The following is a 54,717-nucleotide window of genomic DNA, read 5'->3' on the forward strand; positions in this document are numbered from 1 at the left end:
TCCACTCACTCTGCCCCCACGCGGGCACTTTGAGATGAGTCAACGAAGCACTCCACGCGGGCATCTTCGATGAGTCAACGCGCTGGTTTGGTGGCAAGTCGGCTCTCGGATAGAGTTGGTCCTCGGTCATGACTCCCGTCATGCCGTCGTGCGTTGGAGGGATCCGTGATGAACCAGCATCACCGCCTCGATGCCCGCTCGCCTCTCGTCCTCGAGATCCACGAGTTGGCACGTCGGGCCGGGACGATGAAGGAGATTCACCGGGTCGCCGAGGCGCCGGCGGATCTTGGCATCGACATGATCGCAGTACCCCAGGGCTCAGACATCGTCCTCGACCTCCGGTTGGAGAGCGTGGTCGAAGGTGTCCTGGTCACCGGTACCGCGGAGGTGACCCTGGAGGGGGAGTGCGCCCGCTGCCTGACGAAGTTCTCCGACGAGGAGACCTACGACCTGCAGGAGCTCTACTTCTACCCCGAACGGGAGGCCGACGAGGACGCCAGCCGGATCGAGGACGAGTTGATCGACCTGGATCCTGCGCTGCGTGACGCCGTGGTGCTGGAACTGCCTTTCACGCCCCTGTGTCGGGATGACTGCTTGGGACTGTGCATCGAATGTGGTGCCCTCCTGAACGATGATCCGGACCACAGCCATGGCGAGGCGATCGACTCCCGCTGGGAGAAGCTCGTCGCGCTGGACGTGCGCGGCACCGAAGAGAAGGACAACTGATCCGGCCACTGGCTGGTTCCCGACAGAATGACCGCATCCCCGCCCGGATGCGGATAGCCCTAGGAGAAGATCGTGGCAGTCCCGAAGCGGAAGATGTCCCGCAGCAACACGCGCAGCCGTCGCAGCCAGTGGAAGGCCACTGCCGTCAACCTGGTGACCTGCGTGAACCCGGCGTGCCGTGAGGCCCACCTGCAGCACACCGCGTGCCCCGCGTGCGGCCAGTACGGCCCCCGCGCCTCGCGTCGCCAGGTCCTCGACGCCTGACATGGCGGCTCACGCGAGCCGTTTCCAGAAGCTTCTCGACGAGCTGGGTGTCCCATTGGACGCCCAGCTCTTCGAGCTTGCCCTGACCCACCGCTCCTTTGCCTACGAGAACGGAGGCATCCCCACCAACGAGCGGTTGGAATTCCTCGGTGACTCGGTGCTGGGCGTCGTGGTCACCGAACACCTCTACGCCACCTTCCCGGACTATCCGGAGGGCCGACTGGCCAAGCTGCGTGCCGCCGTGGTCAATGCCGTCACGCTGGCCGAGGTGGCCCGTGGTCTCGAGATCGGCCCGATGGTCAAGCTGGGGCGTGGCGAGACCACCACCGGTGGACACGACAAGACCTCGATCCTGGCCGACACCACCGAGGCCCTGATCGGTGCCGTCTTCCTCACCGGGGGCATGCCCAAGGCCGAGACCTTCGTGCACCACATCTTCGACCCGCTGGTGACCCAGGCCGACCAGATGGGTGCCGGGCTGGACTGGAAGACCTCCCTGCAGGAGGTCTGTGCCAATGCGGGCATCCCGATGCCCACCTACCGCATCGAGGAGTCGGGCCCCGACCACGACAAGCGCTTCGTCGCGCGCGCGGTCGTCGACGGCGTCGAGTACGGTGCCGGCGAGGGACGCAACAAGAAGCAGGCGGAGCAGGAGGCGGCAGGCCTCGCCTTCGCCGCGATCCAGGCCGCCCGGGCCGAGCAGGAGCGGGCCGAGCAGGAATTGTCGGCAGCGCCCGCCACGCCCACCGAACCGGTGATCGGCTCGGCCTTCCTGCGCGACGCGGACACCACCTCCAAGGCCTGAGCGTGCCGGAGCTTCCCGAGGTCGAGACGGTTCGCGCCGGTCTCGAGCCGCTGCTCACCGGACGCCGCACCAGCGGCGTCCGGGTACTGCACCCCCGCCCCGTGCGCAAGCACGACGCCGGCCCGCACGACTTCGAGCTCACCCTGACCGGACGCACCTTCGCTGCTCCGCGCCGTCGCGGCAAGTACCTTTGGTTCCCCCTGACCGACGGGGACGCGGTCCTGGCCCACCTGGGCATGAGCGGCCAGTTCCGTGTCGACCGGCCCGACGCGCCGTTGTTGCGCAATACCCGCGTCCTGTTCGACCTGGACGGCGGCCAGGACCAGCTGCGCTTCGTGGACCAGCGGATGTTCGGCGGGCTCCAGCTCAGCCCCGGCGGTGCGGAACTGCCCGCCGAGATCGCCCACATCGCACTGGACCCCTTCGACGAGCACTTCGACCTCGACGAGGTCGCGCAGCGCCTGCGACGCAAGCGCACCACCATCAAGCGGGCCCTGCTCGACCAGGGCCTGGTCAGCGGCATCGGCAACATCTACGCCGACGAGGCGCTCTGGCTGGCCCAGATCCATCCCGAGCGCCCCACCGAGAAGCTCAGCCGCGCCCAGGCCTTCGCCGTGCTGGAGGCGGCCCGCACCGTCATGGCCGAGGCGCTCGGGCAGGGCGGCACCAGCTTCGACGCGCTGTATGTCAAGGTCAACGGCGAGTCGGGCTATTTCGACCGTTCGCTGAATGTCTACGGACAGACCGATCGCCCTTGCCCCCGCTGTGGCACCGGCGTCATGCGCGAGCAGTTCATGAACCGCTCCAGCCACTACTGCCCCCACTGCCAGCGGCGCCCGCTCGCCTCGACCTCCCGAGCTGCCGCCTCCCGCGCCTCCACTCCCGACACCACTAGGATCGGGTGATTGTGAGCCACATCCCTGAGAGCACGCCCGGCGACGAGACGCGCCTGCAGCGCAGTCGTCGCCACGTCCGCCAGTTCGTGAAGTTCGGGATGGTCGGCGGCTCCGGCGTGGTGGTCAACATGGTCGTGGCTGTGATCATGACCAAGCTGCACGGCGGAACCGCCCACGACAACGACCCCCTGTTCTTCATCACCGGACGCCACGCCCTGCGCTACACGCACGTCGTGTGGATCGGGGCCTTCGTCGTGGCCAACTTCTGGAACTTCCAGTTGAACCGCTCGTGGACCTTCAAGCGGGAGCAGCGTCGCAGCTACTGGCGCGAGTTCTGGCCCTTCTTCGCGGTCGGCTCGGTTGCCGCCGCGGTCGGCCTGTTGATCAAGACTGCGCTGACAAACCCGACCAGCATGTTCTACCTGCCCTCGTCGATCTTCGACGGCAGCCAGGGGCTGCGCGACCGCGCCTACTGGGCGCAGCTGATCACCATCGTGCTCACGCTGCCGATCAACTTCGTGGTCAACAAGCTGTGGACCTTCCGAGCGGTGCAGACCGGCCACCTGGACGAGGTCCCGATGACCGCGCCGGTCGTTGCCCCCGAGGCACTGGACCAGCTCGGCCAGTCGCGGCCGGCCCGCTAGTCACGTGTACCTCAAGAGCCTGACCCTGCGAGGCTTCAAGTCCTTCGCCTCGGCCACCACACTGAACTTCGAGCCGGGCATCACCTGCGTCGTCGGCCCGAACGGTTCCGGCAAGTCCAATGTGGTCGACGCCCTGAGCTGGGTGATGGGCGAGCAGGGCGCCAAGAGCCTGCGCGGCGGCAAGATGGAGGATGTCATCTTCGCCGGCACCTCCGGGCGTGCCCCGCTGGGACGCGCCGAGGTGAGCCTGACCATCGACAACACCGACGGTGCGTTGCCGATCGACTACACCGAGGTGACGATCACCCGCACCATGTTCCGCAATGGCGGCTCGGACTACTCCATCAACGGCTCATCGGTGCGGCTGCTCGACGTGCAGGAGCTGCTCAGCGACTCCGGCATCGGGCGCGAGATGCACGTCATCGTCGGCCAGGGCCAGCTCGACACCATCCTGCAGGCCACCCCCGAGATCCGCCGCGGCTTCATCGAGGAGGCCGCCGGCGTCCTCAAGCACCGCAAGCGCAAGGAGAAGGCGCTGCGCAAGCTGGAGGCCACCCAGGCCAACCTGGACCGTCTCCAGGACCTCGTCGCGGAGATTCGTCGCCAGCTCAAGCCGCTTGGGCGCCAGGCCGAGGTGGCGCGCAAGGCCGCCGTCATCCAGGCCGAGCTGCGCGACGCAAAGGCCCGCCTGCTTGCCGACGACCTCACCCAGGCCACGATCGTGCTGGAGACCGACCTGGCTGACGAGGCCGCGCTCAAGCAGGCCCGGCGCCAGGCGGAGGCAACACTGCACGCCGCCCAGCAGGCCGAGGCGGAGGCGGAACAGGCCTTGTCACAGGCTCAACCGCGGCTGTCGCGGGCGCAGGAGACCTGGTATGCACTGGCGGCCCTGCGGGAACGCACCAGCACCACCCAGCAGATCGCGGCGGAGCGGGTGCGCAATGCCGAGGCCCAGCCCGAGGTGGGACGCCAGGGCCGTGACCCGGACCAGCTGGAGGCCGAGGCCGAGCAGGTGCGCCAGCAGGAGGAGGAGCTGCGTGCCGAGGTCGCCGGGCTGACCACGGTCCTGGCCACGGCGCATGAGCGCCGCAACCAGGCCGAGGCCGCCCAGGCCGAGGCGGACCGGGCCCATGCGGCCCGGCTGCGGGTCGTCGCCGACCGTCGGGAAGGTCTGGCCAGGCTCACCGGGCAGGTCAACGCGCTGCGCTCGCGCATCGACGCCGCCGGCGAGGAAGCCGCCCGCCTGCGGCAGCGCCGCGACGAGGCCGCCGAACGCGTCGAGGAGTCTGCTGCGCAGGTGCTGGCCGCCACCCATGCCGCCCAGGACCACACGGGAGCCGACGAGGACCTTGCCGCCGCCGTGGAACAGGCCACGGCCCGCGTGGACGCGGTGCGCACCGAGTCGAACCAGGTGCAGGCCCTCATCCAGGAGCTCACCCCGCGCCGTGCCGCCCTGCAGGCACGCATCGAGGCGCTGGAGCTGGGCCTGGACCGGGGCGACGCCACCGCCGCACTGCTCGACCAGAAACTGGCCGAGGGTGTCATCGGGCCGGTCTCGTCGATGATGCGCGTCGAGGCGGGCTTCGAGGCGGCCGTGGCTGCGGCACTGACGACCGCCGTCGACGGCGTCCTGGTCGAGGACCTCTGCCGGGCAGTTGCCGCCGTCGAGCAACTGAGGGAGCAGGAACTGGGACGCGGCACCCTGGTGCTCCGTGAGGTGCCCGGCGGCCCCACGCCGTCGGCGAGTCGCCTGCCCGCAGGGGCCAGGGCGGTGGTCGACCTGGTGGAGGCCGAGGCGCCGCTGCGTGCGGCACTGGACCGTGCCCTGGCGGGCATGGTGGTGGTGGACGACCTGGCCGCGGCCCAGCAGGTGGTTGCCAGCGACGCGGAGCTGGTCGTCGTGACCAAGGATGGCGATGTGCTGTCCTCCTGGCAGGTGACCGGCGGTTCACGGGCACGACAGTCGCCCATCGAGGTGCAGGCGACCATTGACCTGGCCCGCGCCGAGCTCGCCGAGGTGGAGCAGCAACTCGACGCACGCCGCGATGAGGGGCAGCGCCTGCACGAGTCCTTCCAGGAGGCACGCCAGACCCAGCAGGATGCCCGACAGGCCTACAAGACCTCGCAGCAGGAGCAGGGCCGCCATGCCCAGCGAGTGCTCGTCACCCAGCAGGCGGAGCGTTCTGCGCGTGGCGAGGTGGAACGCCTGGAACAGGCCGTGCAGGCCGGCCAGGCCAGCCGAGAGAAGGACCGCGCGGGGCTCGTGGAACTCGAGGCACGGCTGGCCAATGCCTCTGCCCAGCAGGACGTCGCCGAGCCCGACCCCGCCGAGCGCGACCGGCTCACCGAGCTGGCCCGCCTGGCCCGCACGGCCGAGATGGACGCCCGGCTGGCGTTGAGGACGGGCGAGGAGCGGGTCCGCGCAGTCGCAGGCCGGGCCGACTCACTGCGCCGCGCCGCCGCCTCGGAACGCCAGGCCCGCGAGGAGGCGCAGGCACGCGCCACCCAGCTGCGGCGCGAGGCAGCGGCCGCCACAGCGGTCCACAGCGGGGCCGGCTGGCTGCTGGGCCGCGTCGAGGCGAGCCAGGCGCTGGCCGCGCAGGAGCGGGACCGTGCTGAGCAGGACCGGCTGGCGGCCGAGGCGGAGCTGGCCACGGCCCGTCGTGCCAGCCGCGAGGCCCAGCGTTCGCTCGACCAGCTGGTGGAGGGTGCCCATCGCGACGAGATGGCCCGCATCGAGGTGCGGATGCGCATCGAGCAGCTCGGCGAGAAGGCGATGGAGGAGTTGGGTCTCGAGCCGGGTGTGCTGATGGCCGAGTACGGGCCGGAGCACTTCGTGCCGGTGCTGACCCGCCCCGACGGCACCGCGCTCGGTCCTGACGACGAGGTGCCCGAGCCGGTGGCCTTCGTCCGCGAGCAGCAGGCCAAGCGACTGCGGAGCGCCGAACGCAACCTGCAGGTACTGGGCCGGGTGAACCCACTGGCCTTGGAGGAGTTCGACGCGATGCAGGAACGCCACGCCTTCCTGGCCGAGCAGCTGGAGGACCTGCGCCGCACCCGCAAGGACCTTCTGGGCATCGTGGAGCAGGTGGACCGTCGCGTCGAGGAGGTCTTCGCCGCCGCCTATGCCGATGTGGAAAAGACCTTCAATGACGTCTTCCCCCGGCTCTTCCCCGGCGGTGAGGGTCGGCTGGTGCTCACCGAGCCGGGGCAGTGGCTCACCACCGGCGTCGACGTCGAGGCGCGCCCGGCCGGCAAGAAGGTCAAGCGGCTGTCCTTGCTGTCGGGCGGCGAGCGTTCCCTGGTGGCGGTCGCCTTCCTGGTGAGCCTGTTCATCGCCCGGCCGAGCCCCTTCTACATCCTCGACGAGGTGGAAGCGGCGCTGGACGACGCGAACCTGGGGCGGCTGCTGGGGATCTACGAGCAGTTGCGGGAGAGTTCGCAGCTGCTGGTGATCACCCACCAGAAGCGCACGATGGAGATCGCCGATGCCCTCTACGGCGTCACCATGAGGGGTGACGGGGTCTCGGCCGTGATCAGCCAGAAGCTCCAGCGCGAGTCCTGATCCGGTCTGGGAGCCGGTCTCCTGAGTCTTTGCTGTGCTTTGCCCAGACTGGGTGCGGCGATGGTCCGTGACAGCCGGACCATTTGACACAATCTCCTTGCCCCCACCCAGGTCCAGCAGGAGAACCACGTGCTCGTCTTCGCCCTCGCCATCGGCATCATCGCCGCCATCGGAGTCGCCGTCATCGCAGTCGTCCTGGTCGGGATGAAGGGAGCCTTCCGCGAGAGCAATCCGCAGTGGGCCGCGCGGCTGGCCGTCGCCGCCCAGCACATGAATGGCGATGCCGAACCGCCCCAGGTCCTGGTGGACTTCGTCACCGAGCAGCGGGGGGCCGCCCGCGGCGGCCGTTCCGTGGGCGAGCGGATCGGTGGAGCGAGGACATCCATCAGTGCTCCTCGCGCCGCCGTGCACAGTCGGGCGCAGGGCCCTGACGAGCAGGTCGAGGAGCTCCCGCTGGCTGCGCGCACCCCCGACCTGGCCCCCGCGCAGGCCTGACGCCGCTGCGGGGCAGCAGGGCCCGGATGGGTCTTCCCGATAGGATGCGGGCGTGGAACACATCTTCGAGCTGATCATCGGTGGAGTCCTGCTCTGCCTGCTCATCGCCTCCATCGTCATCTGGACGGGCAACCGTCGCGGACTGCGCGAGGCCGAACGCCCGGACGAGGTGCTGCCCGAGAAGGGCACCGAGGTTGGGGTCGTCCAGCCCGAACAGGGCGTGGAGGTCCCCGAGGCCGCCGGCTCGCGCCTGGTGCGCCTGCGCCGGCGCCTGTCGGGCAGCAACAATGCCCTGGCCCGTGGCCTGGCCGACCTGATCTCGCGCGACCGCCTCGACGAGGACACCTGGGACGACTTCGAGGCGACCCTGATCTCCTCCGACCTGGGCGTGGGGCCCACCACCGAGCTGGTCGACACGCTGCGTCGTGAACTCGCCATCGACGGTGTCAATGACCCGGCTCGTGCCGCCACCGTGCTGCGCCGCGAACTGGTCTCGCTCGTCGATCCGCACATGGACCGCTCTCTGGGCCTGCAGGGCTCGGACGGCAAGCCGGCCGTCGTCATGGTTGTCGGTGTGAACGGCACCGGCAAGACCACGACCGTCGGCAAGCTGGCCCGCGTGCTGGTGGCCGAGAACAAGACCGTGCTGCTGGGCGCGGCCGACACCTTCCGCGCCGCCGCAGCCGAGCAGCTGGCCACCTGGGGCGAGCGGGTCGGCGTCGAGACGGTCCGTGGCGTCGAGGGTGCCGATCCCGCCTCGGTGGCCTACAAGGCCGTCGAGCAGGGCATCGCCCAGGGTGTCGACGTGGTGCTCGTCGACACCGCCGGCCGCCTGCACACCAAGACCGGCCTGATGGACGAGTTGGGCAAGGTCAAGCGGGTCATCGAGAAGATCGCGCCGGTCACCGAGGTCCTGCTGGTCCTTGATGCCACCACCGGACAGAACGGCCTGGTGCAGGCCCGCATCTTCCGCGATGTGGTGGACTGCACCGGTCTGGTGCTCACCAAGCTCGACGGCTCGGCCAAGGGCGGCATCGTCGTGCAGGTGCAGCGCGAGCTGGGCGTCCCGGTCAAGCTGATCGGCCTGGGCGAGGGCGTCGACGACCTGGCACCCTTCGAGGCCGGGGGCTTCGTCGACGGGCTGCTCGGCCAGTGACGCCGCCGGTTCGACGAGGGACGCACTATTCTTGCCTGACGCACCCAACCGGCCCGTGAACCCTCCGCATGCCACCGCGGCATGCCACTCCGACCGAAGGACCACCAGTGTTCGACACTCTCTCCGACAGGCTTGCCTCCACCTTCAAGGGGCTGCGTGGCAAGGGCCGCCTCACCGAGGCGGACATCGACCAGACAGCCCGCGAGATCCGCATCGCGCTGCTGGAGGCCGATGTCAACCTGTCGGTGGTCAAGGAATTCGTCGCGAACCTCAAGCAGCGCTGCCGCACCGAGGAGGTTTCGGCGGCGCTCAACCCGACGCAGCAGATCATCAAGATCGTCAACGAGGAGCTGGTCAGCATCCTCGGTGGCGAGGACCGCACGATCCGCTTCGCCAAGAACCCGCCGACGGTCATCATGCTGGCCGGCCTGCAGGGTGCTGGCAAGACCACCCTGGCCGGCAAGCTCGCCACCTGGCTCAAGGGCGAGGGTCACTCGCCGCTGCTGGTCGCGGCCGACCTGCAGCGCCCCAATGCCGTCAACCAGCTGCAGATCGTCGGCCAGCGTGCCGGTGTGCACGTCTTCGCGCCCGAGCCGGGCAATGGCGTCGGTGACCCGATCGCGGTGGCGCGCGCCTCCATCCTCGAGGCCCAGCGCAAGCTCTACGACGTGGTCATCGTCGACACCGCCGGCCGACTGGGCGTGGATACGGAACTGATGCAGCAGGCCGCCGACATCAAGGCCGCGGTCAATCCCGACGAGACCCTCTTCGTCGTGGACGCCATGATCGGCCAGGATGCCGTGAACACGGCGCTGGCCTTCTCCGACGGGGTCGGTTTCGACGGTGTGGTGCTGACCAAGCTCGACGGTGACGCCCGTGGTGGTGCCGCCCTGTCGATCGCCCGGGTGATCGGCAAGCCGATCATGTTCGCCTCCAATGGCGAGGGGCTGAAGGACTTCGACGTCTTCCATCCTGACCGGATGGCCAGCCGCATCCTCGACATGGGCGACATGCTCACGCTGATCGAACAGGCCGAGAAGCACTTCGACCAGGAGCAGAGCCGCAAGGCTGCCGAGAAGCTCATGTCCGGCAAGGGCAATGAGTTCGGCCTGGGCGACTTCCTGGCCCAGATGCAGCAGCTGCGCCGGATGGGCCCGATGAGCAAGATCTTCGGGATGCTGCCGGGCATGGGCCAGATGAAGGACCAGATCGCCAACATCGACGAGCGCGAGATCGACCGGATCGAGGCCATCATCTACTCGATGACCCCGGCCGAGCGCGACGACGTGGGCATCCTGAACGGGTCCCGCCGCGCCCGCATCGCGAAGGGTGCCGGCGTCGAGGTCAGCGATGTCAACAACTTGGTCAACCGCTTCGTCGAGGCCCGCAAGATGATGCAGTCGATGGCCGGGATGATGGGCAATGGCGGCGGCATGCCGGGCATGCCGGGCATGGGCGGGCGCGGAGCTGCCCGCAAGCAGACCAAGGCCCAGGCCAAGAAGAAGGGCAAGGGCAACAAGAAGGGTTCGGGCAATCCCGCCAAGCGCGCGGCCGAGGCCAACAAGCCCACCGCCGGGCAGATCGTCGACGCCGGGGCTGCCTTCGGGGTCGGCGCCGGCGCCCAGCCCTCCGAGGCGGACCTGGCCGCAGCGATGGAGAACTTCCAGCTGCCGCCCGAAATGCAGAAGATGTTCAACCAGCCGAACCAGGGCCCGCGCTGACCCCAGCTGGACCCTGCACCGGCGGCCCGTCGTCCCTCCCAAGGGGGTGACGGGCCGTCTGCATCCCTTCCCCGCGGACGAATGCCACGGCAGGATGGGCCCATGAGCGCACACCACGAGCACGCGTCGATGCCGAGCCCGGTGCACACGCACACCCACGGCGGCCACACCCACACCCACATCGCCGAACAGGTGGTTCCCGATGGGCCCGCCTCGCGGCTGCACCTGAGCGGCTGGCTCTTGCCCTCGGGAGAGCGGACCGAGCTGTGGGTCCACGACGGTGTGGTCACCTTCGAGCGCATCGCCGATGCGGTGACCGTGGCCACCGACTGCTGGATCATGCCCGGCCTGGTGGATGCGCACTGCCACATCGGCCTGGACGCCCACGGTGCCGTGGACCGTGAGACCACCGAGCAGCAGGCCGTCGACGACCGCGACGCGGGGGTCCTGCTGGTGCGTGATGCCGGGAGTCCCGCCGACACCCGCTGGATCGACGAGCGAGAGGACCTGCCCGAGGTGGTCCGGGCCGGTCGCCACATCGCGCGTCCCAAGCGCTACATCCGCAACTTCGCCGCCGAGGTGGAGCCCGAGGAGCTGGTGGCCACCGTCGAGGAGCAGGCGCGTGCCGGTGACGGCTGGGTGAAGCTGGTGGGCGACTGGATCGATCGTGACAAGGGTGACCTGGCGCCGCTGTGGCCGGTGGAGGTGGCGCGTGAGGCCATCGAGAAGGCCCACCAGGCCGGTGCCCGGGTGACCGCCCACTGCTTCGGCGAGGAGTCGGTGGCCGAACTGGTCGAGGCGGGGATCGACGGGATCGAGCACGGAACAGGCATCGGCGACGAGGTGATCGAGCAGATGGCCGAGCGCCAGGTCTCGCTGGTGCCGACTCTGGTGAACCTCGAGAACTTCCCCGACATTGCCGCGAGTGGCGAGGCCAAGTTCCCCACCTATGCCGCCCACATGCGCGAGCTGTACTCGACCAGGATGGAGCGATTCCGTCGCGCCCACGAGGCTGGGGTTCCGATCTATGCCGGCACCGATGCCGGGGGAGTGATGCCGCATGGCATCCTCGGGCAGGAGGTCGAGCTGCTCGCCGAGATCGGTGGGGCCGAGTTTGCCCTGGGGGCGGGGTCCTGGCGGGCCCGCGACTGGCTCGGACGTCCCTGTCTGGAGGAGGGCGCCAGCGCCGACCTGGTGGTCTTCGACGAGGACCCGCGCCAGCACCTGGGCATCGTGCGACATCCTCGGCTGGTGGTGCTGCGGGGGCGCGTCGTGCGCCAGTGACCGGGCCTTCGCGCGGGGGTCTCGGCTCGCCCTTGCGAGGGCCTGGGGCATCCGGGACGGAGCAAGGCGGCTGTGATGGTCTTGCAGCGATCTTTCTGGCAGAATGGGGGGAGCATCTGTGTCGTCGGCGCCCTCTAACTCCTTCGCCACGGATTCATCCGGCCCCCGGACCTGTGCCCCACACGGGATCCGACGGGTCACCCGTCATTGGCCGGGTATGTTCCCGGACCATTTTCCAACAGGAGAACCACACTCGTGGCAACCAAGATTCGTCTGAAGCGTCTCGGCAAGATCCGTCAGCCGCACTACCGCATCGTCGTCATGGACTCGCGCGCCAAGCGCAATGGCCGTGCGATCGAGGAGGTCGGCCTGTACCACCCGAAGAACGATCCTTCGGTGATCCAGGTCAACTCGGAGCGCATCCAGTACTGGCTGTCCGTGGGCGCCCAGCCCACCGAGGCCGTCGTCGCGATCCTGAAGCGCAGCGGTGACTGGCAGCAGTTCAGCGGTGACACCAGCCCCTCGGGCGTGGACCCGCAGCCGGAGAAGGCCGACAAGCTGGCCCGTTTCAATGCCGCCCTCGCCGAGGCGGACGACGCCCCGAAGGCCGACGCGATCAGCAAGAAGAAGGCCAAGTCCGACGAGGCCCCCGAGGCTGCCGCCGACGACCAGGCCGACAAGCCCGTCGAGGAGCCGGCCGAGGCGCCTGCCGAGGGCGCCGCTGACGAGTCGACCGAGGCCTGATCATGCTCGCCGACGCCCTGGAGCACCTGGTGCGTGGCATCGTCACCAGCCCTGACGACGTCGTCGTCAAGGACAAGGAACTGCGGCGCGGCCGGATGCTCGAGGTCAGGGTCAACCCCAGCGACATCGGCAAGGTCATCGGCCGGCAGGGACGCACCGCCTCGGCGCTGCGGACCGTCATTGCCGCACTGGCAGGCCGTGAGCAGGTCCGGGTCGACTTCGTCGACGTGGACCGTCGCGGCGGGCGTGGCGCTCGCCGCTGAAAGCCGTCCCAGGTCATCCGTGACGCCCCGCGCCCCCTCGGCGCGGGGCGTCACGCGTCTGCCGGGCCTGGCCCGGCCCCCGCACCCTTCCCCTTCTTTCGCAACCAAGGAGCAGTTGATGAGCCAGCAGGTCGAGGTGGTGGTCGGCAGTATCGGCCGCGCCCACGGGATCAAGGGAGACGTGGCCATCGAGCTGCGCACCGACGAGCCGGAGCGGCGTTTCGAGCCCGGCAGCCGCCTGCGCATCGAGGGCACCCGACGAGAGGTCACGGTTGTCGAGGCCCGCTGGCACTCCGGTCGGCTGCTGGTGCACTTCGCAGAGCTGGCGGACCGCACCGCGGTCGAGAAGGCGCGCGGCAGCGTCCTGGTGGTCGACGTCGACCCCGACGAACTGCCCGAGGAGGAGGACGAGTACTACGACCGCCAGCTGGTGGGACTGATGGCGCTGCGGGCCGACGGTTCGGAACTCGGGCGCGTCACCCAGGTGGTGCACCTGCCCGCCCAGGACCTGCTGGCGATCGCCACCCGCAGCGGGGAGCGGCTGGTGCCCTTCGTGAGCGAACTGGTTCCGTCGGTCGACCTGGCGACCGGCACCGTGCAGCTGGCCGAGGTGCCGGGTCTGCTGGACGACGAGGAGGCCGAGGTCGTCGAGCCCAGTGCCGCCACTGATGGCGCGGGAGCCGACCAATGAGGCTCGACATCGTCTCGATCTTCCCGGACTACTTCGCACCCCTCCAGCTGTCGCTGGTGGGCAAGGCGATCGCCAAGGGACTGGTGGAGGTCGGTGTGCACGACCTGCGGCAGTGGACCCATGACCGGCACAACACCGTCGACGACACCCCCTATGGCGGGGGAGCGGGCATGGTGATGAAGCCCGAGCCGTGGGGGGAGTGCCTGGACGAGCTGCTGGACGGGTTGGGCGATCCTCCCGTGCTCGTGGTGCCGACGCCTTCGGGGGAGCCCTTCAGCCAGCCCATCGCCTATGAGCTCAGCGAGGCGCCGCATCTGCTGTTCGCCTGCGGGCGCTATGAGGGGATCGACCGCCGCGTGATGGACCATGCCGCCAGCCGGATGCCGGTGCGCGAGCTGAGCCTGGGCGACTACGTCCTCAATGGCGGGGAGGTCGCCACCCTGGCCATGGTGGAGGCGATTGTCCGGCTGGTGCCTGGCGTGATCGGCAATCCGGCCTCCTTGGAGGAGGAGTCGCACTCCTCGGGGCAGGACAACCTGCTGGAATACCCCGTCTACACCAAGCCCCCCAGTTGGCGGGGGCTGGACGTGCCCCCGGTGCTCTTCAGCGGTCACCACGCCCAGATCGCACAGTGGCGGCGCGAGCAGTCCGTGGAGCTGACGAGGCGTCGCCGACCCGACCTCTTGGCCTGAATTACGCATCGAATTCATGCCCTAATTGGCTCGAAAAGGGCGGTGTCACCCCTTGTGACCGGGCAGAACGTCACAATTCGCGTTTTTTGTCCCATGCAGGCCACCCCCGGTTCACGTTCACCCCCGGGATTGTCTAGGGTGAGCCTGTGGCGACAACTCTTACCAACCATCAGAGAGCAGCCCGTTCGACAGTGGCGTTGAAGGCCATCATGGCCGTCACCGGTCTTTGTCTGATCGGCTTCCTGCTCATGCACATGTTCGGCAACACCAAGTTGCTGCTTCCCGACAACGGCGCGGAGTTCAACGAGTACTCGCACTACCTGCGCCGCTTCCTCTACCCGATCGTGCCGCCCATGTGGTTCCTGTGGGCATTCCGCATCTTCCTGCTGGCCTGCATCGTGCTGCACATGTGGTCCGCCGCGAAGCTGACCGGACGCCGCCGTCGCAACGTGGGCAGCGCCCGCTACGCGAACAAGAAGAACATGGAGAGCTCCTTCGCGGCGCGCACCATGATCTGGAGCGGCATCATCCTGGCCCTGGGCCTGGTGCTCCACCTGCTGCACTACACCGCACAGGTGCTGCGTCCCGGCTACGCCGCGGGCGTCACCGACCTGGCCCCCTTCGACCGCGTGGTCGCCGGCTTCGGCCAGTGGTGGGTCGTGCTGGCCTACCTGGTCTTCATGGCCGCGGTCTGCTCGCACATCTACCACGGCTGCGCCAGCGCCTTCATCACCCTGGGTGCCAACGTCTCCGCCGGGTCCCGCAAGGTGCTCAAGAGCCTGTCGGCGATCATCGCCGGACTGCTCTTCATCGGCTTCATGATCCCGCCGGTGATGATTCTTATTGGAGTGATTGGACGATGAGCACGAGCTACGTGAACGACCCGCAGGCCGCCCTGGAAGGCCAGTACTGGACCGTCGGCGAGGAGATCGCCGACACCAAGGCCCCCAAGGACCTGCCGATCGACAAGATCTGGAGTGAGCGCAAGTTCACCGCCAAGCTGGTCAACCCGGCCAACCGCCGCAAGCTGAAGGTCATCATCGTGGGCACCGGCCTCGCCGGTGGCGCCGCGGCGGCCACCCTCGGCGAGGCGGGCTACCACGTCGAGAACTTCTGCTACCAGGACAGCCCCCGTCGAGCCCACTCGATCGCGGCCCAGGGTGGCATCAATGCGGCCAAGAACTACCGCAATGACAATGACTCGACCTACCGACTGTTCTACGACACGGTCAAGGGCGGCGACTACCGCGCCCGCGAGACCAATGTCTACCGCCTGGCCGAGGTCAGCGCGGCCATCATCGACCAGTGCGTCGCCCAGGGTGTTCCCTTCGCCCGTGAGTACGGCGGCCTGCTCGACACCCGCTCCTTCGGTGGCGTACAGGTGCAGCGCACCTTCTACGCTCGTGGCCAGACCGGCCAGCAGCTGCTGATCGGCGCCTACCAGGCGCTGGAGCGCCAGGTGGCCGCCGGCACGGTGAAGATGCACACCCGCCACGAGATGATCGAGCTGATCACCGTCGACGGCGTCGCCAAGGGCATCGTCACCCGTGACATGGTCACCGGCAAGATCGAGGCCTGGACCGCCGACGCCGTGGTGCTGGCCACCGGTGGCTACGGCAACGTCTTCTTCCTCTCCACCAATGCAATGGGCTGCAATGTGACCGCCGGCTGGCGTGCACACCGCAAGGGCGCCTACTTCGGCAACCCCTGCTACACGCAGATCCACCCCACCTGCATCCCGGTGCACGGCGAGACCCAGTCGAAGTTGACCCTGATGTCGGAGTCGCTGCGCAATGACGGTCGCATCTGGGTGCCCAAGCGGGCCGAGGACTGTGACAAGGACCCGCGCCAGATTCCCGAGGAGGATCGCGACTACTACCTGGAGCGCATCTACCCGGCCTTCGGCAACCTGGTCCCGCGTGACATCGCCTCCCGCCAGGCAAAGAACATGTGCGACGAGGGCCGCGGTGTCGGCCCGGCCGTGCGCGAGATCGACCCGGACACAGGCCAGGAGCGCATGGTCCGCCGTGGCGTCTACCTGGACTTCTCCGATGCGATCAACCGCATGGGCCAGAAGACCGTCGAGGCCAAGTACGGCAACCTGTTCGACATGTACAAGCAGATCACGGCGGAGAATCCCTACGAGACTCCGATGCGTATCTACCCGGCCGTCCACTACACCATGGGTGGCGTCTGGGTGGACTACGACCTGATGACCTCCATCGAGGGCCTGTACTGCACCGGCGAAGCCAACTTCTCCGACCACGGCGCCAACCGCCTGGGTGCCTCGGCGCTCATGCAGGGCCTGTCGGACGGTTACTTCGTCCTGCCGAACACCATCAACGACTACCTGGCCGACGCCTCCAAGCGCGAGCCGGTGGGTCTGGACCACCCCGCGGTCATCGAGGCCGTCGAGGATGCCACCAACCGCATCAACACGCTGCTGAGCATCAACGGCAGCCGCACGGTCGACTCGATCCACAAGGAACTGGGTCAGATCATGTGGGAGTACTGCGGCATGGACCGTCGTGAGGAGGGCCTCAAGACCGCGATCGCGAAGATCCGCGAGCTGAAGAAGGTCTTCTGGACCGACGTCAAGGTCACCGGCGTCAACGATGACTTCAACCAGACCCTCGAGCGGGCCGGCCGTCTGGCCGACTTCCTCGAGCTGGGCGAGCTCATGTGCGTCGATGCCCTGCACCGCCGCGAGTCCTGCGGTGGTCACTTCCGTGGCGAGAGCCAGACGGAGGAGGGCGAGGCGCTGCGTCACGACGACCAGTACGCCTACGTGGCGGCCTGGGAATTCGCGGGCGACGACCAGCTGCCCATCCTCCACAAGGAACCCCTGGTCTACAAGGCGATCGAGCTCAAGCAGAGGAGCTACAAGTGAAGGTCACACTCCGAATCTGGCGTCAGGCGAATGCCGATGCCAAGGGCCAGATGGTCACCTACCCGCTCGACGGTGTCAGCGAGGACATGTCCTTCCTCGAGATGCTGGACCTCCTCAACGAGGAGCTCACCGTCAAGGGCGAGGAGCCCGTGGCCTTCGACCACGACTGCCGTGAGGGCATCTGCGGCACGTGTGGCGTGGTGATCAATGGCATCGCCCACGGTGGCCAGCACACCACCACCTGTCAGCTGCACATGCGTTCCTTCGCTGACGGCGCGGTCATCGACATCGAGCCCTGGAAGGCCGGTGCCTTCCCGGTGATCAAGGACCTCGTCGTCGACCGCAATGCCTTCGACCGGATCATCCAGTCGGGCGGCTACATCTCGGTGAACACTGGTTCCGCACCGGATGCCCACGCGACCCCCGCTCCCAAGCGCGAGGCCGACAGGGCATTCGACAACGCCACGTGCATCGGTTGCGGCGCCTGCGTCGCGGCCTGCCCGAATGGCTCCGCAATGCTGTTCACCTCGGCGAAGATCACCCACCTGGCCATGCTCCCGCAGGGCCAGCCGGAGCGGTACAGCCGTGTGAAGTCCATGGTTGCCCAGCACGACGAGGAAGGCTTCGGCGGCTGCACCAACATCGGTGAGTGCGCCCAGGTCTGCCCGAAGGGCATCCCGCTGGAGAGCATCAGCCAGCTGAACCGTGACCTGATCAAGTCGCTCTTCAAGGGCGACGGCAAGTGATCTGAGTCGCCACACGCACGCCGAAGGGACCGGCCGGGAGCAATCCCGGCCGGCCCCTTCGTCATGTCTATGGGCAGTCAGTCGTCGAGCTGGTCCAGCAGCACCTGCGCCTGGCTCGTCCCGGGCATCTGGTCTGGGGACCTGGTGGGTGGCGTCCCCTCCGCCGGTGCACCCGTCGCCTTGTAGCTGACCCACTGGATGCGGCGGCCGGCCTGGATGATGAGGTCCTGCTCGTAGGCGGCCATGTTGCTCAGGTCGATGCCGCTGAGCGTTCGGTAGCTGATCTGCGTCGGTGTCCGGGAGGACGTGCCGGGAATCTCGATGGCCTTGGTCAACGAGACATCGCGATATCCCAGCTGGCCGAGCCTGTCCGGGCAACTGGAGAACCAGGCACGCATGGCCCCGCGACCGGCCGAGGCCTGGTCGGCTGTCGGGAAGTCCAGGACCACGGCCGTCGCGGTGTAGTCACTGCCGTTGAAGTTGCGCACCTTCATCGACGAGAAGCCGAGGGAGGCGAAGTCGCCGGTGCACCACGAGGTGGAGCTTCCCCGGGCCTCGATGCCGCTCTCACTGGCATAGGCCGTCAGGCCGGTGCCGATGGTCGAATCGTCTGTGACGTTCTCCCAGCTGACAGGCGCCTGGGTGGTAGCGGGGGACGAACTGGCCGTAGCAGCCGGGGAAGCCTGGGGTGGGCCTTCGGTGCCAGGGGCGGTCGAGGAGCTGGTGGCTCCCGGCGATGGCGGCGCGGGCGCCGGAGTCGATGTCGGTATCGGCGTGGTGGCACTTGGCGTCGGGGGCGCGGCGGTCGGTGACTGCTCAAGGGTCGGCGTGACCGTGGGGGCCGGCTGGGAGCTCACCGGGCGTGGTGCCGGGCTTGTGGCCGTCTGGGCCTCACGGCCGTCGCGCAGGATGTCCAGTCCCCATCACCGAGACACCGACCACCGCGGTCACGGCCATGGTGCTCACGGCCATCGCGGTGCGGCGACGGGTACGTCGCCGATCGCCCATCTGGCGGATGTGGGCGGGGGGCGGGGCGTCGAGCAGGTCCTCGGTGTGCTCGCGCAGGTCCTTGAAGAGTGCGTCGGTGCGCGGGTCGAGCTCGTCGTGCTCGCTCATCTCGCACCTCCTGCCCGTGTGCCGTGCTCCAGGGACGCCGCCCCAGGTGGGCGGTCAGGGGTCCCGTCATGGCTGCTACGCACGAACCGGCTGGGTGGTTGCATGCTTGCCCGACAATTCTGGCAACTCACTGCTGAGAATCCCCCTTCGGGTCACCCAGGTGCTTCGCAAGTGCCGCTCGTCCGCGCGACAGGCGCGCCTTGACAGTGCCCGTGGGTGCGCCGAGCTCCGCGGCAATGTCGGCCACGCTCATGTCGCACAGGTGGTGGAGCACGATCACCCGCCTCTGCTCCTCGGGCAACCGAGCCAGGGCCCTCTGCAAGGCCACCCGGTTGGGGTCGGGCTCCGCGACTGCACGGTCCTCCAGGGCCCGGTCGGGCTGGCGCCAGGCCCGGCGCGCCTTGCGCCAGCGACTGATCGCCAGGCGGTGCGCCACGGTACGCACCCAGGCTTCGGGGGACTGGTCCATGTCGAGCTGCTTGCGACGGTCCCAGGCACGTACGAAGGCCTCCTGGGCGCAGTCCTGGGCCTCGGTCATGTTGCCGCACATGGCATAGGTGGCGGCCACGACGCGGGAGAAGCTTGCCGCATAGAAGGCGTCGAATGCCTCCTCGTCCACAGTGCCCCCCCGGCTGCTCCGCTGTGCCGCGTCTCCTTGCGATTGCGACCCTGTGGGGCCGCTCGCTCACACTAGGGCCAGCGGGGGCCACGCGCTGGTGGTCGTGGTCGATTTCTCGCAGGCCGGTTGGATGTGGAAGAATGACTCGCTGTTGCTCTACGCCAGTCGGCTCCTGCCTCAGGGGGATCGTCCGGGGGCGCGGAGCCCTACGTGACCAATGACCAGCAGGTGACCTGTGGCACCGGCGAGGAAGAGAACTATGAACCAGCTGATCCAGGAGATCGACAAGGCCTCCCTGCGCGACGACATTCCCGACTTCCGTGCGGGTGACACGGTCAAGGTGCACGTGAAGGTCGTCGAGGGCAGCCGCTCGCGAGTCCAGCTCTTCACCGGTGTGGTGATCGCCCGCAATGCCGGCGGCATCCAGGAGGCCTTCACCGTTCGCAAGGTCAGCTTCGGCGTCGGCGTCGAGCGCACCTTCCCGCTGCATTCCCCGATCATCGACAAGATCGAGGTCGACCGTCGCGGTGACGTGCGTCGCGCCAAGCTGTACTACCTGCGTGGCCTGCACGGCAAGGCCGCCAAGATCAAGGAGAAGCGTTCCTGAGCCTCGCGCTCACCGCTCGTCCCACGAGGGCCCGTCACGATGTGACGGGCCCTCGTGCATTTCCAAAGGCTCAGCGTCGGCGGGGGCGCATCCGAAGGACTCCGCCCGGGTGTGCCGACTGGGCAGGTGGCTGCACCTAGACTGGCGGGGCCGGACGCGCTGGGCGTCCGCTCGCTCCACGAAGGACCATCACCCGTGACTGACCAGCCCCGCCGCGCCGTCCACCAGGCTCCTGATGCTTCCTCGGAGACTGGCGATCGCCAGTCCACCGACCGGGCGGATTCCGGGGCCCGCGCAGCTGGAGGCCAGCCGTCGAGCCCGGGACGCAAGGTCCTTGGTGGACTGGTCGAGCTCGTGGTCGTGGTGGTCGGGGCCCTGGTCATCTCCGCGATCCTTCGCGCCTTCATCGGCCAGATGTTCATCATCCCCTCGGGGTCCATGGAGAACACCCTGCAGGTCAATGACCGGGTGATCGTGTCCAAGATCACCAACTTCGATCGCGGCGATGTCGTGGTCTTCGAGGACCCGGCCGGGTGGATCCTCGACCGGCCGGCGGAACGCTCGTCCCTGGGCAAGGTCGGCGAGAAGATCGGGGTCCTGCCCGCCACCGGCACCAACCACCTGGTCAAGCGCGTCATGGGGATGCCGGGCGACCACGTGAAGTGCTGTGACGACCAGGGGCGGATCACGGTCAACGGCCAGGCGCTGGACGAGAGCTCCTATCTCTTCGTGGACGGCAATGGTTCCCAGGTCAAGCCCTCTGACTGGGACTTCGACGTCATCGTCCCGGCCGACCACGTCTTCGTGATGGGCGACCACCGCAATGCCTCGGGCGACTCCCGCATCCACCTGGGGGACGGCGATCCCAAGGGTGCCAATGCCTTCGTCCCACTGGACAAGGTCGTGGGTCCGGCCGTGGCGATCGCTGCTCCGCTGGACCGGATCGGCGGCTTCGGAACCCCTGACACCTTTGCGCCGGTTCCCGCACCGAGCGAGCCTGCCCCGGCCGAGGGCAAGGTGTTGGCCGACGGCTATGGGGGCTGAGTGCCCATGATCCGGCCGGGAAGGGGAATCCTCGGCTATGAACGCGCGCTGGCGCGGGCGGGGCTGGCGCCGGTGGCCGGCGCGGACGAAGCGGGGCGCGGCGCCTGCGCCGGACCACTCGTGGCGGCCGCGGTCGTGCTGGCTGACACCCCGTCCCGACGCATCAACGGCCTGGCCGATTCAAAGCTGCTGACCGGGCGCGCCCGGGAACGCGTCCACGACGAGGTCTTGGCCAAGGCGGTCTCGGTCGCGTGGGTGCGGGTCGAGCATGACGAGTGCGATGCCCTGGGCATGCATGAGGCCGACATCCAGGGCCTGCGTCGGGCGCTGCTCCGGCTGGACGTGACGCCCGGCTATGTGCTCACCGACGGTTTCCCGGTGGACGGCCTCGGTCTTCCTGGCCTCGCGGTGTGGAAGGGCGACCGGGTGGCGGCCTGCGTCGCGGCGGCCTCGGTGGTGGCCAAGGTGACCCGCGACCGGATCATGGCCGACTACGCCCGGCAGTACCCCGGTTACGGCTTCGAGGTGCACAAGGGCTACAGCACCCGGGCACACCAGGAGGCGCTGGAAGGGCTGGGGCCCAGTCCGATCCACAGGTTGAGCTATGCCAATGTGGCGCGCGCTATGGTGGTCGCACCATGAGCGCCGAAGACCTTGAGCAGTACGAGAGCAAGCTGGAACTCGACCTGTACCGCGAGTACAAGGACGTGGTCGGGATCTTCACCTATGCGGTGGAGACGGAGCGACGCTTCTACCTGTGCAATGCAGTCGACCTGAAGGTGCGCACCGAGGGCGGCGATGTCTACTACGAGGTGAGCATGGGGGATGCCTGGGTGTGGGACATGTACCGCCCGGCGCGCTTCGTGAAGTCGGCGAAGGTGCTGACCTTCCGCGACGTCTCCATCGAGGAGATCGCGCACTCCGACCTGCAGGTCCCGGACGACCACGAATGATCTGCGCCGTGTGGGCCCCCAACTCCCTGATCGGACGTGGGCGATCTGGTCCACAGTTGTCGTGACTCACGTCCGCTGTGGATGGCTGACTTTTTGGTGAGGGCCACCTCCACACTCCTCTACGGAGGTGGTCCGCATGGATGGACGCAGACCCACGAGCAGTCCCGGCCAGCTGGCCGGACGCCTGGGTGAGGACCTGGCCGACGCACACCTGCGTCGGCTGGGTTGGCAGGTGGTGCAGCGCAACTGGCGCTGCCCCTCGGGTGAGATCGACATCATCGCCAGGGAGCCGCTGGGTGGCGGCAGGCAGGCGCTGGTCTTCGTCGAGGTCAAGTACCGCTCCGGGACCGGCTACGGCGACCCGCTGGAGGCCATCACCCGCGCCAAGGTGGCCAAGCTCGTCGACCTGGCACACCTGTGGATCCGGGAGAACCGTGCCGGCGGGGGCCTGCCCGGGATGCACGGCATCCGCATCGACGCCGTGGGGGTGCTGAGGCAGCCCGACGGGAGCCATCGCATCAGCCATGTGCGGGGGATCACCCGATGAGCGCCGCATCGGCCTGGTCGGTGGCCCTGGTGGGCATGGAAGGAACCATGGTGGAGGTGGAGGCCGCCATCGGCGGTGGTCTGCCACGAACGGTCCTGGTGGGGCTGCCAGACACGGCGCTCTACGAGGCCCGGGACCGCTGCCACGCGGCGGTGGGCAGCACGAAGCTGTCGTGGCCGTCGCAGCAGGTCACGATCAACCTCACACCTGCGAGCCTGCCCAAGGCCGGATCGCACTATGACCTCGCGATCGTCGCGGCGGTGCTGGCAGCGGCCGGAACTGCCCCGAGGGGCCTGGCAGCACACACGGTGATGATGGGCGAGCTGGGGCTCGACGCACGCGTGCGTCCGGTGCGCGGCATTCTGCCGGGGCTGCTCGCGGCACGTGCGGCTGGCTTCTCGCGGGCGATCGTCCCGGTCAGCCAGCTGGGGGAGGCGCGCCTGGTGGAGGGCATGACCATCTGGGGCGTGGAGAGCCTGCCCGAGCTGCTGGAGGTGCTCGACGGCCGTCCGGTGCTGCACCGTGCCTGCGAGGCGCCGGAGCCAGACTCCCAGGCCAACCCAGCGGGCGTACCGGACATGGTCGATGTGGTGGGCCAGGAGGAGGCGCGCCATGCCGTGGAGGTGGCGGCAGCCGGGCGGCACCACCTCCACCTCACCGGTCCGCCGGGGGTGGGCAAGACGATGCTGGCAGAGCGGCTGCCCGGGCTGCTGCCCCCTCTGAGCGATGAGGAGTCGCTGGAGGTCTCGGCGATCCATTCCCTTGCCGGTCGGCAGTTGAACTCTGGACTGGTGCGCATTCCGCCGCTCGCGGCACCGCACCGCACGTCAAGCCTCGCCTCGATGATCGGCTCCGGTACCCGGGTGCCTCGGCCGGGGTCGATCTCGCTGGCCCATCGCGGCGTGCTCTTCCTCGACGAGGCCCCCGAGTTCGGGGCCAACATCCTCGATGCCTTGCGCACACCCCTGGAATCGGGGCGCGTGACGATCGGGCGGGCACAGGTCCAGGCGCGTTTCCCGGCCCGCTTCCAGCTGGTACTGGCCTCCAATCCGTGCCCCTGCGGAAACCATGGCCTGGCGGGAGCCATCTGTCGGTGCGCACCGATGGCCGTGCGCCGCTATGCCGATCGCCTGAGCGGACCGGTGCTCGACCGCATCGACGTCCAACAGACCCTGGTCCCGGTCCGCAAGGCCTACCTGCGCAGTGCCGAGGCGCGCGGGGAGACGACGGCCGTGATCGCCGAACGGGTCGCCGAGGCACGGGAGCGCCAGGCCCGCAGGCTCAAGGGAACCCCGTGGCGCACCAATGGCGAGGTGCCCGGTGCCTGGTTGCGCACCCACCTGGCGCCGCGGCATGGGCTCGACCTGGTGGACAGGGCACTGGTGAGTGGACAGCTCAGCGCCCGGGGAGCAGACAAGGTGGTCCGTGTCGCCTGGACACTTGCAGACCTGGAAGGGCATGACGCGGTCGGGACCGACGACATCGCAGTGGCACTGGCCCTGCGTGGGGGAAGGACACAGGCAGCATGAGCACGACGAATCCCGAGACCGCAGCAGCACCGCGATGGGACGCCGAACGGATCGCCCGTGCCTGCCTCACGGCTGTCTGTGAGGCAGGCAGCCCAGGCCTGGCCCCCCGGGTGGCCGAGGTGGGGGCCGAGGAGGTCTGGAGGACCCTGCTCCACTCGACCAGCGACGGGCGCTGGCCGCGTCGCGCGCGCGAACTGGATGTCCAGGCGCTGTTGGACACGGCCGAGCGGCACGGGGTCAGCTTCCTGACCCCCGGAGATGACGAGTGGCCCGGGCAGGTGGGCGTGCTCGACCAGGTGCAGGTGGCGGGACTCGGTGGTTCCCCCGTGGGCCTGTGGGTCCGGGGCCCGGGCCGGCTGGGGTCCTGTTGCCAACGGTCGGTGGCCGTCGTGGGTTCGCGCGCCAGCACCGCCTACGGTGAGCAGGTCGCCGCCGAGCTCTCGGCAGACCTTGCCAGTGGCCCGCAGCCGTGGACGGTCATCTCCGGAGGGGCCTATGGGATCGACCGTGCCGCGCACCGCGGCGCGGCGGGGGCGGGTGGCCCCACCGTCGCGGTGCTGGCCAGTGGGCTCGACCTGCCCTATCCGCGGGGGAACCATGCCCTGTTCGAGATGCTCGCCAGGGACCACCTCCTGGTCAGCGAGGTGCCGTGTGGAATGCACCCGACCAGGGTGGGCTTCCTCAGCCGCAACCGGCTGGTCGCCGCCCTGTCGACGGGGACAGTCGTCGTGGAGGGAGCAGCCCGCTCGGGGGCGAACAACACCGCCACCTGGGCCAGCGAGTGCTCCCGGGTCCTGATGGCCGTGCCGGGGCCCGTGCATTCCTCGATGAGCACCACCCCACACCGGCTGATCCGTGACCATCGCGCGGCACTGGTCTGCACATCGCAGGAGGTCCGGGCCCTGGTGGAGCCACTGTCGACGGCACCGGTGCTGCCGATCGGTGGGGGGCCGCGGCTGCTCGACCAGGTGGATCCCGACCTGGTGGCACTGCGAGAGGCACTGCCCGGCAGGGGAGGGATCGGTGCGGCGGTGGTGGCCCGCGAGGCGGGGGTCTCCCTGCGGCGGGCTCTGGCAGGCTTGGCTCGACTGGAACAGATGGGTCTCGTGGCCTGCGATGCGGCGGGGGAGTGGAGCATCAGTGCCCCCCGGCCACTGCGTTGAGGCAGCCGCGCCCCGCCCCGACCGCAGGAGGTCCCGTGCAGCTCTACTCCCGACCTGGCTGGCGCATGATGCGCCAAGTCACCTCCGACCTGTTCGTCCTGGCCTGGGCGGTGGGGTGGTGGCAGGTCTCGCACTGGCTCGGAGCCCTGGTGGACCGTCTTGCGGTGCCGGCCCAGCGGACCGGGGACGCTGCCCGGCAGATGTCCGACGAGATGGGTGTGGCACGAGACCGGTTGGACGGGATGGCCGTGGTGGGGGACCAGCTCGCCGAACCCTTCGGTCGCCTCGCCGACGGGCTCGGCCAGATCACTGCCCAGTCACAGCAGCAGGTGGAACTGGTGCACCAGCTGGCCACGGGCACCACGGTGGTCACCTTCCTGGTGCCGGTGCTGACCTTGGTGGCCTGGTGGCTGCCGCGACGGTTGCGCTTCATCCGCCAGGCCACCGCAGCCCGCCGCTTCGTTGACGCGGACGCCGACCTGGAGCTCTTCGCCCTGCGGGCCATGGCCAACCTGCCCATGCACGAACTGGCGCGCATCACCGACGACCCGGTGGGGGCTTGGCGCGCTGGCGACCGTGAGGTCGTGCACCGGCTTGCGGCCCTGGAACTGCGACGCACCGGGCTGGACATGCCAGTCCCGGTGCGTCGGCAGGGGGCCGTCAGGGCCGGATCCTGAGGATCCTGCTGGGTGGATCAGCCTCAGGCAAGCTGGCCCAGACCGGAGACCTCGTCGAGCATGGGGACGTCTCGTGCCCACGAGCCCGTCTGGTTTCGGTAGGCGCGCAGGGGGCCGGTGGCACGGGAGCCGGTCAGGTCCCAGCGGCCATCGCCGTCGAGGTCGCCGATCGAGCGCACCCGGGTGTAGCCCGACCAGGCGCGGCCCACCTGACGGTAGCCGTGGACACCGCCGGAGGTGGTGCCGAAATAGTTGAGCAGGGCCCCGTCCTTGGTGACGGCGAGCAGGTCAACAACTCCCTTGTTGCGGAAGTCACCGACGCTGGCCAGCCGGATCACCCCTCCCCAGTTCCTCCCGATCTGCTCGGTGGACACGAGGCTCAGGTCGCGGCCCAGGCTATAGCGGTGCAGACCTTGTTGGCCCGAGATGCCGACGATTTCGGGAAGACCGTCGCCGGTCATGTCCGGCACGACGTTGATCGCCCTCATCGCCGACCAACCGCGACCGATCCGGCGGGGCAAGTCGAACTGGCCGGCGCCACGCCCGTTCCAGGCCCACAAGGTCCCGTCACCACGGCGGGCCACGAGCTCGGTGTGACCGTCTCCGTCAACATCGGGCATCTGCGAGACCCAGGTGAAGGGACCGCCGGTCAGGCGCGAACCCTTCACGGCCGCACCCGAACGCATCCCCGCCCCGGTCGGCCACCAGGTGATGGTTCCGTCGGCGGCCACCGACAGCAGGTCGGCGCGGCCGTCGCCGTCCAGGTCACCCTGCCGGCCGGAGCCCTTGACCGGGGTGCCCATCTGGGCACCAGCGGTCTGGACGACGATCCGGCCGCCCACCAGCGAGATGGTGCCGCGCTCGAAGCGCACCAAGCGGTCACCTGCCGCAGCACCGGCCGTCTCGTCGGCCACCGGCCAGCCGAGCTGGGTGAAGGCGTTGTTGCTGCGGTAGTACCAGTCGATGTCCTTGCCCATCCAGAAGGTGCGTCCAGCACTGGTCTGGTAGATGCCGCCCTCGGCGAAGGAGGTGGTCCGCCCGCCATTGAAGTCCCGCTCGAGCACGCGGGGAGAACCCAGCATGCCCGAGTCGCCGCCCAGGGCGGTCCAGCGCCGCTGGATCGGGGTCTGCCAGTTGCCCATCCTGGTGGCCACCTGCTGGCGCAGCGTCGGCATGTAGGCGGTGATGTTGGTGCCGGGGCAGGAGGTGGCCATCACGTCGCCATGGCGGGTGATCCGGTCGATGTACTTGCCGGCCAAGGTGAGCTTGGACAACGGGTCGCGGTAGTTGCCGGCGAGCTTCCAGGCGATCACGTCGGCCATCGAGGCCATGGCCGCGTCGGACTGGCGGGCCGTCGAGGAATTCATCATCACGCTCACGCCGACGGTGTCGGTGTTCCAATAGGTCGCGTGTGCCCCGTGCACGGGATTCTCGATCCCGCCGTGACGCCCCTCGTAGATGGTGCCGAAGCGGTCCACGAGGAAGTTGTAGCCGACATCGCACCAGCCCAGTGACTTCACGTGGTAGGCGTAGATGCCACGCACCACCGAGGCGGCCTCGGCCTGGCTGTAGTAGTTGGTGCCCGCGGTGTGGTGCACGACCGCGGCCTTGATGGTCGTGTCGAGGTTGGCGGGCACGCAGCTGGAGCCGTTGATCTTCAGCCAGGACTCGTCGGCGCCCCATGCGGCGCGGCTGACGATGGCCGGCTGGGCGGCCGAGCTGGTGCTGGCCTGCGCCCTGACGCGCTGCTGGGCGGCGGAGCTGACGATCTCGGCATCGCCCTGGGCCGTGCCGGAGTCGATCACCGAGACCTTGGGGTCCTTCACGGTGGCAGTGGACGAGGAGCTGGCCAGCAGCCTGGCTTCCACGGCCGTGCCCTCGCCGAGGAAGATCGGATCGCTTCCCTTGATTGCCCCCGCCTCCTGTGCGCCGGGCTCGACCTCGGTCGACTGCCATGGCTGCCAGCCCTCCGCGGTGCGTACACGCACCTGGAAGAGTGATTCTCCGGTGGCGGAGCTCCAGGTCAGGGCGGCCATTGACAGGGGACGCTCGGTGACGGGAAGGGTGGCGAGCACCTTCATCGGGGTGCCGTCGACCTCGACCGTTGTGGATGCGGGGCGCATGGCCACTAGGTCAGCGGTGGGCTCCTCGGGGTCGACAGGGGCTTGCGGGGCGACAGGGGCTTGCGGGGCGACAGGGGCTTGCGGGGCGACAGGGGCCTGCGGGGCGGCGGGTGCGCCTTGGGCCGTGGGGGCGCCAAGGAAGCTGCCGACCAGGGCCGCTGTGGCCAGGCCGACGGCCAGGGACCGACGGTGGTGCGGCTTGCTGGGGTGTGGGGACCTGTTGGGATGCACGGGGGACCTCCGGCTAGGGGAATCGATCGGTGCGCCAGGATCCCCCCGACGGCCCCCGGCCCGGTTCCTTGCACGATCAGACAGTCAACCCTGCGGGCGTCAAGACGCAAAATTCGGCACCGTGGACCGGTCAAGTGCAGGATGAGGCTTGGCTGGGGTTCCACCGCGCCCCATGACGGAAGCAGGAGGTCTCGTGTCAATCATCGAGGACGTGGTCTGGGCCGATGTACGGCGAGAGGGCGACGGCCTGCTGGTCGTCGCCGGCGAGCTCGAGGGTGACGACGTGGTCGTCTGGCGCTGGCAGGGCGACCTGCTCGACTCCGAGGTGGCGGCCCGCCGGCTGCTCGCGACTGCCGGCATCTCCCAACAGGAGATGCTGGGCCATGGCCCGGGATGGATGGTGCTCGAAGCGCTGGGGGAGGGGCTGTGGCGAACGGTCCACTCCAGCGACCTGGACCATCCCGAGCTGTGGCGCAGACTGGGGCGGTGGATCGCGGCCGCCCACCGGGTGCCGGCCGAAGGTCTGGGCCCCGACCCGCTGTGGTCCCTGCTCGACGCGCCCCTGCTGGGGCTGGTGGCCCAGGCCATCGGCTCGCTCGGGGGCCTGACGGCGAGGGTCACCGCCTGGCAGGACGAGCTGGCGCGCCTTCCCCAGGTGGTCTGCCTGGGGGGCCTCGACGAAGAGCGAATCGAAGTGGTGGGGCAAGTGGTCGACGCCCGCCCCGGTGACCTCTCGCGCTGCCATCGCGGGGCCGCGGTGCAGGACCTGGTGGTGCTGGAGCGCCAGCTCAGCCCAGGGCAGTGGCAGCTGTTGGCCGCCGGCCACGGGTTGGATGGCTTCGACGATCCACAGGAACAGCCAGGCTGGCGGGCGGCGGCCGGGCTGGTGTGCGTGCTCGACCTTGCCGCGGCCGTGCTGTCCGGCAAGGACCCGGCCCCCGCGCTGAACCGCCTGGACGGGCTGGTTCACGGCAGCTGAGACCGTCCCACCCCGGACCGGATCTCAGCCCAGCAGGCTGTCCAGGTGTTCGTGCAGCAGCCATTCGCGCTCCCAGCCCGGCCAGCTGGCTCCCAGCCGCACTCGCTGCGCCAGCGACTCGGGGGGCCTCAGTCCCTTGGCCCCCAGCAAGGCCGCGGTGACGGCGGCGGTGGTGTCGGAGTCGTCGCCGGCCATCACGACGGGGACGATGCCCTCCTGCCAGGACTCGGCGGCACCGAATCGCAGGGCCTGTTGCAGGGTGTGCACCACATAGCCGCTCTGCGGTCCGGGTGCACCGGCCATCCCGGCCATCGTGGCCTGGCCGATGGCGGCGAAGGCCGGGCCCGGGGTGCGGTAGCCGTCAACCAGCGGCGCGGGGACCGTGCCGGTCGCCTCGACCAGGGCTGCGACGTCGGCCCGACGGACCGCCTCGAGTGCGGCGGTCACGGCCACCGGGTAGTCCTCACCCTCGGCGAGCCGGTCCATCGTGGACACCAGCACCAGGCTCGCCAGGACGCAGCGCGGGTCCACGTGGGTGGTCGTGGTGTCGGCCACCGCCCGGGCCAGCAGGTCCTCGCCCCGCGCCCCGGTGAGGAAGCAGGCCGCCACGCGCATCAGGCCGCCATTGCCGGCCGAGTCACGTCCGGAGGCCTCCCACGCCTCGAAGGCCGAGGAGTCCAGCGCCTGGCGGGTCAGGTTCCCGACATCGGCGGGGCCAGTGGCCAGCCACTGCCGGTAGCCGGCGCCGGGATCGTCGGGCCGCAACAGGTGGGCCACCACCATCTGGCTGTCGTCGGTGGCCTCGCCGGGCGCGAAGCCGAAGGGGCTGCCGGGCTGGAAGTCATCGAAGTCGGCGGGTGTCCACTGCTGGGCGACCTCCGCGGCCGACCTGAACTCGGTGGCGGCGCCCAGTGCGTCGGCGCAAGCGATACCAAGCAGTGTCTGGCGGTGCAGCTCCCGTGGTTCGCTGGGCGGGGTGGGGGTGTCCATGGCGGATCCTTCCGGCGGCGGGCCACCAGTCTTGCAGCCACGCGAGGACCACGGCGGGAAGGGCTGTTGCGTGGACGACAGATGGCCCCGATCGAAGCGATCTCGATCAGGGCCATCTGCGACTGTGTCCGGAAGAGGACTTGAACCTCCACGCCCTATAACGGGCACTAGCACCTCAAGCTAGCGCGTCTACCATTCCGCCACCCGGACAGGTGTCGTCACCGTCACCGGCAACGCGAAGGAACACTAGCAGGCATTTCGTCACCGCGCACTTCGGACGCCGCGACGCCGCCCCCGCCGAGCGCCGCAGGCGCCTTGCGCGCCGGTGGCAGGATGGTGTGGAAGAGCCCGGCAGACGGCCGGGTGCAGCCAGGAGGGGAGTCAGGATGGCCAGCACACCGATCGGCTACGTGCCTGCCCGCAGCGTGGCCATCGAGACCATCGACGGCCGAGACTTCGAGGTGCAGCAGGTGAGCCTGCCGCACACCGTCAATCGCCACCAGGTCCGCAAGCTGCTCACCGAGGAGGCGGAGTACGGCCACTGGGAGCTGCACCGGCTGCGTCGCTACCGGGACGGCTCGACGCGTGCCTGGCTGCGACGCAAGGTGATCAAGGTGCGCTCCACCCTCGGGGCTGCCTGAGCAGGCGACGCAACCTGCGCCACGGGGTAGCCGTCAGTCGGCCACCGCCTCGCGCAGCTGGTTCGTGCCGCCGGTCACGTCGTCCAGGGCCTTGACGATCGGGGCCGGCAGGCTCGCCTGGTCCAGGCCGAGCAGCTCGGAGAGCTGTTCCGGGGTCCGGGCGCCGAGCAGGGGAGCGGTGACCACGGGCGCATCGCGGACCCACAGCAGCGCCACCTGCGCGGGGGTCATGTCGAGTCCATCGGCGGCTCGGCAGACCGCGTCGGTGATGGCGCGCGACTTGCTCTCCAGGTAGGGCTCCACGAACCAGCCGAAGTGCTCGCTGGCGCCGCGCGATCCCTGCGGGGTGCTGGTGCGGTACTTGCCGCTCAGGACGCCCCGGCCCAGCGGCGACCAGGGAAAGAGCCCCATGCCGTGGGCGCGCAGCGCAGGCAACACCTCCAGCTCGGCGCGGCGTGCCAGCAGCGAGTACTCCACCTGCCCGCTGACCAGCGGGGTTCGGGTGGGCACGGCCTGCTGCCAGGTGGCGGCACGGGCGGTCTGCCAGCCGATGTAGTTGCTGATCCCCGCATAGCGGGCCATGCCTTGGCTCACCGCATGGTCGAGCGCCGCAAGCGTCTCCTCCAGCGGCGCATCACCCCAGGCGTGCACCTGCCACAGGTCGACGTGGTCGGTGTGCAGCCGGCGCAGCGAGGCTGCCAGGTCGTCCAGCAGGGCTCCCCGGGAGGTGTCGATCAGCCGGCGGCCGTTGCGGATCCCGAAGCCGCCCTTGGTGGCGATCACCAGGTCCTCGCGGCGCAGGTCGGTGTGGGTGAGCTTGCCCAGGATCTTCTCCGCCACGCCGTGGCCGTAGGCCGGCGCGGTGTCCACCAGGGTGCCCCCGGCATCGACGAAGGTGCGCAGCATCGCCCGGGCATCCGCGGCGGAGGTGTCGCCACCCCAGGTCATGGTCCCCAGCCCCAGACGGGAGACGACCAGTCCACTGTGGCCCACGCGACGTGTCTGCATGGCCCCGACCCTAGCGAAAGCAGACCCATGGGTGTCTGGTGCGCCCCGTATCCTCAGTGTCATGCCCATCGTCCTGCTCCTTCGCCACGGCCGCAGCACCTCCAACGCCGCCGGCACGCTGGCCGGACGCACCCTCGGCATCCACCTCGACGAGACCGGGCGCTCCCAGGCGATGGCTGCGGGGGAGCGGCTGCGTGGCTGCCGTCTGGACCTTGCCGTCTGCTCGCCGATGGAGCGCTGCCGCGAGACCCTCGATCTGGTGCTGGACAGCGCGGCGCTGGAGGTCCCGCGCGAGGTCGACGAGCAGGTCACCGAGTGCGACTACGGGCAGTGGAGCGGCCGCACCCTGTCGGAGCTGGCCAAGGAGCCGCTGTGGCAGCAGGTGCAGCAGACGCCCTCGAGGGTCACCTTCCCCGATGGCGAGTCGATGCAGCAGATGGCGCGGCGCATGGTCGATGCGGTCACCCGCACCAATGCCCGCGTCGCCGAAGAGGTCACCGCCAAGGCTTCTTCCGAGGCGGGCGAGGGGGTGTGGATGCTGGTCAGCCACGGCGACCCGATCAAGGCAGTCCTCTCCCATGCCCTGGGACAGTCGCTGGACGACTTCCAGCGGATCGTCGTGGACCCGGCCTCGGTGAGCATCGTGCGCTGGCCCGCCCGCGGGGACCAGGTCCCGCCGATGGTGCTGGCGATGAACACCACCGCCGGTGCGCTGACCTCCCGCCTGGGTGGGCAGGATCCACAGCTGGGCGGAGGCCTGGGCAGCCAAGGCTGAGCCCCGGACGCAGCGGCCCCGGCGCCATCGGGGGAACACATAGGCTGGAGGCATGTCGCGAATCCAGCATCGTTTCGAGTTCCCCGATCGTTTCGTGGCGGGAACCGTGGGCGAACCCGGCCAGCGCACCTTCTTCGTCCAGGCCCGAAAGGACGCCCAGCTGGTGGCGGTGGTCTGCGAGAAGCAGCAGGTGGAGGTGCTCGCCGACCACCTGGAGCGGATCCTCGACGAACTCACCTCCCTCGTGGAGGGCTCCCTGGTGGTGCCTCCCTCCCGACGCGTCGCCCTCGACCTGGAGCCGCTGGACGCGCCGCTGAGCGAGGACTTCCGGGTGGGCACCATGACCCTGGCCTGGGACGAGCGCCTGCAGGCGATCCAGGTGGAGCTGTTCAGCGTCGAGCAGGACGAGTCTGGCCTGGACCTGCCCGCCGACGACCTCCCGGGCGGCATGGAGTCCTTCGACGGCCTCGACGAGGTGCTGGCCGCCGCGGAGAGCCTGTCGGTGGCGATCACCCTGGACCAGGCGCGCGACTTCACCGCGCGGGCCCGCGGCCTCGTGCACGCCGGACGCCCCGCCTGCCCGCTGTGCGGACAGCCGGTCGACGCCAGCGGCCACATCTGCCCGCGCGCCAACGGCTACCGGCGCCCCCTGTTCGCCTGATGGAGCTCGTCGGCCGCCTGGTCCAGGCCTCCAATGCCACCTTCCTGGCCGAGCTCGACGGTCAGCGCGTGGTCTACAAGCCCACTGCTGGGGAGGCGCCGCTGCGCGACTTCCCCGACCACACGCTGGGCCGTCGCGAGGTGGCCGCGCACGAGTTGAGCAGTGCGCTGGGCCTCAACGTGGTGCCGCGCACCTGGTGGGTCGAGGACGCGCCCCTGGGGCCGGGCTCGGTGCAGGAATGGGTCGAGGCGCCCGAGCAGGGGCTGGTGGAGCTGTGCCTGCTCGAAGAGGTGGAGGAGGACTGGTTCGCCCTCGTGGTGGGCCTGGACGACCAGGACCGTGAGATCGCGCTGGCCCACGCCGACCACCCTGGGCTTCGTCGACTGGCCTTGTTCGACCTGGTTGCCAACAATGCCGACCGCAAGATCGGCCACCTCCTGGTGCCCGGGGGCGCCGATGGGCGTGTCCTGGGCGTGGACCATGGCCTCACCTTCCACCCTCTCGACAAGCTGCGCACCGTGCTGTGGGGCTGGTCCGGCGACGGCTTCACCGCCGAGGAGTTTGCCGTGCTGTCGGACGTGGCGGTCGCCGCCGAGCAGGCGCTGGCCGACTGGCTGCGCCCCGTCGAGGTGGAGGCCGTGGTGCAGCGCAGCGAGGCACTGCTGGAGCGGGGCAGCTGGCCCGAACTGCCGAATGACCGCTACCCGATCCCGTGGCCGGTCCACTGAGCACCCGTGCTGCCACAGGGGTGCGGACGTGTCCGTGCCGGGCTCGTCGGCGGGCGCGGCTTGGACGCAGCCGATAGCGTGGTGTCCATGAAGGCATGGCAGGCACCCAGGATTCCGCAGTCCGTCGTCGAGACGCCCCAGGCGCCCGCCCGGGTCAGGGTGCACGACACATCACGCTCACAGCTGGTCGAGGTCGGGCCCGAGCAGGGCACCGCGCGCTTCTACGTGTGCGGCATCACGCCCTATGACGCCACCCACCTGGGACATGCCAACACCTACGTGGCCTTCGACCTGCTCAACCGCACCTGGCGCGACCTGGGGCTGGAGGTCGTCTACGCCCAGAACGTGACCGATGTCGACGACCCCCTCCTGGAGCGGGCCGCCCAGACCGGCCAGGACTGGACCGAGCTCGCGCTGGACCAGACGCAGCTCTTCCGCACCGACATGGAGGCCCTGCGCGTCCTGCCGCCCGACCACTATGTCGGCGCCGTGGAGTCCATCCCCGAGGTCGTGGCGCTGCTCGAGCGGCTGAGTCCGACCGGTCTGGTCTACCAGGTGCATGATCCCGAGCACCCGGACTGGTACTTCGCCTGCTCCGAGGGTGAGGCCTTCGGGACGGTCGCGGGCCTGCCAGAGGACCAGATGGTGAGCCGCTTCTCCCAGATGGGTGGCGATCCCGAGCGTCCCGGCAAGCGACACCCGCTGGATTGCCTGGTCTGGCGCATGGCACGGGAGGGGGAGCCGTCCTGGGAGTCCTCGCTGGGCCGTGGCCGTCCCGGCTGGCACATCGAGTGCACGGCGATCGCGCTGGAGCACCTGGGGGCCCACTTCGACGTGCAGGGCGGCGGCTCAGACCTGGCCTTCCCGCACCACGAGATGTGTGCGGTGGAGGGGACCTCGGCGACCGGCGAGCCCTTCGCCAGTGCCTATGTCCACTCCGGCATGGTCGCCCTCGACGGCGAGAAGATGAGCAAGTCCAAGGGCAATCTCGAGCTGGTCAGCCGACTGCGCCAGCAGGGACGCGACCCGATGGCGATCCGCCTGGCCCTGCTGGACCACCACTACCGCAGCGACTGGGAGTGGACGGCCGGTGACATCGAGCGTGCCGAGCAGCGACTGGCGCGCTGGCGCGAGGCCGTCGAGGCGGGCGCCCTGGGTGATGTCGTCGAGCTGGCGACCCGGGTGCGCACCGCATTGCGCACCGACCTGGACGCCCCGGCCGCCGTCGCCGCCGTGGACGCCTGGCTCGGTGCAGCCGGCGCGACGAACGCCACCGACGACGACCGCGCGGCCGTGCGCGAGCTGCTCGACTGCACACTGGGCATCCTGCTCTGATCACTGTCCATGGCGGCCGCAGCGCCCTGCGCTCCGCCGGGTGCCCGTTAGGCTGGTGCGTGTGAGCAAGTCATTCGAGGACCTCTTCGCCCAGCTGACCGAGACCGCACGCACCCGCCCGGAGGGGTCGGGCACCGTCGAGCGGCTTGATGCCGGCGTCCACGAGATCGGCAAGAAGATCGTCGAGGAGGCGGCCGAGGTGTGGATGGCCTCCGAGTTCCAGTCCCGCGAGGAGGCGGCCGAGGAGATGAGCCAGCTCATATACCACGTGCAGGTCATGATGATCGCGCTCGGGCTGGAGCTCGAGGACGTCTACCGCCACCTGTGATCCGAGGTCGCACATCCCACGCACATCACACCCCAAGGAGAAGAGCATGAGCGAGGACCAGCTGCTGCGCATCGCGGTGCCCAACAAGGGCTCGCTGTCCGAGTCCGCGGCCCACATGCTGCGCGAGGCGGGTTATCGCCAGCGCATCGACTCGAAGGAACTGGTTCTCGTGGATGACGAGAACCACGTCGAGTTCTACTACCTGCGTCCGCGCGACATCGCCGTCTACGTGGGCGAGGGCACCCTCGACGTCGGGGTGACGGGCCGTGACATGCTGCTCGACTCGGGTGCCGATGCCGACGAGGTGATGGCGCTGGGATTCGGCCGTTCCCGTTTCCGTTTCGCCGCGCCGGGCGGTTCGGTGATGAAGCTGGAGGAGCTGGAGGGGCGGCGGATCGCGACCTCCTATCCAGGTCTGCTCGAGGCCTACCTGGGCCGGAAGGGCATCAGTGCCCGGATGATCAAGCTGGACGGGGCCGTCGAGTCCGCGATCCGTCTGGGGGTGGCTGATGCCATCGCCGATGTGGTGGAGACCGGAACCACGCTGCGCAAGGCGGGCCTGGAGCTCTTCGGTGACCCGATCTGCCACTCCGAGGCCATCCTGGTGCAGCGCCGGGGAGAGGTTCCCGAGGCGGCCCTGGACCTGCTCAAGCGTCGACTGTCCGGTGTGCTGGTGGCCCGCAACTACGTGATGCTTGACTACGACGTCTCCGCGGACAACCTCGACACGGCCACGGAGATCACCCCGGGCCTGGAGGGCCCGACGGTCTCGAGCCTCGCCAAGGAGAACTGGTTCGCCGTGCGGGCCATGGTTCCCCGCAAGGACGCCCAGCGGATGATGGATGACCTGTGGACGGCAGGGGCCCGGGCCATCCTGCTCACCGACATCGCGGCCTGTCGGCTGTGAGCGGCGACCAGACCCAGCGGGGCGGCGAGGTCGACAAGTTCCACTCCCGTCCGGCTTTGATGATGGGCGTGGCGATGTCCGCGATCCTGTGTGCCTTCGCCGCGGCGCTGTGGTTCGCGCTGGGAGACGAGCTGCGCGCCCTGTTCACCTGGCCCCAGACGGTCACGCTGCTGGTCTTCCTCGGTATCGGGGTCGCCATGATGACCGGGCTGGGACTGAGCAACCTGCAGGTCTCACGCGAGGGCATCCGGGTGCGCAATGTCTTCTTCACCCGCACCGTGGACTGGTCGCAGCTGCGGGGTATTCGCTTCGGCGAGCACGACCCGTGGGCCTACCTGGTGCTCAATCCGACCCCCGAGCACCCCGAGGGCCGCGAACTGATGGTGCTGGCCATCCAGCGCGCCGAGGGCCGTGGTGCCCAGGCCAGGCTGGAGGAGCTCGTCGCGTCGATCGGCCGGCACCGTCCGGCTGTGCAAGAGTGAGAACCATGCCTTCCATGCCTGTCCTGGTGCTCGTCGCCACCATCATCTGCTGCCTTCTCGTCCTGCTGTGGACCTTCCTACGGTGGTCCATGGGGCAGGGCGCGCGCGTGCTGCTGCGCGGGATCGGCGCGATCCTGGTCCTGGTCGGTCTCCACCTGGCCGGCATCATGCAGCTGGCCGGCCACGGGGTCCGTTCCCTGGTCGAGTGGTTCGAGCGCTCCACCCCGCTCGGCACCAGCTCCCTGGTCGGCCTGGGCATCGCTGGCACCGGCCTGCTCTTCTGGCTGGTCGGGACCCGGATGACGTTGCGAGACCGTGACCAGGCGCGCACGGCGCGCCAGGCCCGCAAGGGCGTCCAGCCGGCAGGCGTGGGGGCCAAGGGCGCAGGGGCAACGGCCGATCCCGTGGCGCAGCCCGCCGCGGTCCGTCCGGCTCCGCGCACGGGCCAGCCCGTGCAGCAGACCAGCGACGAGGACGCCGAGATCGAGGCGATCCTCAAGAGCAGGGGCATCGAGTGAGCCGGCCTGATGTGGCCCACGGCCAGCGGCTGGCCCAGCCCAGCGCGGCCTTCGCCGGCGACCACGGGGAGGCCGACCCCCAGGTCCGCGAGGCCATCGCCGCTGCCACGGACCAGACGGGTTACCTGCGGGCCATCGTCGCCCTGTGCACCTCACGGCTGCTGATGCCCATCGTCGCCAGTGGCGAGGACCACATGGACGGCCCTCGTCCTGGTCGCCACGCCGAGATGGCTGCCGTCACCGTGACCAGCGCCACGGGGGAGCGGGCACTGCTGGCCTTCACCGGCATCGACTCGCTCCAGTCCTGGAAGCCGCAGGCACGTCCAGTGCCGTGCACCCTGGACGACCTCGCCGCCACCGTCACCGAGGCCGGCGCCAGCCACCTGCTGGTGGACGCCACTGGTCCGGTGCCCTTCGAGATCACCCCGGAGCTGGTCGCGGAGCTCTCCCAGGGCCGACGCCTGGTGGAGGTGGAGCCCGGCCAGTTCGGCTGGATGTTCCTGCAGGAGGATGGCCGCCAGGCGTGATCCCCGTGCGGATGGCAACCTGAGCCCGTGGATTTCGTCTGAGCCCGTGGATTTCGTCTGGGCCCACAGGTTCGCTATCATGGTGGGGATTGATCGCGCCTTGCGCGCAGATCGTGCAAAGTGGGGGCCTGACCTCCCACCTGAACGGCTTCCGGTCGTCAGGTCGGTAGAAGTACCGGATGGTGCCAGCTCGACTGGTCTTCCTGTCTGGTCGTCAGGCTTTCGCGTGCGCGAAAGCCTTTTTCGCGTTCGCGGGTGCTCCTGCACGCTGCGCTCCGGGACGGTCACAGGAACTCACACCTTGGAGGACACATCAGCAACGAACCTCGCATTAATGAGCGGATCCGCGTCCCGGAGGTCCGCCTGGTCGGGCCTGCCGGCGAGCAGGTGGGCATCGTCAAGATCGACCAGGCACTGCAGCTTGCTCGTGAGGGTGACCTGGATCTGGTCGAGGTCGCTCCGATGGCGCGGCCGCCGGTCGCCAAGCTCATGGACTACGGCAAGTTCAAGTACGAGAACGCCCAGAAGGCTCGCGAGTCGCGTCGCAACCAGACGAACACCATCATCAAGGAGATGAAGCTTCGTCCCAAGATCGACGGCCACGACTACGAGACGAAGAAGGGCCATGTCGTGCGCTTCCTCAAGGGCGGCGACAAGGTCAAGATCACCATCATGTTCCGCGGACGCGAGCAGTCGCGTCCCGAGCTGGGCTTCAACCTGCTCAAGCGGCTTGCCGAGGACGTGCAGGAGTTCGGCTTCATCGAGTCGGCCCCCAAGCAGGACGGCCGCAACATGCTGATGGTGCTGGGCCCGACCAAGAAGAAGACCGAGGCGCGCGAGGAGAGCAAGGTCGACCGCGACAAGCGGATGGCCGATCGTGCCGCCGCGCAGGAGGCCGACCGCGCCGCCGAGGCCGAGCTGCGTGCTCGCCACCAGGCCGAGACTGCGGCCAAGCCGCCGAAGCAGAAGAAGCGCGGCCCCGCCGACAACATGGATCCCGACATCGATCTGTGACAGACCACTGGGTTCGTCCCCGCGAGGACGCGTCCGCGCGAACCGGGCAACCGGTTCCCCCGCCGCAGCAGCCTGCGACGGGCCACCTGAAGAAGATGAATGGAGCGGCAACATGCCGAAGATGAAGACGCACTCCGGTGCCAAGAAGCGCGTGAAGGTCACGGGCAGCGGTAAGCTTTCGCACCGCCAGGCCGGCAAGCGCCACCTGAACGAGCACAAGCCGACCAGCCGTACCCGTCGTCTGTCCACGGACAAGCTGCTCGAGGGTGCCGATGCCGCCAAGATGCGCAAGCTCCTCGGCAAGATGAAGGGCCGTTGATCCACTGCTGGTCCATCCAGCACCCCCGGATCACTCCGGACCCCTCGCCGCAGGACGCGGCAGTACACGCACTTCGGCCTCGCCAGACACCAGTCGGCCGGCCGGCACACACAGCAAGGAGTAAGACATGGCACGCGTCAAGCGTTCTGTGAATGCGCACAAGAAGCGTCGCGAGATCCTCGAGCAGGCCTCGGGCTACCGCGGCCAGCGTTCGCGCCTCTACCGCAAGGCCAAGGAGCAGGTCCTCCACTCGATGACCTACTCCTACAATGATCGTCGCAAGAAGAAGGGCGACTTCCGTCAGCTCTGGATCCAGCGCATCAACGCTGCGGCCCGCGCCAACGGCATGACCTACAACCGTTTCATCAACGGTCTGAAGGTTGCCGGCATCGAGGTCGACCGCAAGATCATGGCCGACCTGGCCGTGAGTGATCCGCAGGCCTTTGCCGCGCTGGTCGAGGTCGCCAAGGCCAACCAGCCGCAGCAGACCGCCGCCTGAGCACGGCTTCCTACCCGCAGCCGGTCGTCGTCACGAACCTGTAGGGTTCTGGCATGACTTTCGACGAGCCGAGCGCACTGCCCCTGATCTCCAGGGCGCAGCAGCGCTCGGCTCGTCGTCTGTTGTCGCGCCGTGAGCGCGACGACCAGGGACTCTTCCTGGCCGAGGGCGCCCAGGCGGTGCGCGAGGCGCTGCGGCGCCCTGAGCTGGTGGAGGCCGTCATCGTCGACGATGCCGAGGTGCACGCCGAGCTGCTCGCCATGACCGACGAGAAGATCTGCTGGCGGGCCCACCCCGACGACATGGTCCAGCTGTCCGACACCGTCACCCCACAGGGCGTGGTGGCCATCTGCCGCCAGGAGCTCGCCCATCTGGACGAGATCATCGCCCCGAAGCTGGTGGTGGTCTGCGCCCAGGTGCGCGATCCCGGCAATGCGGGCACCGTGATCCGTTGTGCCGACGCCTTCGGCGCGGATGCGGTGGTCTTCACCAAGGGATCGGTGGAGGTCTTCAACCCCAAGACGGTGCGCGCGACCGTCGGCAGCCTCTTCCACCTGCCGATCATCGTTGGCGTCGAGATCGCCGATGCGGTCGCCTACCTCCACCAGCAGGGAATGCAGGTGCTGGCCGCCGACGGTGGGGGAGCCCACCTGGACGAGCTGGCCGAGGAGCTCTCACGCCCCACCGCCTGGATCATGGGCAATGAGGCCTGGGGACTGCCCGAACGCGAGCGCAGCCTGGCGGACAAGGTGGTTGGGGTGCCCATGTGGGGACAGGCCGAGAGCCTCAACCTGTCGACGGCGGCCGCAGTCTGCCTGTACGCCACCGCCTCGGCCCAGCGCCGCGTCCAGGGCTGAGTACCGGCCACCGGTTCTCCGGGGGCCACGAGGCGCGTGACTGGTAGGCTGGCGCCATGTTGGCGCGCCGATTTCTGAGCCCCCGGCCGGGTCATGGTCGTGGGGATGCTCGTCGGCGCACGCTCGCCAGCTGATCCAGATCGACGGTCGGGGGCCACACCCCGTACTCAGCGCGCACGAGCGCGCCCACCAGCGACAGGAAGGCAGCCCGATGAGTGGGCCCAATGACAATTACGACCCGGTGCAGGTGACCCCCTTGGGCGCCGAGCAGGTCGACGAGATGGTGCGAGCCGCCCTGGAGGCCGTCGAGAAGGCCACCAGCACCACCGAGCTCAAGCAGGCACGTCTCGACCACAACGGCGACCGGTCCCCGATCGCCCTGGCCAACCGCGAGATCGGCGCCCTGCCGCCGCAGGCCCGCAAGGAGGCCGGTGCCCGTGTGGGCAAGGCGCGTGGCCGGATCAACCAGGCGATCAGTGCCCGCCAGGAGGTGCTCGAGGCCGCCGAGCTGGAACAGCAGCTGGCCGACGAGACCGTCGACGTGACCCTGCCGGTCGCCCTGCACCCGCGTGGTGCACTCCACCCGGTCACCGCCCTGATGGACACCATGGCCGACGTCTTCCTCGCCATGGGCTGGGAGGTCGTCGAAGGCCCCGAGGCCGAGGCCGAGTGGTACAACTTCGACGCCCTCAACCTGCATCCGGAGCACCCGGCCCGCGCCCTGCAGGACACGCTGTGGCTCGACCCGGTCGAGAACGGTGTGCTGCTGCGCACCGCCACCAGCCCGGTGCAGATCCGCACACTGATGGAGCGCGAGCTGCCGATCCACGTGGTCAGCCCCGGCAAGGTCTTCCGCGCCGACGAGTACGACGCCACCCACCTGCCGGTCTTCCACCAGATCGAGGGCCTGTGTGTCGACAAGGGCATCTCCATGGCCCACCTCAAGGGCACCCTGGACCACTTCGCCAAGGCGATGTTCGGCGACGACATCCGTACCCGGATGCGCCCGCACTACTTCCCCTTCACCGAGCCCAGCGCCGAGGTCGACGTGGAGTGCTTCGTCTGCCGCGGCGAGAGCGTCGGCGACCCGTCGCGTCCCTGCCGCACCTGCCGTAGTGAGGGATGGATCGAGTGGGGCGGCTGCGGCGTGGTCAATCCGCGCGTGCTGGCTGCCTGCGGCATCGACACCGAGGTCTATTCCGGCTTTGCCTTCGGCATGGGCGTCGACCGTTCGGTGATGACCCGTAACCAGGCCCCCGACCTGCGTGACTTCGTCGAGGGCGACATCCGTTTCAGCCGTTCGCTTCTGGGAGGAGCACGATGAGGGCCCCCATGTCCTGGCTGCGCGAGCTGGTCGCGCTGCCCGAAGAACTCACCGCGGCCGAGCTGGCCGAGAGCTTCACCCGTGCCGGCCTGACCGTCGAGCGTGTCGAGACCGTCGGTGGCGAGGTCAGCGGCCCCGTGGTCGTCGGACGGGTCCTGTCGGCCCATCCCGAGCCGCAGAAGAACGGCAAGACCATCAACTGGTGCCGGGTCGACGTCGGCGACGAGCACAATGACCCCGCCGAGACCCTGGAGGACGGCACCGAGCTGCCGGCTGGTCGGGGGATCGTGTGCGGGGCGCACAACTTCGTCGAGGGTGATCTCGTCGTGGTGGCCCTGCCCGGGTCGGTTCTGCCCGGCGACTTCGCCATCGCGGCCCGCAAGACCTATGGCCACGTCTCGGACGGCATGATGTGTGCCGCCGATGAGCTGGGCCTGGGTGGCAGCCACGAGGACGGCATCATCATCCTGCCCGACACCATCGACGACCAGCAGGTCACTCCCGGCCAGGACGCGATGGCCCTGATGGGTGCCGGCGACGCCGTGCTCGAGATCGACGTCACGCCCGACATCGGCTACGCGCTGAGCCTGCGCGGGCTCGCCCGCGAGGCCGCCCAGGCGCTCGACCTCGACTTCGACGATCCCTACGCCCAGGGTCTTCCCGCCCCCGTGTCCGAGGGCCTGCCGGTCGGCATCGAGAGCCCGAACTGCTCCAGCTTCGTCGCCCTGCGGGTCGACGGCATCGATCCGTCGGCACCCAGCCCCCAGTGGATGACCCAGCGTCTGGAGCGAGCCGGGATGCGCGCCATCTCGCTGCCGGTCGACGTCACAAACTACGTGATGCTCGAGTCCGGCCAGCCCCTGCACGCCTATGACGCCTCCCTGCTGCAGGGTGGCATCGTGGTCCGTCAGGCCCGCGACGGCGAGACGCTGGTCACCCTGGACGATGTGACCCGCACCCTGGTTGCCGACGACATGCTGATCACCGACGACTCGGGCCCGATCGGTCTGGCCGGCGTCATGGGCGGGCAGAGCACCGAGGTCTCCGAGAAGACGACCTCGATCGTGCTCGAGGCTGCCCACTTCGACGCGCTGGCGATCGGCCGCGCCCACCGTCGGCACAAGCTGCCCAGCGAGGCATCCCGCCGTTTCGAGCGGGGAGTGGACTCCAACCTCGGCCTGGCCGCGGCCGAGCGCGCCGCACAGCTTCTGGTCGAGCACGGCGGTGGGTCTGTGGTCGAGGGCCGCACCGTCGTGGGAGGTCCTGCCGAGATGCCGCAGCAGCAGATCGCCGAGGACCTGCCCGCACGCGTCCTGGGAGCCGAGGTCTCCGGTGACGAGGTCGTCGGGATCCTCGAGCGTTCCGGCGTGCAGGTTTCGCGCGCCGACGGCCGGCTCACGCTGGTACCGCCCACTTGGCGTCCCGACCTGGTCGACCCCTATGACTACGTGGAGGAGGTCGGCCGCAAGATCGGCTTCGACCGCATCGACTCGCTGCTGCCCTCGGCCCCGATGGGTCGTGGCCTGACGGCGGAGCAGCGTGGCCGTCGTGCCGTGCTGCGGGCAGTCGTCGACCTGGGCTTCGTCGAGCTGATCAGCCTGCCCTTCACCAGCGAGTCCGAGATGGCCAAGCTGGTGCCCGACGAGGCGGATCCGCGTCGCCAGCTGGTCAGGCTCGCCAATCCGCTGGACGACACCCACGCCCACCTGCGTTCGACGCTGCTGCCGGGGCTCTTCCAGGCCGTGGCCCGCAACACCTCGCGCAGCCAGGACGACATCGCGGTCTTCGAGTGCGGCCGGGTCTTCGGCCGGGGCAGCGGGGCCGTTGCGCCGCGCCCGAGCGTCGCGCACCGTCCCAGCGACGAGGAACTGGCCGGTCTGGAGGCGGCCCTGCCCGAGCAGGCCGTCGCCGTCGCAGGAGTGCTGGCCGGCAACTGGCTGCCCGCGGCCTGGAACCACCCGGCTGTTCCGGCGGGTTGGACCCAGGCCATCGCGCTGGCGGAGGCTGCGGCCGAGTCGGTCGGCATCACCCTGACCCGTCGTGCGGCCCAGGTGATGCCCTGGCATCCCGGCCGGTGTGCCGAACTGGTGGCCAATGGCACCTCGATCGGCTTTGCCGGTGAGCTCCACCCGAGCGTCGTCAAGGCCTTCGGCCTGCCGGCGCGCACCTGTGCGGTGGAGTTCGACCTGGGTTGCCTGCTGGCCCAGGCCCCCTCGGCGGGGTCGATCGCCTCGCTGTCCAGCTTCCCGCTGGCCAAGGAGGACGTGGCCCTGGTCGTCGAGGAGCAGACGCCTGCCGCCGAGGTGCGCCAGGCCCTGGTGGAAGGTGCCGGGGAGCTGCTGGAGAGCTGCGAGCTCTTCGACATCTACCGTGGCCCACAGGTCGGTGAGGGCAAGAAGTCGCTGGCCTTCTCGCTGCACTTCCGGGCTCCCGACCGCACCCTGAAGGACAAGGAGAGTGCCGCCGCCCGCGACGCGGCAGTGGCCGTGGCCGCCGAGCGTTTCGGGGCCGTCCAGCGCGCCTGACCGGTCCCGCGACGGCACGAGGGCCGCAGTCCCCAGTCAGGGGACTGCGGCCCTCGTCGTGTCCGGCTGGTGTGAGACGCCCGGGAGCTGTGGACGATCAGACGTTGGGGGCGAGCTCGGTGCCCGCACCGCGGCGACGGATCGGCACCTGCGCGTGGTCGAGCCCCTTGCTGGGCTCTGGCTCCTGGCCCTCGATGACGAAGCCGGCATCGGCGATCATCCGCAGGTCGTCCTGGCCCGACTGGCCCTCGCTGGTGAGGTAGTCACCCAGGAAGATGGAGTTGACCACCTCGAGGCTGACCGACTGGAGGCTGCGCAGGTGCTGCTCGCGGCCCGCGGCGGCGCGCACCTCGGTGTCGGGGTGCACCAGGCGCACCATGGCCAGGATGCGCAGGCACTCCAGCGGTTGCAGCGTGCGCTGGCCCTCGAGCGGGGTGCCGTCGAAGGGTAGCAGGAAGTTGACCGGCACCGAGTCCACGCCCATCTCGCGCAGCGCGAAGATGGCCTCGACCAGCTGCTCGGAGCTCTCGCCCATGCCGGCGATCAGGCCGGAGCAGGGGGACAGCCCGGCACCCTTGACCGTCTCGATGTTGTCGGTGCGGTCGGCATAGGTGTGGGTGGTGCAGATGTCCTCGTAGTGTGACTCCGCGGTGTTGACGTTGTGGTTGTAGGCGTCGGCTCCGGCGGCGCGCAGCTTCTTGGCCTGCTCCTCGGTGACGAAGCCCAGGCAGGCGCACACCTCCACCTCGGGGTGGGCCTGCTTGATGCCCTCGATCATGCCGGCGACCTTGTCGGTCTCACGGTTGGACGGCCCGGTGCCGGAGGCGACCATGCACACGCGCTTGACGCCGCTGGCCAGCCCGGCTTCGACGACCTCGTGCACCTTCTCGTCCTTGAGCCAGGTGTACTTGAGGATGCCGGAGTCGGCGCCCAGGCGCTGTGAGCAGTAGCCGCAGTCCTCGGCGCAGATGCCGCTCTTGAGGTTGACCAGGTAGTTGAGCTTGACCCGGTTGCCGAAGAAGTGGCGCCGCACCCGTCCGGCGGCGGCGACGAGGCCCAGGACCTCCTCGTCGGGGCACTGGAGCACCTCCAGCGCCTGTTCCGGGGTGATCGACTGGCCTGCCAGTGCGGTCCGGGTCATGGTCTCGAGGTCCATCAGTGCTCCTGGGGTCGCTGCCGTCGCAGTGCTAGGTTCCTTGTCGTGTTCTGTTGAACACCGTTCAAAGAACATTGAACACCGTTCAAGTCGACTCCACAATCGGGGGTCCACCAGTGCGAGGGAAGGCACGCATGGCGCTGACGCGCGAGCAGGTCGTCGACCAGGCGGTCGAGATCCTGGACAGCTACGGCATGGCAGACCTGTCCATGCGACGCCTCGGCGACGCCCTGGGGGTCAAGGCTGGTGCCCTGTACTGGCACGTGGCCAACAAGCAGAGCCTGCTTGCGGCGGTTGCCGATCGGATCCTGTCCCAGGTGGTGGGCCAGCAGATGGCCACCGCCGATCCCGCGGCGGCCTTGCTGCTGTGGGGCGGAGGGCTGCGGAGGGTCCTGCTGGCCCATCGTGACAGCGCCGAACTCGTCGCCACGGCCTTGGCCAGTGGCCTGTGCGAGAAGGACCCGATCGAGGATCCCCGCCGCTGGCTGGTCGAGGCCGGCCTCGACCAACAGAGGGCCGGCTGGGCTGCCCAGGCGGTGCTGCACCTGGTGCTGGGGCACGTCTCGGAGGAGCAGAACATCCTGGTCATGAAGCAGCTGGGCCTGTTGCCCGGTGGTGCTTCGGGTTCGGAGGGTTTCGACTTCGCCCTGCGCTGCCTGCTGGAGGGCATTGTCCGGCAGCTGCCCTGAGCCGGTCAGCAGCGGGTCCGGGTCATGGAATCCAAGGAATACTTATTCCATGTGTGGCATAGTTATGCCCATGAGTTATCGCGTGGCAGTGTCCGGGTGCACCGGCTATGCCGGCGGCGAGGTGCTTCGCCTGCTGCTGGCCCATCCTGAGGTGAGCATCGGATCCCTCACCGCCGGTTCCAGTGCCGGAAGCCTGCTGGGGGAGCACCAGCCGCACCTGGTGCCGCTGGCCGACCGCCCGGTGCTGGAGACCACCCACGAGAACCTGGCCGGCCACGACGTCGTCTTCCTGGCCCTGCCGCACGGCGCCTCGGCGGCGGTGGCCGCCGAGCTGGGTGATGAGGTCCTGGTGATTGACTGCGGCGCCGACTTCCGTCTGGCTGATGCTGAGCAGTGGACCAAGTACTACAAGAGCGAGCATGCAGGCACCTGGCCCTATGGCCTGCCCGAACTGCCCGGTGCTCGCAAGGAGCTGGCCACCACCCGACGCATCGCCGTGCCGGGCTGCTATCCGACCACCAGCACCCTGGCGCTGATGCCCGCCCTGCTGCACGAGCTCGTCGACGGCCACGATGTCGTCATCGCCGCCGCCTCCGGTTCCTCGGGCGCCGGCAAGGCGGCGAAGCCCAACTTGCTCGGTGCCGAGCTGGTCGGCTCGGCCAGCGCCTACGGCGTGGGCGGAGTGCACCGCCACGTCCCCGAACTGCTGCAGAACTTCGCACGCCTGGGCGCGCAGAGCCCGAGCGTCAGCTTCACACCCCTGCTGGTCCCGATGGCCCGCGGCATCCTCGCCGTGGTCAGCGCCCCCGCCCGCGAGGGGATCACCGCCGAGCAGGTCCACCAGGCCTATGCCGACACCTATCGCGACGAGCCCTTCGTCCACGTCCTGCCCCAGGGGCAGTGGCCGCAGAGCCAGCACGTGGTGGGCAGCAATGCCGTCCACGTCAATGCAACCCTCGATGCCGATGCCGGTCGTGTGGTCGCGGTCGCCACCCTCGACAACCTCTGCAAGGGCACCGCCGGGCAAGCGGTGCAGTCCATGAACCTGGCGCTTGGCCTCGATGAGGTCACCGGCCTGAACACGATCGGAGTGGCACCATGACCCAGCAGGAGAGCACCCACGAGGCCCAGGAGTTCTCCGTCGAGAGGGCTGGGTCGGTCACCACGCCCCGGGGTTTCCGGGCGGCTGGTCTGGCGTGCGGCATCAAGGACTCCGGCAAGCATGACCTGGCCGTGGTCGTCAACGATGGACCGCTGCAGGATGCCAGCGCGGTCTTCACCTCCAACCGCTTCGTCGCCGCGCCCGTCCAGTGGTCCCGGAAGGCGGTGGCCGACGGCACCCTGCGCGCCGTGGTCCTCAACTCCGGTGGGGCCAATGCCTGCACCGGCAAGGAGGGGCTCGCGGACTCGCTGCAGACCGCCACCCGCGCCGCCCAGGCACTGGACTGCACCGTCATGGACGTCGCCGTCTGCTCCACCGGTCTGATCGGCGTCCGGCTGCCCATGGACGAGCTCTTGGCCGGTGTCGACGACGCAGTCGCGTCGGCGAGCGTGCAGGGCGGGGCCGATGCGGCGGCTGCGATCATGACCACCGACACGGTGCGCAAGATGGCCAGCCACACCAGCCCCGGCGGGTGGAGCATCGGCGGCATCGCGAAGGGCGCAGGCATGCTGGCCCCCGCGCTGGCCACGATGCTCGTGGTGATCACCACCGACGCCGACATCCGGCCGCTGGCACTGGACCGTGCCCTGCGCGAGGCCTGCAGCCAGACCTTCGACCGGGTGGACTCCGACGGCTGCCAGTCCACCAATGACACCGTGGTGATCATGTCCAGTGGTGCCAGTGGAGTGGCTCCCCGGGGCGACGAGTTCACACAGGCCCTGACGGCTGTCTGCCAGGACCTGGCCATGCAGCTCCTGGCCGACGCCGAGGGCTCGAGCCACGACGTCACGATCACCGTGCGCAATGCCGCCAGCGAGACCGACGCCCTCGAGGTGGGTCGCTCGATCGCCCGCAACAACCTGTTCAAGTGCGCCATCTTCGGCAAGGACCCCAACTGGGGGCGTGTGCTGTCGGCGGTGGGCACCACCGGCGCCGCCTTCGGCCCCGACCAGGTCGACGTCTGGTTCAACGGCGTCTGTGTCTTCCGCCAGGGCGGCATCGGCGAGGACCGCGCACTGGTCGACCTGTCGGGGCGGCAGGTCGACGTCGTCGTCGACCTCAACCACGGACCCAGCCAGGCGACTGTCTGGACCAATGACCTGACCTACGGATATGTCCAGGAGAATGCGGAGTACTCGTCATGAGCCATGCACGCAGCATCGACACCGCCTCCTTGGTGTCCAAGGCCAACACGCTCATCGAGGCCCTGCCCTGGCTGGCGCAGTATGCCGGCAAGGTCGTGGTGATCAAGTACGGCGGCAATGCCATGATCAACGAGGAGCTGAAGCAGGCCTTCGCCGAGGACATCGTCTTCCTGCGCCGCTGCGGGGTGAAGCCGGTGGTGGTGCACGGTGGTGGCCCGCAGATCTCACACATGCTGCAGCGCCTGGACATCGACAGTGAGTTCAAGGGTGGCTTCCGGGTCACCACTCCCGAGGCGATGGATGTCGTCCGGATGGTCCTGGTCGGCAAGGTCGGCCGGGAACTGGTGAACCTGATCAACGCCCATGGTCCCTTCGCGGTCGGCATGTCGGGCGAGGACGGGGGACTGTTCACGGCCCGACGCCGGGGGACCGTGGTCGACGGTGAGGATGTTGATCTTGGTCTGGTTGGTGATGTCGCCAGCGTGAACCCTGACGCGGTGCTCGACCTGATCGAGGCCGGACGCATCCCCGTGGTGGCCACCGTGGCACCGGACCATGCCGGGGACGTGCACAACGTCAATGCCGACACCGCCGCCTCTGCCCTGGCCGTCGCGCTGGGCGCCGAGCGACTGGTGATGATGACCGATGTCGCCGGCCTCTATGCCAACTGGCCCGACTCCGAGGACGTGATCACCCAGATCACCGCCTCCGAGCTGGCAGAGCTGCTGCCCAGCCTGGCAACGGGGATGCGCCCCAAGATGGAGGCCTGCCTGCGTGCGGTCCAGGCCCGGGTGCCGCGGGCCACGGTGATCGACGGCCGCGTCCAGCACTGCCTGCTGCTGGAGATCTTCACCAATGACGGCGTCGGCACCATGGTCGTCGCAGATCCCGACGGCCCGTCCGGCGACCCCGACCGTGCCGGCCAGACGGCCCAGCCCGTCACCCAGGAGGTGGCCCGATGAGCAACGAGACCACGACGTCGTCCGCCTCGCAGGAGGCCTTCACCACGCGGTACGGCCACGTGATGATGAACACCTTCGGCACTCCGCAGCGCGTCTTCGTCCGGGGCAGCGGGACGCAGGTCTGGGATGCCGACGGCAAGCAGTACACCGACATGCTCGCCGGGCTGGCCGTCACCGCGCTGGGCCATGCCCATCCCCGGGTCAACCAGGCGGTCAGCGCACAGATGGCCACCCTGGGGCACGTGTCCAACTTCTTTGCCACGCCGACGCAGGTGGAACTCGCCGAGCGCCTGGTGGGTCTGGCCCTGGCCAATGATCCCGACCGCGGAGCCAAGGTCTTCTTCACCAATTCCGGTGCCGAGGCCAACGAGGCCGCCTTCAAGGTCACTCGTCGCACCGGGCGCACGCGGATCCTCGCCATGGAGGGCGCCTTCCACGGCCGCACGATGGGAGCGCTGGCGATCACCGCCAACCAGAAGTACCGCGAGCCCTTCGAGCCGCTTCCGGGGGAGGTCACCTTCCTGCCCTTCGGGGACCTCGGAGCACTGGAGGCAGCACTCGACGAACGGGTGGCGGCCGTGGTGGTGGAGACAGTCCAGGGCGAGAATGGCGTGCTGCCGCTGCCCGAGGGCTACCTTGCCGAGGCACGCCGGCTCACCGATCAGGTGGGCGCGCTGTTGTGGATCGACGAGGTCCAGACGGGAATCGGACGCTGTGGTTCCTGGCTGGCGAGCACCCCGTCGGGTGTCACGGCCGACCTGGTGACGGTGGCCAAGGGACTGGGCAATGGCTTCCCCATCGGCGCCTGCATCGCGACGGGCCCCGCCGCGGCCCTGCTGAATCCCGGCGAGCACGGCACCACCTTTGGCGGCAATCCCGTCGCGGCGGCAGCCGGGCTCGCCGTCCTCGAGGCCATCGAGGCCGAGGGTCTGCTCGACCACGTCACCGCAATGGGCGAACACCTGGTGAGGGCCGTCGAGGAACTGCGGCACCCGGCCATCGACCACGTCCGCGGCCAGGGCCTGTTGCGCGGCATCGTGCTGGCCGACCAGAGGGCTCCCCGTGCGGCCGCGGCGCTGCTGGAGGCGGGTTTCATCGTGAATGCTCCCCGCCCCGACGTGCTGCGCATCGCGCCACCGCTGCTGGTGCGCGCCGAGGAGCTCGATGCCCTGGTCGCCGCGTTGCCGGCGGCACTCGATGCGGCAGGGGAGGGCCAGTGAGCTCCTCCCGGTCCTTCCGTCAGAACCGCATCCTGGCGCTGGTCCAGCAGCAGGAGGTCTCCAGCCAGAGCGAGCTGGCCGAGCTGCTGGTCGCCGACGGGATCACCGTCAGCCAGGGGACCCTGTCCAAGGACCTGCTGGAGATCGGGGCGGTGCGGATCCGTGGCAGCAAGGGCAACCTGGTCTACGCGGCCCCGTCCGACGGTGCCGATGCCTCGATCCTGGAGCAGAAGCTGGCGCGGCTGTGCCAAGAGGTGCTGCTGCGGGTCGACGTCTCGGGCAACCTGGTGGTGTTGCACACCCCGCCGGGGGCGGCGCAGTACTTCGCCTCGGCCATCGACCGCACCAGCTGGCACGAGATCATGGGGACCATCGCCGGGGATGACACCGTCCTGCTGATCGCCCGCGAGGTCGACGGTGGGGGAGCCCTGGCAGCGCGCTTCATGGAGATGGGCGGGAGCCAGGGCGCCGACGAGGCTTGAGCCCGATCGTCCTTCCACGGCTGGGCCCGCGGCTGGCCCTTCGACTCGAGGACCGCAAGACTGGACCCGGCGGGGACGCCGGGCCGACGACCAATGAGGAGTTTTTGACGTGAACAAGTCCGAGCAGGGCCATGCCGAGGGAATGCTCTGGGGAGGACGCTTCGCCGGCGTCCCCGCGGATGCCATGTTTGCCCTGAGCAAGTCGACGCACTTCGACTGGCGTCTGGCCCGGCATGACCTGGCCGGTTCCGTGGCCCACGCCCACGCGCTGCACCGCGCGGGGCTGCTGACCGATGACGAGCACCGCGAGCTGGTGGCCGGGCTCGGGGAGCTGGACCGTCGCGTGGTGGAGGACGAGTTCGTCCCGGCCGCCGGCGACGAGGACGTCCACGGCGCACTGGAGCGCGGGCTGGTCGAGGTCGTCGGCCGCGAGCTGGGCGGCCGCCTGCGGGCCGGTCGTTCCCGCAATGACCAGATCGCAACACTGGTGCGCAGCTACCTGCGCGAGGAGCTGCGCGTGATCGCCTCTGAGGTGGCCGAGGTGGTTCGCGCGCTGCACGGCCAGGCAACGACGCACCTGGGTGCGCCCATGCCCGGTCGCACGCACCTGCAGTCGGCGCAGCCGCTGTTGCTGTCCCACCACCTGCTGGCACACGCCTGGCCGCTGCTGCGCGACGTGGACCGCATCGCCGACCTGGACCGTCGCCTGGCGGTCTCGCCCTATGGCTCGGCCGCGCTGGCCGGCACCTCCCTGGGTCTCGACCCCCAGGCTGTGGCCCGCGACCTCGGTTTCGACGGCTCGGTGCCGAATTCCATCGACGGTACGGCCGCCCGCGACCTGGTGGCGGAGGCCTGTTTCGTGCTGGCCCAGATCGCGGTGGACCTCTCGCGGATCAGCGAGGAGATCATCCTGTGGTCGACCGTGGAGTTCGGTTTCGCCAAGCTGCACGACGCCTGGTCGACGGGCTCGTCGATCATGCCCCAGAAGAAGAATCCCGACGTCGCCGAGCTGGCCCGTGGCAAGGCCGGTCGTCTGATCGGCGACCTGGCCGGTCTGATGAGCACGCTCAAGGGGCTGCCCCTGGCCTACAACCGTGACCTGCAGGAGGACAAGGAGCCGGTCTTCGACGCCCTGGACCAGCTGCACATGTTGCTGCCGGCCATGGCCGGCACCATTGCGACCCTGGACTTCCAGACCCATCGGATGGCCCAGCGCGCGCCCGAGGGCTTCAGCCTGGCCACCGACGTGGCCGACTGGCTGGTGCGCCAGCGGGTGCCTTTCGCCCTGGCCCACGACATCTCGGGCAAGGCGGTGCAGTACTGCGAGAGCAAGGGCAAGGAGCTCTACGAGCTCACTGCCGACGAGCTGCCCGGCATCGACGAGAACCTCACCCCCGAGGTGCTGGAGGTGCTCACCGTCGAGGGATCGATCGACGCGCGCAATGGCCGTGGAGGGACCGCGACCTCGGCCGTGCGTGACCAGCTGGACGAGTGCGAACAGTGTCTGGCCGAGCTCCTGGACGGGCTGGCCGACTGGGACCCGGTCCGTGCTCGGTGACGTGCCGGTGCCGGGCAGGGGGAGTCGACTAGGGTGGGTCGCGTGAATGCCGTACTGGATGAATTGAAGTGGCGAGGGCTGGTCTACCAGTCGACCGACGAGGCTGCCCTGGCGGCCCATCTCGACGAGGGGCCGGTCACCGGTTATGTGGGCTTCGACCCTTCCGCCCCCAGCATCCATTTCGGAAACCTGGTCCAGTTGATGGTCTGGCGGCGTCTCCAGGCAGCCGGCCACAAGCCGCTGCTCCTGGTGGGCGGCGCGACCGGTCTGATCGGTGATCCGCGGATGAGCAGCGAGCGCAACCTCAACCCGAAGGAGATCGTCGAGCAGTGGGTGGAGCGGATCCGCTCGCAGGTGAGCCGCTTCGTCGACTTCGATGGCAGCAATGGCGCCGAGGTGGTCAACAACTACGACTGGACCAAGGACCTCGGTACGTTGGACTTCCTGCGCGACGTGGGCAAGTACTTCTCGGTGAACCGGATGCTGGCTCGGGACGTGGTGGCCAGTCGTCTTGAATCGGGCATCAGCTACACCGAGTTCAGCTACATCCTGTTGCAGTCGCTGGACTACCGCGAGCTCTACCGGACCAAGGGTTGCACCCTGCAGACCGGTGCCTCGGACCAGTGGGGCAACATCTCCTCGGGTGTCGAGCTGATCCGTCGCAGCGAGGGTGGCAAGGTTCACGGCCTGTGCACCCCCTTGCTGACCAAGGCCGACGGGACCAAGTTCGGCAAGACCGAGTCCGGCACGGTCTGGCTCGACTCGACCATGACCTCGCCCTATGCCTTCCACCAGTTCTTCCTGAATGCAGAGGATGCGAAGGTCATCGACTACCTCAAGGTCTTCAGCGACCGGGACCGCGACGAGATCGACCAGCTCGACCATCTCACCCAGACCGAGCCGCACCGCCGCGCTGCCCAGAAGGCACTGGCGGACGACATCACCGACCTGGTGCACTCGGTGGCCGAGCGGGAGGCGGCGGTGGATGCCGCCCAGGCACTGTTCGGCCGGGGCGACCTGTCCGCCCTTCCCAGCCAGACGCTCCAGGCAGTGATGAACGAGGTGGGCCTGTCGCAGGTGTCCGGGACGGAGCTTCCCACCATCGTCGATGCGCTGACCGACGCCAAGGTGGTGGCCTCGAAGGGTGCCGCCAGACGGGCCGTCGCCGAGGGTGGCGCATACCTGAACAACCAGAAGGTCACCGATCCCGAGCAGCGACTGACCGCGGAGGACCTGCTCGACGGCCGCTTCGCACTCCTGCGCCGCGGCAAGAAGACCCTCGGGGCCCTGGAGTGCACGGCCTGAGGATCTGTAGGCTGCGTTGACAAGGTGTGATCGGGGTGTGGCGCGGGTGCGCCGCACCCCGATTTGCGCGCACGGGAACAACCGACTAATGTCTTCCAAGCCTCCTCGGTGAGTGGCGCTACGGACAACAGTTCCGGGAGCCGGCCGAGAGGACACCCAGACAATGTCGCCCCTCACAGGCCAGTGGCCCGTGACCAAGGGGAGAAGTGTATTTGGGTGGTGGTGGGAAAGCTCGCTTGACGCAAGCCGACACGCCACGTAGTGTACTCCGAGTCGCCTGGCGACGGGGGCCGTGAGAAGCCTCTAGGAAGTACAGCTGACAAGCCGGTTTGACATCGGGGAGTTGGTTGCAGTAAGTTTGGTCGAGTTGCCCCAAGCGGATGTCCTTCGGGATGGATGTGCGGGTCGCACCCGATTCTTGAGAACTCAA

General features: G+C 69.2%; 57 protein-coding genes and 1 tRNA gene. 50 read left to right on the forward strand and 8 right to left on the reverse strand.

From position 1 onward, the window contains the following. Nucleotides 1-168: 168 nt before the first annotated feature. The 17 genes from ACYVKA_RS14790 to ACYVKA_RS14870 all read left to right on the forward strand — a co-directional run bounded on the left by ACYVKA_RS14790 (nucleotide 169) and on the right by ACYVKA_RS14870 (nucleotide 17,582). Nucleotides 169-726 (forward strand): YceD family protein, encoded by a 558-nt coding sequence (locus ACYVKA_RS14790; protein WP_460706581.1) that lies wholly within the window; start codon nucleotides 169-171, stop codon nucleotides 724-726. 72 nt (nucleotides 727-798) lie between these two features. Further along, nucleotides 799-990 carry a 50S ribosomal protein L32 gene (gene rpmF, locus ACYVKA_RS14795; protein WP_394276466.1) on the forward strand — a complete coding sequence of 64 codons (192 nt, stop codon included), beginning with the start codon at nucleotides 799-801 and terminating at the stop codon, nucleotides 988-990. 1 nt (nucleotide 991) lies between these two features. Beyond that, nucleotides 992-1,795: a ribonuclease III gene (gene rnc, locus ACYVKA_RS14800; RefSeq protein ID WP_394276465.1), complete on the forward strand. Its 804-nt coding sequence runs from the start codon at nucleotides 992-994 to the stop codon at nucleotides 1,793-1,795. 2 nt (nucleotides 1,796-1,797) lie between these two features. Further along, a complete protein-coding gene (mutM, locus tag ACYVKA_RS14805) occupies nucleotides 1,798-2,700 on the forward strand; it encodes a bifunctional DNA-formamidopyrimidine glycosylase/DNA-(apurinic or apyrimidinic site) lyase (RefSeq protein WP_460706583.1) in 903 nt (300 codons plus the stop codon). A gap of 89 nt (nucleotides 2,701-2,789) precedes the next feature. Continuing rightward, complete coding sequence (locus ACYVKA_RS14810) at nucleotides 2,790-3,335, forward strand: GtrA family protein (protein ID WP_460706659.1); 546 nt, start codon at nucleotides 2,790-2,792, stop codon at nucleotides 3,333-3,335. A 4-nt stretch (nucleotides 3,336-3,339) separates the two neighbouring features. Then, nucleotides 3,340-6,900 carry a chromosome segregation protein SMC gene (gene smc, locus ACYVKA_RS14815; RefSeq protein ID WP_460706585.1) on the forward strand — a complete coding sequence of 1,187 codons (3,561 nt, stop codon included), beginning with the start codon at nucleotides 3,340-3,342 and terminating at the stop codon, nucleotides 6,898-6,900. Between the two features lie 129 nt (nucleotides 6,901-7,029). Then, nucleotides 7,030-7,395: a hypothetical protein gene (locus ACYVKA_RS14820; protein WP_460706587.1), complete on the forward strand. Its 366-nt coding sequence runs from the start codon at nucleotides 7,030-7,032 to the stop codon at nucleotides 7,393-7,395. A 52-nt stretch (nucleotides 7,396-7,447) separates the two neighbouring features. Beyond that, a complete protein-coding gene (gene ftsY / locus ACYVKA_RS14825; RefSeq protein WP_460706589.1) occupies nucleotides 7,448-8,551 on the forward strand; it encodes a signal recognition particle-docking protein FtsY in 1,104 nt (367 codons plus the stop codon). A 107-nt stretch (nucleotides 8,552-8,658) separates the two neighbouring features. Beyond that, on the forward strand, nucleotides 8,659-10,272 hold the full coding sequence (gene ffh / locus ACYVKA_RS14830; protein ID WP_460706591.1) for a signal recognition particle protein: 1,614 nt from the start codon (nucleotides 8,659-8,661) through the stop codon (nucleotides 10,270-10,272). A 102-nt stretch (nucleotides 10,273-10,374) separates the two neighbouring features. Next, the gene (locus ACYVKA_RS14835) at nucleotides 10,375-11,556 is read left to right on the forward strand and encodes an amidohydrolase family protein (protein WP_460706593.1); all 1,182 of its coding nucleotides are present in this window, start codon (nucleotides 10,375-10,377) and stop codon (nucleotides 11,554-11,556) included. 255 nt (nucleotides 11,557-11,811) lie between these two features. Continuing rightward, nucleotides 11,812-12,300, forward strand: a complete 489-nt coding sequence (rpsP, locus tag ACYVKA_RS14840) for a 30S ribosomal protein S16 (RefSeq protein ID WP_394277533.1) — start codon at nucleotides 11,812-11,814, stop codon at nucleotides 12,298-12,300. Nucleotides 12,301-12,302: 2 nt separating this feature from the next. Next, nucleotides 12,303-12,563: an RNA-binding protein gene (locus ACYVKA_RS14845; RefSeq protein ID WP_394277532.1), complete on the forward strand. Its 261-nt coding sequence runs from the start codon at nucleotides 12,303-12,305 to the stop codon at nucleotides 12,561-12,563. 118 nt (nucleotides 12,564-12,681) lie between these two features. Further along, on the forward strand, nucleotides 12,682-13,254 hold the full coding sequence (gene rimM / locus ACYVKA_RS14850; protein ID WP_460706595.1) for a ribosome maturation factor RimM: 573 nt from the start codon (nucleotides 12,682-12,684) through the stop codon (nucleotides 13,252-13,254). Next, nucleotides 13,251-13,946, forward strand: coding sequence for a tRNA (guanosine(37)-N1)-methyltransferase TrmD (gene trmD, locus ACYVKA_RS14855; RefSeq protein ID WP_394277530.1), 696 nt, complete (start codon nucleotides 13,251-13,253; stop codon nucleotides 13,944-13,946). The genes rimM and trmD overlap by 4 nt, the downstream gene beginning before the upstream one ends. Before the next feature lie 197 nt (nucleotides 13,947-14,143). Continuing rightward, nucleotides 14,144-14,809 (forward strand): succinate dehydrogenase cytochrome b subunit, encoded by a 666-nt coding sequence (locus ACYVKA_RS14860; protein WP_460706597.1) that lies wholly within the window; start codon nucleotides 14,144-14,146, stop codon nucleotides 14,807-14,809. Then, the gene (locus ACYVKA_RS14865) at nucleotides 14,806-16,836 is read left to right on the forward strand and encodes a fumarate reductase/succinate dehydrogenase flavoprotein subunit (RefSeq protein ID WP_460706599.1); all 2,031 of its coding nucleotides are present in this window, start codon (nucleotides 14,806-14,808) and stop codon (nucleotides 16,834-16,836) included. The genes ACYVKA_RS14860 and ACYVKA_RS14865 overlap by 4 nt, the downstream gene beginning before the upstream one ends. Next, nucleotides 16,833-17,582, forward strand: coding sequence for a succinate dehydrogenase/fumarate reductase iron-sulfur subunit (locus ACYVKA_RS14870; RefSeq protein WP_394277527.1), 750 nt, complete (start codon nucleotides 16,833-16,835; stop codon nucleotides 17,580-17,582). The genes ACYVKA_RS14865 and ACYVKA_RS14870 overlap by 4 nt, the downstream gene beginning before the upstream one ends. A gap of 77 nt (nucleotides 17,583-17,659) precedes the next feature. On the opposite strand, the gene ACYVKA_RS14875 is transcribed toward ACYVKA_RS14870, so the two are convergent. The 3 genes from ACYVKA_RS14875 to ACYVKA_RS14885 all read right to left on the reverse strand — a co-directional run bounded on the left by ACYVKA_RS14875 (nucleotide 17,660) and on the right by ACYVKA_RS14885 (nucleotide 19,317). Next, nucleotides 17,660-18,439 carry a hypothetical protein gene (locus tag ACYVKA_RS14875; RefSeq protein ID WP_460706601.1) on the reverse strand — a complete coding sequence of 260 codons (780 nt, stop codon included), beginning with the start codon at nucleotides 18,437-18,439 and terminating at the stop codon, nucleotides 17,660-17,662. A gap of 34 nt (nucleotides 18,440-18,473) precedes the next feature. Beyond that, nucleotides 18,474-18,698, reverse strand: a complete 225-nt coding sequence (locus ACYVKA_RS14880) for a hypothetical protein (protein WP_460706603.1) — start codon at nucleotides 18,696-18,698, stop codon at nucleotides 18,474-18,476. Nucleotides 18,699-18,825: 127 nt separating this feature from the next. After that, nucleotides 18,826-19,317, reverse strand: coding sequence for an RNA polymerase sigma factor (locus tag ACYVKA_RS14885; RefSeq protein WP_460706605.1), 492 nt, complete (start codon nucleotides 19,315-19,317; stop codon nucleotides 18,826-18,828). 259 nt (nucleotides 19,318-19,576) lie between these two features. Between ACYVKA_RS14885 and rplS the strand changes: the two genes are divergently transcribed. From rplS to ACYVKA_RS14925, 8 genes are all read left to right on the forward strand, one after another. After that, on the forward strand, nucleotides 19,577-19,924 hold the full coding sequence (rplS, locus tag ACYVKA_RS14890) for a 50S ribosomal protein L19 (protein ID WP_394277759.1): 348 nt from the start codon (nucleotides 19,577-19,579) through the stop codon (nucleotides 19,922-19,924). A gap of 195 nt (nucleotides 19,925-20,119) precedes the next feature. Next, a complete protein-coding gene (lepB, locus tag ACYVKA_RS14895) occupies nucleotides 20,120-20,968 on the forward strand; it encodes a signal peptidase I (protein WP_460706607.1) in 849 nt (282 codons plus the stop codon). A gap of 6 nt (nucleotides 20,969-20,974) precedes the next feature. Next, nucleotides 20,975-21,610 carry a ribonuclease HII gene (locus tag ACYVKA_RS14900; RefSeq protein ID WP_394277761.1) on the forward strand — a complete coding sequence of 212 codons (636 nt, stop codon included), beginning with the start codon at nucleotides 20,975-20,977 and terminating at the stop codon, nucleotides 21,608-21,610. Next, nucleotides 21,607-21,921 (forward strand): DUF2469 domain-containing protein, encoded by a 315-nt coding sequence (locus tag ACYVKA_RS14905; protein ID WP_394277762.1) that lies wholly within the window; start codon nucleotides 21,607-21,609, stop codon nucleotides 21,919-21,921. The genes ACYVKA_RS14900 and ACYVKA_RS14905 overlap by 4 nt, the downstream gene beginning before the upstream one ends. A gap of 136 nt (nucleotides 21,922-22,057) precedes the next feature. After that, entirely contained in the window at nucleotides 22,058-22,468 is a 411-nt protein-coding gene (locus ACYVKA_RS14910) for a YraN family protein (RefSeq protein ID WP_460706609.1), read from the forward strand. Continuing rightward, a complete protein-coding gene (locus tag ACYVKA_RS14915; protein WP_460706611.1) occupies nucleotides 22,465-23,997 on the forward strand; it encodes a YifB family Mg chelatase-like AAA ATPase in 1,533 nt (510 codons plus the stop codon). The genes ACYVKA_RS14910 and ACYVKA_RS14915 overlap by 4 nt, the downstream gene beginning before the upstream one ends. Beyond that, nucleotides 23,994-25,160, forward strand: coding sequence for a DNA-processing protein DprA (locus ACYVKA_RS14920; RefSeq protein WP_394277765.1), 1,167 nt, complete (start codon nucleotides 23,994-23,996; stop codon nucleotides 25,158-25,160). The genes ACYVKA_RS14915 and ACYVKA_RS14920 overlap by 4 nt, the downstream gene beginning before the upstream one ends. 35 nt (nucleotides 25,161-25,195) lie before the next feature. Then, nucleotides 25,196-25,837, forward strand: coding sequence for a hypothetical protein (locus tag ACYVKA_RS14925; protein ID WP_394277766.1), 642 nt, complete (start codon nucleotides 25,196-25,198; stop codon nucleotides 25,835-25,837). A 23-nt stretch (nucleotides 25,838-25,860) separates the two neighbouring features. On the opposite strand, the gene ACYVKA_RS14930 is transcribed toward ACYVKA_RS14925, so the two are convergent. After that, nucleotides 25,861-27,960: an N-acetylmuramoyl-L-alanine amidase gene (locus ACYVKA_RS14930; RefSeq protein ID WP_460706613.1), complete on the reverse strand. Its 2,100-nt coding sequence runs from the start codon at nucleotides 27,958-27,960 to the stop codon at nucleotides 25,861-25,863. A gap of 424 nt (nucleotides 27,961-28,384) precedes the next feature. Here ACYVKA_RS14930 and ACYVKA_RS14935 point away from each other — a divergent pair, with 424 nt between their 5' ends. Continuing rightward, on the forward strand, nucleotides 28,385-29,170 hold the full coding sequence (locus tag ACYVKA_RS14935) for a hypothetical protein (RefSeq protein WP_460706615.1): 786 nt from the start codon (nucleotides 28,385-28,387) through the stop codon (nucleotides 29,168-29,170). A gap of 24 nt (nucleotides 29,171-29,194) precedes the next feature. On the opposite strand, the gene ACYVKA_RS14940 is transcribed toward ACYVKA_RS14935, so the two are convergent. Beyond that, nucleotides 29,195-30,160: an ADP-ribosylglycohydrolase family protein gene (locus ACYVKA_RS14940; protein ID WP_394277769.1), complete on the reverse strand. Its 966-nt coding sequence runs from the start codon at nucleotides 30,158-30,160 to the stop codon at nucleotides 29,195-29,197. Between the two features lie 125 nt (nucleotides 30,161-30,285). Next, nucleotides 30,286-30,370 (reverse strand) — tRNA-Leu (locus tag ACYVKA_RS14945). 176 nt (nucleotides 30,371-30,546) lie between these two features. Here ACYVKA_RS14945 and ACYVKA_RS14950 point away from each other — a divergent pair. Continuing rightward, on the forward strand, nucleotides 30,547-30,801 hold the full coding sequence (locus ACYVKA_RS14950) for a DUF5703 family protein (protein WP_460706617.1): 255 nt from the start codon (nucleotides 30,547-30,549) through the stop codon (nucleotides 30,799-30,801). Between the two features lie 33 nt (nucleotides 30,802-30,834). Here the strand turns inward: ACYVKA_RS14950 and ACYVKA_RS14955 are convergent, their stop codons facing one another. Next, nucleotides 30,835-31,809: an aldo/keto reductase gene (locus tag ACYVKA_RS14955; RefSeq protein ID WP_460706619.1), complete on the reverse strand. Its 975-nt coding sequence runs from the start codon at nucleotides 31,807-31,809 to the stop codon at nucleotides 30,835-30,837. 61 nt (nucleotides 31,810-31,870) lie between these two features. Here ACYVKA_RS14955 and ACYVKA_RS14960 point away from each other — a divergent pair, with 61 nt between their 5' ends. The 15 genes from ACYVKA_RS14960 to pheT all read left to right on the forward strand — a co-directional run bounded on the left by ACYVKA_RS14960 (nucleotide 31,871) and on the right by pheT (nucleotide 44,608). Further along, nucleotides 31,871-32,584, forward strand: a complete 714-nt coding sequence (locus ACYVKA_RS14960) for an MSMEG_4193 family putative phosphomutase (protein WP_460706621.1) — start codon at nucleotides 31,871-31,873, stop codon at nucleotides 32,582-32,584. A gap of 52 nt (nucleotides 32,585-32,636) precedes the next feature. After that, nucleotides 32,637-33,245 carry a DUF3090 domain-containing protein gene (locus ACYVKA_RS14965; RefSeq protein ID WP_460706623.1) on the forward strand — a complete coding sequence of 203 codons (609 nt, stop codon included), beginning with the start codon at nucleotides 32,637-32,639 and terminating at the stop codon, nucleotides 33,243-33,245. Further along, nucleotides 33,245-33,973, forward strand: coding sequence for an SCO1664 family protein (locus ACYVKA_RS14970; protein ID WP_460706625.1), 729 nt, complete (start codon nucleotides 33,245-33,247; stop codon nucleotides 33,971-33,973). The genes ACYVKA_RS14965 and ACYVKA_RS14970 overlap by 1 nt, the downstream gene beginning before the upstream one ends. An 87-nt stretch (nucleotides 33,974-34,060) precedes the next feature. After that, nucleotides 34,061-35,308, forward strand: a complete 1,248-nt coding sequence (gene mshC, locus ACYVKA_RS14975; RefSeq protein WP_460706627.1) for a cysteine--1-D-myo-inosityl 2-amino-2-deoxy-alpha-D-glucopyranoside ligase — start codon at nucleotides 34,061-34,063, stop codon at nucleotides 35,306-35,308. 61 nt (nucleotides 35,309-35,369) lie between these two features. Beyond that, entirely contained in the window at nucleotides 35,370-35,636 is a 267-nt protein-coding gene (locus ACYVKA_RS14980) for a phosphoribosyl-ATP diphosphatase (protein ID WP_460706629.1), read from the forward strand. Nucleotides 35,637-35,682: 46 nt separating this feature from the next. Beyond that, on the forward strand, nucleotides 35,683-36,543 hold the full coding sequence (gene hisG / locus ACYVKA_RS14985; protein WP_460706631.1) for an ATP phosphoribosyltransferase: 861 nt from the start codon (nucleotides 35,683-35,685) through the stop codon (nucleotides 36,541-36,543). After that, nucleotides 36,540-37,025, forward strand: coding sequence for a PH domain-containing protein (locus tag ACYVKA_RS14990; RefSeq protein ID WP_394277778.1), 486 nt, complete (start codon nucleotides 36,540-36,542; stop codon nucleotides 37,023-37,025). Before hisG ends, ACYVKA_RS14990 begins: the two co-directional genes overlap by 4 nt. Nucleotides 37,026-37,030: 5 nt before the next feature. Continuing rightward, the gene (locus ACYVKA_RS14995; RefSeq protein WP_460706633.1) at nucleotides 37,031-37,543 is read left to right on the forward strand and encodes a hypothetical protein; all 513 of its coding nucleotides are present in this window, start codon (nucleotides 37,031-37,033) and stop codon (nucleotides 37,541-37,543) included. After that, nucleotides 37,540-38,070: an SseB family protein gene (locus ACYVKA_RS15000; protein WP_460706635.1), complete on the forward strand. Its 531-nt coding sequence runs from the start codon at nucleotides 37,540-37,542 to the stop codon at nucleotides 38,068-38,070. Before ACYVKA_RS14995 ends, ACYVKA_RS15000 begins: the two co-directional genes overlap by 4 nt. Before the next feature lie 261 nt (nucleotides 38,071-38,331). Further along, on the forward strand, nucleotides 38,332-39,084 hold the full coding sequence (gene infC, locus ACYVKA_RS15005) for a translation initiation factor IF-3 (RefSeq protein ID WP_460706661.1): 753 nt from the start codon (nucleotides 38,332-38,334) through the stop codon (nucleotides 39,082-39,084). A 112-nt stretch (nucleotides 39,085-39,196) separates the two neighbouring features. Beyond that, on the forward strand, nucleotides 39,197-39,403 hold the full coding sequence (rpmI, locus tag ACYVKA_RS15010) for a 50S ribosomal protein L35 (RefSeq protein WP_394277782.1): 207 nt from the start codon (nucleotides 39,197-39,199) through the stop codon (nucleotides 39,401-39,403). Between the two features lie 127 nt (nucleotides 39,404-39,530). Further along, a complete protein-coding gene (gene rplT, locus ACYVKA_RS15015) occupies nucleotides 39,531-39,902 on the forward strand; it encodes a 50S ribosomal protein L20 (protein ID WP_460706637.1) in 372 nt (123 codons plus the stop codon). A 53-nt stretch (nucleotides 39,903-39,955) separates the two neighbouring features. Then, entirely contained in the window at nucleotides 39,956-40,759 is an 804-nt protein-coding gene (locus ACYVKA_RS15020) for a TrmH family RNA methyltransferase (RefSeq protein ID WP_460706639.1), read from the forward strand. Between the two features lie 211 nt (nucleotides 40,760-40,970). Continuing rightward, complete coding sequence (gene pheS, locus ACYVKA_RS15025; protein ID WP_460706641.1) at nucleotides 40,971-42,083, forward strand: phenylalanine--tRNA ligase subunit alpha; 1,113 nt, start codon at nucleotides 40,971-40,973, stop codon at nucleotides 42,081-42,083. Further along, nucleotides 42,080-44,608, forward strand: a complete 2,529-nt coding sequence (pheT, locus tag ACYVKA_RS15030; protein ID WP_460706643.1) for a phenylalanine--tRNA ligase subunit beta — start codon at nucleotides 42,080-42,082, stop codon at nucleotides 44,606-44,608. Before pheS ends, pheT begins: the two co-directional genes overlap by 4 nt. 97 nt (nucleotides 44,609-44,705) lie before the next feature. Here the strand turns inward: pheT and bioB are convergent, their stop codons facing one another. Continuing rightward, nucleotides 44,706-45,764, reverse strand: coding sequence for a biotin synthase BioB (gene bioB / locus ACYVKA_RS15035; RefSeq protein WP_460706645.1), 1,059 nt, complete (start codon nucleotides 45,762-45,764; stop codon nucleotides 44,706-44,708). A 134-nt stretch (nucleotides 45,765-45,898) separates the two neighbouring features. Here bioB and ACYVKA_RS15040 point away from each other — a divergent pair, with 134 nt between their 5' ends. From ACYVKA_RS15040 to tyrS, 8 genes are all read left to right on the forward strand, one after another. Further along, nucleotides 45,899-46,453, forward strand: coding sequence for a TetR family transcriptional regulator (locus ACYVKA_RS15040; RefSeq protein ID WP_460706647.1), 555 nt, complete (start codon nucleotides 45,899-45,901; stop codon nucleotides 46,451-46,453). Between the two features lie 70 nt (nucleotides 46,454-46,523). Further along, entirely contained in the window at nucleotides 46,524-47,555 is a 1,032-nt protein-coding gene (gene argC / locus ACYVKA_RS15045) for an N-acetyl-gamma-glutamyl-phosphate reductase (RefSeq protein ID WP_460706649.1), read from the forward strand. Next, nucleotides 47,552-48,760, forward strand: a complete 1,209-nt coding sequence (gene argJ / locus ACYVKA_RS15050) for a bifunctional glutamate N-acetyltransferase/amino-acid acetyltransferase ArgJ (RefSeq protein ID WP_460706651.1) — start codon at nucleotides 47,552-47,554, stop codon at nucleotides 48,758-48,760. The genes argC and argJ overlap by 4 nt, the downstream gene beginning before the upstream one ends. Further along, nucleotides 48,757-49,722: an acetylglutamate kinase gene (argB, locus tag ACYVKA_RS15055; protein WP_394277322.1), complete on the forward strand. Its 966-nt coding sequence runs from the start codon at nucleotides 48,757-48,759 to the stop codon at nucleotides 49,720-49,722. The genes argJ and argB overlap by 4 nt, the downstream gene beginning before the upstream one ends. Beyond that, complete coding sequence (locus ACYVKA_RS15060; RefSeq protein WP_460706653.1) at nucleotides 49,719-50,942, forward strand: acetylornithine transaminase; 1,224 nt, start codon at nucleotides 49,719-49,721, stop codon at nucleotides 50,940-50,942. Before argB ends, ACYVKA_RS15060 begins: the two co-directional genes overlap by 4 nt. Beyond that, the gene (gene argR / locus ACYVKA_RS15065) at nucleotides 50,939-51,424 is read left to right on the forward strand and encodes an arginine repressor (protein ID WP_460706655.1); all 486 of its coding nucleotides are present in this window, start codon (nucleotides 50,939-50,941) and stop codon (nucleotides 51,422-51,424) included. The genes ACYVKA_RS15060 and argR overlap by 4 nt, the downstream gene beginning before the upstream one ends. Nucleotides 51,425-51,566: 142 nt before the next feature. Then, nucleotides 51,567-52,982 carry an argininosuccinate lyase gene (argH, locus tag ACYVKA_RS15070; RefSeq protein WP_460706663.1) on the forward strand — a complete coding sequence of 472 codons (1,416 nt, stop codon included), beginning with the start codon at nucleotides 51,567-51,569 and terminating at the stop codon, nucleotides 52,980-52,982. 42 nt (nucleotides 52,983-53,024) lie between these two features. Next, nucleotides 53,025-54,287, forward strand: a complete 1,263-nt coding sequence (gene tyrS / locus ACYVKA_RS15075; RefSeq protein WP_460706657.1) for a tyrosine--tRNA ligase — start codon at nucleotides 53,025-53,027, stop codon at nucleotides 54,285-54,287. The last annotated feature ends 430 nt before the right edge of the window (nucleotides 54,288-54,717 follow it).

The organism is Luteococcus sediminum, from assembly GCF_054783495.1.

What these genes read in the sequence shown, in the direction of transcription:
- ACYVKA_RS14790 (WP_460706581.1), top strand. Translation starts at nt 169, where the DNA reads ATGAACCAGCATCACCGCCTCGATGCCCGCTCGCCTCTCGTCCTCGAG.
- rnc (WP_394276465.1), top strand. Translation starts at nt 992, where the DNA reads ATGGCGGCTCACGCGAGCCGTTTCCAGAAGCTTCTCGACGAGCTGGGT.
- ACYVKA_RS14810 (WP_460706659.1), top strand. Translation starts at nt 2,790, where the DNA reads ATGGTCGGCGGCTCCGGCGTGGTGGTCAACATGGTCGTGGCTGTGATC.
- ACYVKA_RS14835 (WP_460706593.1), top strand. Translation starts at nt 10,375, where the DNA reads ATGAGCGCACACCACGAGCACGCGTCGATGCCGAGCCCGGTGCACACG.
- ACYVKA_RS14845 (WP_394277532.1), top strand. Translation starts at nt 12,303, where the DNA reads ATGCTCGCCGACGCCCTGGAGCACCTGGTGCGTGGCATCGTCACCAGC.
- rimM (WP_460706595.1), top strand. Translation starts at nt 12,682, where the DNA reads ATGAGCCAGCAGGTCGAGGTGGTGGTCGGCAGTATCGGCCGCGCCCAC.
- trmD (WP_394277530.1), top strand. Translation starts at nt 13,251, where the DNA reads ATGAGGCTCGACATCGTCTCGATCTTCCCGGACTACTTCGCACCCCTC.
- ACYVKA_RS14865 (WP_460706599.1), top strand. Translation starts at nt 14,806, where the DNA reads ATGAGCACGAGCTACGTGAACGACCCGCAGGCCGCCCTGGAAGGCCAG.
- ACYVKA_RS14880 (WP_460706603.1), bottom strand. Translation starts at nt 18,698, where the DNA reads ATGAGCGAGCACGACGAGCTCGACCCGCGCACCGACGCACTCTTCAAG.
- rplS (WP_394277759.1), top strand. Translation starts at nt 19,577, where the DNA reads ATGAACCAGCTGATCCAGGAGATCGACAAGGCCTCCCTGCGCGACGAC.
- ACYVKA_RS14900 (WP_394277761.1), top strand. Translation starts at nt 20,975, where the DNA reads ATGATCCGGCCGGGAAGGGGAATCCTCGGCTATGAACGCGCGCTGGCG.
- ACYVKA_RS14905 (WP_394277762.1), top strand. Translation starts at nt 21,607, where the DNA reads ATGAGCGCCGAAGACCTTGAGCAGTACGAGAGCAAGCTGGAACTCGAC.
- ACYVKA_RS14910 (WP_460706609.1), top strand. Translation starts at nt 22,058, where the DNA reads ATGGATGGACGCAGACCCACGAGCAGTCCCGGCCAGCTGGCCGGACGC.
- ACYVKA_RS14915 (WP_460706611.1), top strand. Translation starts at nt 22,465, where the DNA reads ATGAGCGCCGCATCGGCCTGGTCGGTGGCCCTGGTGGGCATGGAAGGA.
- ACYVKA_RS14920 (WP_394277765.1), top strand. Translation starts at nt 23,994, where the DNA reads ATGAGCACGACGAATCCCGAGACCGCAGCAGCACCGCGATGGGACGCC.
- ACYVKA_RS14930 (WP_460706613.1), bottom strand. Translation starts at nt 27,960, where the DNA reads ATGCGCCCCGCATCCACAACGGTCGAGGTCGACGGCACCCCGATGAAG.
- ACYVKA_RS14940 (WP_394277769.1), bottom strand. Translation starts at nt 30,160, where the DNA reads ATGGACACCCCCACCCCGCCCAGCGAACCACGGGAGCTGCACCGCCAG.
- ACYVKA_RS14950 (WP_460706617.1), top strand. Translation starts at nt 30,547, where the DNA reads ATGGCCAGCACACCGATCGGCTACGTGCCTGCCCGCAGCGTGGCCATC.
- ACYVKA_RS14955 (WP_460706619.1), bottom strand. Translation starts at nt 31,809, where the DNA reads ATGCAGACACGTCGCGTGGGCCACAGTGGACTGGTCGTCTCCCGTCTG.
- ACYVKA_RS14960 (WP_460706621.1), top strand. Translation starts at nt 31,871, where the DNA reads ATGCCCATCGTCCTGCTCCTTCGCCACGGCCGCAGCACCTCCAACGCC.
- ACYVKA_RS14965 (WP_460706623.1), top strand. Translation starts at nt 32,637, where the DNA reads ATGTCGCGAATCCAGCATCGTTTCGAGTTCCCCGATCGTTTCGTGGCG.
- ACYVKA_RS14970 (WP_460706625.1), top strand. Translation starts at nt 33,245, where the DNA reads ATGGAGCTCGTCGGCCGCCTGGTCCAGGCCTCCAATGCCACCTTCCTG.
- mshC (WP_460706627.1), top strand. Translation starts at nt 34,061, where the DNA reads ATGAAGGCATGGCAGGCACCCAGGATTCCGCAGTCCGTCGTCGAGACG.
- hisG (WP_460706631.1), top strand. Translation starts at nt 35,683, where the DNA reads ATGAGCGAGGACCAGCTGCTGCGCATCGCGGTGCCCAACAAGGGCTCG.
- ACYVKA_RS14995 (WP_460706633.1), top strand. Translation starts at nt 37,031, where the DNA reads ATGCCTTCCATGCCTGTCCTGGTGCTCGTCGCCACCATCATCTGCTGC.
- rpmI (WP_394277782.1), top strand. Translation starts at nt 39,197, where the DNA reads ATGCCGAAGATGAAGACGCACTCCGGTGCCAAGAAGCGCGTGAAGGTC.
- rplT (WP_460706637.1), top strand. Translation starts at nt 39,531, where the DNA reads ATGGCACGCGTCAAGCGTTCTGTGAATGCGCACAAGAAGCGTCGCGAG.
- ACYVKA_RS15020 (WP_460706639.1), top strand. Translation starts at nt 39,956, where the DNA reads ATGACTTTCGACGAGCCGAGCGCACTGCCCCTGATCTCCAGGGCGCAG.
- pheS (WP_460706641.1), top strand. Translation starts at nt 40,971, where the DNA reads ATGAGTGGGCCCAATGACAATTACGACCCGGTGCAGGTGACCCCCTTG.
- pheT (WP_460706643.1), top strand. Translation starts at nt 42,080, where the DNA reads ATGAGGGCCCCCATGTCCTGGCTGCGCGAGCTGGTCGCGCTGCCCGAA.
- bioB (WP_460706645.1), bottom strand. Translation starts at nt 45,764, where the DNA reads ATGGACCTCGAGACCATGACCCGGACCGCACTGGCAGGCCAGTCGATC.
- ACYVKA_RS15040 (WP_460706647.1), top strand. Translation starts at nt 45,899, where the DNA reads ATGGCGCTGACGCGCGAGCAGGTCGTCGACCAGGCGGTCGAGATCCTG.
- argC (WP_460706649.1), top strand. Translation starts at nt 46,524, where the DNA reads ATGAGTTATCGCGTGGCAGTGTCCGGGTGCACCGGCTATGCCGGCGGC.
- argJ (WP_460706651.1), top strand. Translation starts at nt 47,552, where the DNA reads ATGACCCAGCAGGAGAGCACCCACGAGGCCCAGGAGTTCTCCGTCGAG.
- argB (WP_394277322.1), top strand. Translation starts at nt 48,757, where the DNA reads ATGAGCCATGCACGCAGCATCGACACCGCCTCCTTGGTGTCCAAGGCC.
- ACYVKA_RS15060 (WP_460706653.1), top strand. Translation starts at nt 49,719, where the DNA reads ATGAGCAACGAGACCACGACGTCGTCCGCCTCGCAGGAGGCCTTCACC.
- argH (WP_460706663.1), top strand. Translation starts at nt 51,567, where the DNA reads ATGCTCTGGGGAGGACGCTTCGCCGGCGTCCCCGCGGATGCCATGTTT.